General features: G+C 41.4%; 66 protein-coding genes and 2 tRNA genes (2 of these 68 only partly in view). 37 read left to right on the plus strand and 31 right to left on the minus strand.

All coding sequences use genetic code 11. The features are described 5' to 3' along the window. Positions 1-245, plus strand: partial view of a transcription initiation factor IIB gene (locus MTTB_RS02570; protein ID WP_248564956.1) — the 3' portion only. It extends 688 nt beyond the left edge of the window; only the last 245 of its 933 coding nucleotides appear in the window; its start codon lies off the left edge, out of view; the stop codon is at positions 243-245. 5 nt (positions 246-250) lie between these two features. Here the strand turns inward: MTTB_RS02570 and MTTB_RS02575 are convergent, their stop codons facing one another. Next, entirely contained in the window at positions 251-2005 is a 1755-nt protein-coding gene (locus MTTB_RS02575; protein WP_248564957.1) for an MJ1255/VC2487 family glycosyltransferase, read from the minus strand. Between the two features lie 5 nt (positions 2006-2010). After that, positions 2011-2967, minus strand: coding sequence for a hypothetical protein (locus MTTB_RS02580; protein ID WP_248564958.1), 957 nt, complete (start codon positions 2965-2967; stop codon positions 2011-2013). A gap of 115 nt (positions 2968-3082) precedes the next feature. Between MTTB_RS02580 and MTTB_RS02585 the strand changes: the two genes are divergently transcribed. Next, the gene (locus MTTB_RS02585) at positions 3083-3562 is read left to right on the plus strand and encodes a DUF308 domain-containing protein (protein WP_248564959.1); all 480 of its coding nucleotides are present in this window, start codon (positions 3083-3085) and stop codon (positions 3560-3562) included. Here the strand turns inward: MTTB_RS02585 and MTTB_RS02590 are convergent. Beyond that, positions 3551-3742, minus strand: a complete 192-nt coding sequence (locus MTTB_RS02590; RefSeq protein ID WP_248564960.1) for a DUF2116 family Zn-ribbon domain-containing protein — start codon at positions 3740-3742, stop codon at positions 3551-3553. The two genes, MTTB_RS02585 and MTTB_RS02590, sit on opposite strands and share 12 nt — an antisense overlap. 21 nt (positions 3743-3763) lie before the next feature. Then, entirely contained in the window at positions 3764-4438 is a 675-nt protein-coding gene (gene pyrH, locus MTTB_RS02595) for a UMP kinase (RefSeq protein ID WP_248564961.1), read from the minus strand. 270 nt (positions 4439-4708) lie between these two features. Here pyrH and MTTB_RS02600 point away from each other — a divergent pair, with 270 nt between their 5' ends. The 6 genes from MTTB_RS02600 to prf1 all read left to right on the plus strand — a co-directional run bounded on the left by MTTB_RS02600 (position 4709) and on the right by prf1 (position 9235). After that, positions 4709-4879, plus strand: a complete 171-nt coding sequence (locus tag MTTB_RS02600; RefSeq protein ID WP_248564962.1) for a hypothetical protein — start codon at positions 4709-4711, stop codon at positions 4877-4879. A 569-nt stretch (positions 4880-5448) separates the two neighbouring features. Next, positions 5449-5586, plus strand: a complete 138-nt coding sequence (locus tag MTTB_RS02605; RefSeq protein WP_248564963.1) for a hypothetical protein — start codon at positions 5449-5451, stop codon at positions 5584-5586. Positions 5587-6918: 1332 nt separating this feature from the next. Next, a complete protein-coding gene (locus MTTB_RS02610; RefSeq protein ID WP_248564964.1) occupies positions 6919-7188 on the plus strand; it encodes a hypothetical protein in 270 nt (89 codons plus the stop codon). Continuing rightward, positions 7130-7501, plus strand: a complete 372-nt coding sequence (gene cas6 / locus MTTB_RS02615; RefSeq protein ID WP_282570376.1) for a CRISPR-associated endoribonuclease Cas6 — start codon at positions 7130-7132, stop codon at positions 7499-7501. The genes MTTB_RS02610 and cas6 overlap by 59 nt, the downstream gene beginning before the upstream one ends. Before the next feature lie 73 nt (positions 7502-7574). After that, positions 7575-7646, plus strand: coding sequence for a CRISPR-associated endoribonuclease Cas6 (locus tag MTTB_RS08340; protein WP_282570390.1), 72 nt, complete (start codon positions 7575-7577; stop codon positions 7644-7646). A gap of 368 nt (positions 7647-8014) precedes the next feature. Further along, positions 8015-9235 carry a peptide chain release factor aRF-1 gene (prf1, locus tag MTTB_RS02620; RefSeq protein ID WP_248564965.1) on the plus strand — a complete coding sequence of 407 codons (1221 nt, stop codon included), beginning with the start codon at positions 8015-8017 and terminating at the stop codon, positions 9233-9235. A 148-nt stretch (positions 9236-9383) separates the two neighbouring features. On the opposite strand, the gene MTTB_RS02625 is transcribed toward prf1, so the two are convergent. From MTTB_RS02625 to MTTB_RS02655, 7 genes are all read right to left on the minus strand, one after another. Continuing rightward, positions 9384-9989: an orotate phosphoribosyltransferase-like protein gene (locus tag MTTB_RS02625; RefSeq protein WP_248564966.1), complete on the minus strand. Its 606-nt coding sequence runs from the start codon at positions 9987-9989 to the stop codon at positions 9384-9386. Positions 9990-10000: 11 nt separating this feature from the next. Continuing rightward, positions 10001-10957, minus strand: a complete 957-nt coding sequence (locus MTTB_RS02630; RefSeq protein ID WP_248564967.1) for a Gfo/Idh/MocA family protein — start codon at positions 10955-10957, stop codon at positions 10001-10003. Beyond that, positions 10954-11823: a hydroxymethylbilane synthase gene (hemC, locus tag MTTB_RS02635; protein ID WP_248564968.1), complete on the minus strand. Its 870-nt coding sequence runs from the start codon at positions 11821-11823 to the stop codon at positions 10954-10956. Before hemC ends, MTTB_RS02630 begins: the two co-directional genes overlap by 4 nt. Before the next feature lie 14 nt (positions 11824-11837). Then, positions 11838-13151 carry a coenzyme F430 synthase gene (gene cfbE, locus MTTB_RS02640; RefSeq protein ID WP_248564969.1) on the minus strand — a complete coding sequence of 438 codons (1314 nt, stop codon included), beginning with the start codon at positions 13149-13151 and terminating at the stop codon, positions 11838-11840. Positions 13152-13224: 73 nt separating this feature from the next. Beyond that, entirely contained in the window at positions 13225-14073 is an 849-nt protein-coding gene (locus MTTB_RS02645; protein WP_248564970.1) for an NAD(+) kinase, read from the minus strand. Next, a complete protein-coding gene (locus MTTB_RS02650; protein ID WP_248564971.1) occupies positions 14073-14915 on the minus strand; it encodes a bifunctional fructose-bisphosphatase/inositol-phosphate phosphatase in 843 nt (280 codons plus the stop codon). The genes MTTB_RS02645 and MTTB_RS02650 overlap by 1 nt, the downstream gene beginning before the upstream one ends. 27 nt (positions 14916-14942) lie before the next feature. Then, positions 14943-15383 (minus strand): pyruvoyl-dependent arginine decarboxylase, encoded by a 441-nt coding sequence (locus MTTB_RS02655; protein ID WP_248564972.1) that lies wholly within the window; start codon positions 15381-15383, stop codon positions 14943-14945. 123 nt (positions 15384-15506) lie between these two features. Between MTTB_RS02655 and MTTB_RS02660 the strand changes: the two genes are divergently transcribed. The 4 genes from MTTB_RS02660 to ade are packed head-to-tail and all read left to right on the plus strand — an operon-like array spanning position 15507 to position 19637. Beyond that, positions 15507-15896, plus strand: coding sequence for a translation initiation factor IF-5A (locus MTTB_RS02660; RefSeq protein ID WP_248564973.1), 390 nt, complete (start codon positions 15507-15509; stop codon positions 15894-15896). Position 15897: 1 nt separating this feature from the next. Next, positions 15898-16776: an agmatinase gene (gene speB, locus MTTB_RS02665; RefSeq protein WP_248564974.1), complete on the plus strand. Its 879-nt coding sequence runs from the start codon at positions 15898-15900 to the stop codon at positions 16774-16776. A 15-nt stretch (positions 16777-16791) separates the two neighbouring features. Beyond that, entirely contained in the window at positions 16792-18015 is a 1224-nt protein-coding gene (locus MTTB_RS02670) for an ornithine cyclodeaminase, nickel-pincer nucleotide-dependent (RefSeq protein WP_248564975.1), read from the plus strand. Further along, positions 18012-19637 (plus strand): adenine deaminase, encoded by a 1626-nt coding sequence (gene ade, locus MTTB_RS02675; protein WP_345894011.1) that lies wholly within the window; start codon positions 18012-18014, stop codon positions 19635-19637. The genes MTTB_RS02670 and ade overlap by 4 nt, the downstream gene beginning before the upstream one ends. Here the strand turns inward: ade and MTTB_RS02680 are convergent. Beyond that, positions 19629-20261: a DUF447 domain-containing protein gene (locus MTTB_RS02680; protein ID WP_248564977.1), complete on the minus strand. Its 633-nt coding sequence runs from the start codon at positions 20259-20261 to the stop codon at positions 19629-19631. The two genes, ade and MTTB_RS02680, sit on opposite strands and share 9 nt — an antisense overlap. A gap of 8 nt (positions 20262-20269) precedes the next feature. After that, complete coding sequence (locus MTTB_RS02685; RefSeq protein ID WP_248564978.1) at positions 20270-20728, minus strand: DUF2124 domain-containing protein; 459 nt, start codon at positions 20726-20728, stop codon at positions 20270-20272. Between the two features lie 50 nt (positions 20729-20778). Between MTTB_RS02685 and MTTB_RS02690 the strand changes: the two genes are divergently transcribed. Together MTTB_RS02690 and MTTB_RS02695 are read left to right on the plus strand one after the other, a co-directional pair. Beyond that, entirely contained in the window at positions 20779-21354 is a 576-nt protein-coding gene (locus tag MTTB_RS02690; protein ID WP_282570377.1) for a thiamine-phosphate synthase family protein, read from the plus strand. Further along, positions 21344-22348, plus strand: coding sequence for an SIS domain-containing protein (locus tag MTTB_RS02695; protein ID WP_248564979.1), 1005 nt, complete (start codon positions 21344-21346; stop codon positions 22346-22348). Before MTTB_RS02690 ends, MTTB_RS02695 begins: the two co-directional genes overlap by 11 nt. A 24-nt stretch (positions 22349-22372) precedes the next feature. On the opposite strand, the gene MTTB_RS02700 is transcribed toward MTTB_RS02695, so the two are convergent. From MTTB_RS02700 to MTTB_RS02715, 4 genes are read right to left on the minus strand one after another with little or no spacing between them, the layout of a single operon-like run. Beyond that, positions 22373-22840, minus strand: a complete 468-nt coding sequence (locus MTTB_RS02700; protein WP_248564980.1) for an Hsp20/alpha crystallin family protein — start codon at positions 22838-22840, stop codon at positions 22373-22375. Then, entirely contained in the window at positions 22782-23813 is a 1032-nt protein-coding gene (locus MTTB_RS02705) for an NOG1 family protein (protein ID WP_248564981.1), read from the minus strand. The genes MTTB_RS02700 and MTTB_RS02705 overlap by 59 nt, the downstream gene beginning before the upstream one ends. Further along, complete coding sequence (locus MTTB_RS02710) at positions 23810-24388, minus strand: TIGR00296 family protein (RefSeq protein WP_248564982.1); 579 nt, start codon at positions 24386-24388, stop codon at positions 23810-23812. Before MTTB_RS02710 ends, MTTB_RS02705 begins: the two co-directional genes overlap by 4 nt. Positions 24389-24411: 23 nt before the next feature. Further along, positions 24412-25773: a TldD/PmbA family protein gene (locus MTTB_RS02715; RefSeq protein ID WP_248564983.1), complete on the minus strand. Its 1362-nt coding sequence runs from the start codon at positions 25771-25773 to the stop codon at positions 24412-24414. Between the two features lie 305 nt (positions 25774-26078). Here MTTB_RS02715 and MTTB_RS02720 point away from each other — a divergent pair, with 305 nt between their 5' ends. The 4 genes from MTTB_RS02720 to MTTB_RS02735 are packed head-to-tail and all read left to right on the plus strand — an operon-like array spanning position 26079 to position 30428. After that, a complete protein-coding gene (locus tag MTTB_RS02720) occupies positions 26079-27629 on the plus strand; it encodes a homocysteine biosynthesis protein (RefSeq protein WP_248564984.1) in 1551 nt (516 codons plus the stop codon). After that, the gene (locus MTTB_RS02725) at positions 27626-28012 is read left to right on the plus strand and encodes a 4Fe-4S binding protein (RefSeq protein ID WP_248564985.1); all 387 of its coding nucleotides are present in this window, start codon (positions 27626-27628) and stop codon (positions 28010-28012) included. Before MTTB_RS02720 ends, MTTB_RS02725 begins: the two co-directional genes overlap by 4 nt. Positions 28013-28021: 9 nt before the next feature. Continuing rightward, the gene (locus MTTB_RS02730; RefSeq protein WP_248564986.1) at positions 28022-29212 is read left to right on the plus strand and encodes an FAD-dependent oxidoreductase; all 1191 of its coding nucleotides are present in this window, start codon (positions 28022-28024) and stop codon (positions 29210-29212) included. A gap of 7 nt (positions 29213-29219) precedes the next feature. Beyond that, positions 29220-30428, plus strand: a complete 1209-nt coding sequence (locus tag MTTB_RS02735; protein WP_248564987.1) for a pseudomurein-binding repeat-containing protein — start codon at positions 29220-29222, stop codon at positions 30426-30428. Here MTTB_RS02735 and pyrI read toward each other — a convergent pair. The 8 genes from pyrI to MTTB_RS02775 are packed head-to-tail and all read right to left on the minus strand — an operon-like array spanning position 30425 to position 36675. Next, positions 30425-30889, minus strand: a complete 465-nt coding sequence (gene pyrI / locus MTTB_RS02740) for an aspartate carbamoyltransferase regulatory subunit (RefSeq protein WP_248564988.1) — start codon at positions 30887-30889, stop codon at positions 30425-30427. The two genes, MTTB_RS02735 and pyrI, sit on opposite strands and share 4 nt — an antisense overlap. Before the next feature lie 10 nt (positions 30890-30899). Beyond that, positions 30900-32102 carry a SecDF P1 head subdomain-containing protein gene (locus MTTB_RS02745; RefSeq protein WP_248564989.1) on the minus strand — a complete coding sequence of 401 codons (1203 nt, stop codon included), beginning with the start codon at positions 32100-32102 and terminating at the stop codon, positions 30900-30902. Further along, on the minus strand, positions 32099-32941 hold the full coding sequence (locus MTTB_RS02750; protein ID WP_428343375.1) for a protein translocase subunit SecF: 843 nt from the start codon (positions 32939-32941) through the stop codon (positions 32099-32101). Before MTTB_RS02750 ends, MTTB_RS02745 begins: the two co-directional genes overlap by 4 nt. A gap of 8 nt (positions 32942-32949) precedes the next feature. Further along, on the minus strand, positions 32950-33450 hold the full coding sequence (locus tag MTTB_RS02755; RefSeq protein ID WP_248564991.1) for a flavodoxin family protein: 501 nt from the start codon (positions 33448-33450) through the stop codon (positions 32950-32952). A 36-nt stretch (positions 33451-33486) separates the two neighbouring features. Then, the gene (gene argC, locus MTTB_RS02760; RefSeq protein ID WP_248564992.1) at positions 33487-34497 is read right to left on the minus strand and encodes an N-acetyl-gamma-glutamyl-phosphate reductase; all 1011 of its coding nucleotides are present in this window, start codon (positions 34495-34497) and stop codon (positions 33487-33489) included. 18 nt (positions 34498-34515) lie between these two features. Next, positions 34516-34971: an FAD synthase family protein gene (locus MTTB_RS02765; protein WP_248564993.1), complete on the minus strand. Its 456-nt coding sequence runs from the start codon at positions 34969-34971 to the stop codon at positions 34516-34518. Positions 34972-34983: 12 nt separating this feature from the next. Beyond that, positions 34984-35721 (minus strand): 1-(5-phosphoribosyl)-5-[(5-phosphoribosylamino)methylideneamino]imidazole-4-carboxamide isomerase, encoded by a 738-nt coding sequence (gene hisA / locus MTTB_RS02770; RefSeq protein WP_248564994.1) that lies wholly within the window; start codon positions 35719-35721, stop codon positions 34984-34986. A 42-nt stretch (positions 35722-35763) separates the two neighbouring features. Beyond that, the gene (locus MTTB_RS02775) at positions 35764-36675 is read right to left on the minus strand and encodes a DMT family transporter (RefSeq protein ID WP_248564995.1); all 912 of its coding nucleotides are present in this window, start codon (positions 36673-36675) and stop codon (positions 35764-35766) included. 95 nt (positions 36676-36770) lie between these two features. Here MTTB_RS02775 and truA point away from each other — a divergent pair, with 95 nt between their 5' ends. From truA to MTTB_RS02805, 6 genes are all read left to right on the plus strand, one after another. Next, on the plus strand, positions 36771-37580 hold the full coding sequence (gene truA / locus MTTB_RS02780) for a tRNA pseudouridine(38-40) synthase TruA (protein ID WP_248564996.1): 810 nt from the start codon (positions 36771-36773) through the stop codon (positions 37578-37580). Between the two features lie 60 nt (positions 37581-37640). After that, positions 37641-38966 (plus strand): DUF460 domain-containing protein, encoded by a 1326-nt coding sequence (locus tag MTTB_RS02785; RefSeq protein ID WP_282570378.1) that lies wholly within the window; start codon positions 37641-37643, stop codon positions 38964-38966. A 64-nt stretch (positions 38967-39030) separates the two neighbouring features. Beyond that, positions 39031-40335, plus strand: a complete 1305-nt coding sequence (gene wecB / locus MTTB_RS02790; protein WP_248564998.1) for a non-hydrolyzing UDP-N-acetylglucosamine 2-epimerase — start codon at positions 39031-39033, stop codon at positions 40333-40335. 12 nt (positions 40336-40347) lie between these two features. After that, complete coding sequence (locus MTTB_RS02795; protein WP_248564999.1) at positions 40348-41637, plus strand: nucleotide sugar dehydrogenase; 1290 nt, start codon at positions 40348-40350, stop codon at positions 41635-41637. Beyond that, the gene (locus MTTB_RS02800; RefSeq protein ID WP_248565000.1) at positions 41634-42602 is read left to right on the plus strand and encodes an ATP-grasp domain-containing protein; all 969 of its coding nucleotides are present in this window, start codon (positions 41634-41636) and stop codon (positions 42600-42602) included. The genes MTTB_RS02795 and MTTB_RS02800 overlap by 4 nt, the downstream gene beginning before the upstream one ends. A 5-nt stretch (positions 42603-42607) precedes the next feature. Then, positions 42608-43630, plus strand: a complete 1023-nt coding sequence (locus MTTB_RS02805; protein WP_248565001.1) for a hydantoinase/oxoprolinase family protein — start codon at positions 42608-42610, stop codon at positions 43628-43630. Here the strand turns inward: MTTB_RS02805 and MTTB_RS02810 are convergent. Next, on the minus strand, positions 43627-44142 hold the full coding sequence (locus MTTB_RS02810) for a CDP-2,3-bis-(O-geranylgeranyl)-sn-glycerol synthase (protein WP_248565002.1): 516 nt from the start codon (positions 44140-44142) through the stop codon (positions 43627-43629). The two genes, MTTB_RS02805 and MTTB_RS02810, sit on opposite strands and share 4 nt — an antisense overlap. Positions 44143-44277: 135 nt before the next feature. On the opposite strand from MTTB_RS02810, the gene tes reads away from it, so the two are divergent. From tes to MTTB_RS02840, 6 genes are all read left to right on the plus strand, one after another. Further along, positions 44278-45762 (plus strand): tetraether lipid synthase Tes, encoded by a 1485-nt coding sequence (gene tes, locus MTTB_RS02815; RefSeq protein WP_248565003.1) that lies wholly within the window; start codon positions 44278-44280, stop codon positions 45760-45762. A gap of 11 nt (positions 45763-45773) precedes the next feature. Next, a complete protein-coding gene (locus MTTB_RS02820; protein WP_345894012.1) occupies positions 45774-46763 on the plus strand; it encodes a beta-ribofuranosylaminobenzene 5'-phosphate synthase in 990 nt (329 codons plus the stop codon). Next, the gene (hacB, locus tag MTTB_RS02825) at positions 46756-47247 is read left to right on the plus strand and encodes a homoaconitase small subunit (RefSeq protein ID WP_248565005.1); all 492 of its coding nucleotides are present in this window, start codon (positions 46756-46758) and stop codon (positions 47245-47247) included. The genes MTTB_RS02820 and hacB overlap by 8 nt, the downstream gene beginning before the upstream one ends. 17 nt (positions 47248-47264) lie before the next feature. Continuing rightward, positions 47265-47885: an HVO_0476 family zinc finger protein gene (locus MTTB_RS02830; protein WP_248565006.1), complete on the plus strand. Its 621-nt coding sequence runs from the start codon at positions 47265-47267 to the stop codon at positions 47883-47885. Continuing rightward, positions 47885-48529, plus strand: coding sequence for a protein-L-isoaspartate O-methyltransferase (locus tag MTTB_RS02835; RefSeq protein ID WP_248565007.1), 645 nt, complete (start codon positions 47885-47887; stop codon positions 48527-48529). The genes MTTB_RS02830 and MTTB_RS02835 overlap by 1 nt, the downstream gene beginning before the upstream one ends. Before the next feature lie 62 nt (positions 48530-48591). Continuing rightward, entirely contained in the window at positions 48592-49869 is a 1278-nt protein-coding gene (locus MTTB_RS02840; RefSeq protein ID WP_248565008.1) for a tRNA (N(6)-L-threonylcarbamoyladenosine(37)-C(2))-methylthiotransferase, read from the plus strand. A 6-nt stretch (positions 49870-49875) separates the two neighbouring features. Here MTTB_RS02840 and MTTB_RS02845 read toward each other — a convergent pair. Both MTTB_RS02845 and MTTB_RS02850 read right to left on the minus strand, forming a co-directional pair. Continuing rightward, a tRNA-Phe gene (locus tag MTTB_RS02845) sits at positions 49876-49948 on the minus strand. Between the two features lie 5 nt (positions 49949-49953). Then, positions 49954-50025 (minus strand) — tRNA-Val (locus MTTB_RS02850). A gap of 614 nt (positions 50026-50639) precedes the next feature. Here MTTB_RS02850 and MTTB_RS02855 point away from each other — a divergent pair. Both MTTB_RS02855 and MTTB_RS02860 read left to right on the plus strand, forming a co-directional pair. Beyond that, positions 50640-50882, plus strand: coding sequence for a hypothetical protein (locus tag MTTB_RS02855; RefSeq protein WP_248565009.1), 243 nt, complete (start codon positions 50640-50642; stop codon positions 50880-50882). Positions 50883-50893: 11 nt separating this feature from the next. Then, positions 50894-51472 (plus strand): hypothetical protein, encoded by a 579-nt coding sequence (locus tag MTTB_RS02860; RefSeq protein WP_248565255.1) that lies wholly within the window; start codon positions 50894-50896, stop codon positions 51470-51472. On the opposite strand, the gene MTTB_RS02865 is transcribed toward MTTB_RS02860, so the two are convergent. Genes MTTB_RS02865 through hypE form a run of 3 tightly spaced genes read right to left on the minus strand, consistent with a single transcriptional unit; the run spans position 51464 to position 53477 of the window. After that, entirely contained in the window at positions 51464-52066 is a 603-nt protein-coding gene (locus MTTB_RS02865; RefSeq protein ID WP_248565010.1) for a 5-formyltetrahydrofolate cyclo-ligase, read from the minus strand. The two genes, MTTB_RS02860 and MTTB_RS02865, sit on opposite strands and share 9 nt — an antisense overlap. Further along, a complete protein-coding gene (locus tag MTTB_RS02870) occupies positions 52063-52455 on the minus strand; it encodes an RDD family protein (protein ID WP_248565011.1) in 393 nt (130 codons plus the stop codon). Before MTTB_RS02870 ends, MTTB_RS02865 begins: the two co-directional genes overlap by 4 nt. 11 nt (positions 52456-52466) lie before the next feature. Beyond that, positions 52467-53477 carry a hydrogenase expression/formation protein HypE gene (gene hypE / locus MTTB_RS02875; RefSeq protein ID WP_248565012.1) on the minus strand — a complete coding sequence of 337 codons (1011 nt, stop codon included), beginning with the start codon at positions 53475-53477 and terminating at the stop codon, positions 52467-52469. Positions 53478-53736: 259 nt separating this feature from the next. Between hypE and MTTB_RS02880 the strand changes: the two genes are divergently transcribed. The 5 genes in view from MTTB_RS02880 to MTTB_RS02900 are tightly spaced (at most 13 nt apart) and all read left to right on the plus strand, a layout consistent with a single transcriptional unit that may run on beyond the window. Next, positions 53737-54120, plus strand: coding sequence for a 30S ribosomal protein S8e (locus MTTB_RS02880; RefSeq protein ID WP_248565013.1), 384 nt, complete (start codon positions 53737-53739; stop codon positions 54118-54120). Between the two features lie 13 nt (positions 54121-54133). Next, positions 54134-54799: a DNA polymerase domain-containing protein gene (locus MTTB_RS02885; protein WP_282570379.1), complete on the plus strand. Its 666-nt coding sequence runs from the start codon at positions 54134-54136 to the stop codon at positions 54797-54799. 12 nt (positions 54800-54811) lie between these two features. Beyond that, positions 54812-55492 carry a TIGR02253 family HAD-type hydrolase gene (locus MTTB_RS02890; protein WP_248565014.1) on the plus strand — a complete coding sequence of 227 codons (681 nt, stop codon included), beginning with the start codon at positions 54812-54814 and terminating at the stop codon, positions 55490-55492. A 12-nt stretch (positions 55493-55504) separates the two neighbouring features. Then, a complete protein-coding gene (locus tag MTTB_RS02895; RefSeq protein ID WP_248565015.1) occupies positions 55505-57256 on the plus strand; it encodes an ATP-binding protein in 1752 nt (583 codons plus the stop codon). Next, on the plus strand, positions 57253-57671 hold the 5' portion of the coding sequence (locus MTTB_RS02900; RefSeq protein ID WP_248565016.1) for a hypothetical protein. Its footprint extends 403 nt past the window's final position; only the first 419 of its 822 coding nucleotides appear in the window; its start codon is at positions 57253-57255; its stop codon lies off the right edge, out of view. The genes MTTB_RS02895 and MTTB_RS02900 overlap by 4 nt, the downstream gene beginning before the upstream one ends.

Here is a 57671-nt window from a genome sequence, read left to right on the forward strand (position 1 = left end):
TGGGACTATCAGGGGAAGTCCAATCAAAGGCCATCGAAATAATCGAAAAGGCCATGAAAAAGGGTCTGACATCTGGTAGGGGTCCAACAGGGGTTGCCGCGGCAGCACTTTACATAGCATCAGTGCTCCTCGGTGAAAGGAAAACCCAAAGGGACGTTGCAGAAGTTGCAGGCGTAACTGAGGTAACAATAAGAAACAGATACAAAGAATTGACAGAACAATTAGATATGGGTGTAACCCTATAATTTGACTATGAAAGTTCTTCAATAGTCCTCTTAAGTTCTCTTATGAGGGCAATATTATCCCCGCCCTCATACTCTTCTAAATTTTTCCTGTACACAGGCAGTTTCTCTAGGAATCTTTCGATGGATTTTTTATCCACTTCCTCGTGGAATTCGCCATAGCCTAGTTTTTCAAGGTAAAATGCATTAAGGATTTGTTCAAACTGTCCCTTGACAGGGACACTATAGACTGGTTTTTTAAGGTAGAGTGCCTCGCTTATAAGTGTGAATCCCCCATTAGTAATCACTGCAGCGGCTGATTTAAGGTCTTTGAAGAACTCATCCTCATTAAATTTTCTGAAATATAAGTTACCCTCGGTTTTATCCTTGTCGAAACCGTATATGATAAATTTTCTCTTGATCTTTTTAAGAGTTCTTAATAATCTAATATTGGATTTGCTTGTCTGATAGACGAATATATGATCCCCATAGTATGGTTTCAGATTCATTATTTCCTTTCTTAGGACTGGTGGGAACATAACGACCTTCTCTGGGTCCTTGATCTTGGGGAAGAAATAACTCGTTATAATATAACGTTTCGGTCTTATGATAAATGATCTTATAACAGCCTCGGCCTTCAGCTTATCCTTTCTGTATTTTTTCGGATATTCTATATTGCACTGGGTTATTACATGCATGTTATCCACGCTTATAAGGGGTATCCTTAATATGTTGCTTATGAGACTTGCATAGAATTCAAAATCTGATACTACGACATCTGGCTTGAAATCTCGGGCCATTTTATAAAGTAAGCTCAGGTTTTCTTTAAGGTCTCGTGGGAATGTTTTCATAGCCTTCAAGAATGTTTTAAGGTCTTTAACTTCATTGTTTTCATATACTGTGTTGAAGCCATATATTTCATGGACATTTTCGAATTTTTCCTTGAGGTATTTGTATGCCCGGTCACTTGCGAATATTAATACATCATAATCCTTGACAAGTTCTTCTAGTATCACGCCACTTCTGATCGCATGCCCCATACCCTCTCCACATACTGAGTATAGGATCCTCTTACGTTTTTTTGTGGAATGTCCGAAGGTGTAGTTTAATTCTGAAGCGCTTAACTTTTTACCTAAAAAATCACAGAGCGTGCTCTTGGTGTATTTGAATGCCAGGTTTTTTAATCCCTCTTTTTCAAGTCTTCTTATGGATACTAGTAGTCGAGGTTTTCTCAGGACCTTGAATTTGCTTATTCTCCCTATTCTTTCTATGTAATCTGTATCCTCGCCAAAGTCTAATGATTCATCGAAACCTCCAACTTCCTCGTGGAGTTTTTTACGTGTTAATATGCCACAACAGCCAGCCCCATGGGGTTTTATCGATTCCGTGAGTATCATGAACCTATTCGCGAACTCATGGAGTATCTTATCCCGTCTACTGGTTGATAATGGTATCATCTGGCTTATGGCTACGCCAAGATTTTCACTTTCAAATTCTCTGATGGCCTCTTTAAAATAACCCTCAGTTAGAACAACATCAGCATCAAGGAATAATAAGAGCTCTCCTCGGGCCACTTTAGCGCCATTATTCCTACCCTCAGCCGGCAACCCCCCATCAACGATCTTACAACCGTAAACTTCAGCTATTTCCCTGGTCTTGTCAGTTGAATTAGCATCAGCGACTATGATCTCATAATCCTCGAAATCCTGACTTTTTATGCCTTCAAGAAGCTTTGGAAGATACTCCTCTTCATTATAGGTTGGTATGATTATACTGAGTTTCATCCACATCACCTGAAGAAGGAGTAAAAGTTCCATGTGATGAAGAAACCTTTACACTCACCATTAAGGGCGATTATAAGCCTATCTATTAGTTTGATCTCATTATAGTCTGGTGATAATCTTATTATCATCTTATCATCCACTTTTTCACTTGAAAGTACTTTAAACCCTTCTAAGTGTATATTTTCCTTTGGTTGCAGTAGGGTTACTTCATAGTATTCTGGTGTTGATAACATTAAACCTATTATTATCCTTAGGATTATAAGGGATGCTATGATTATAGAAGGGTTTATAAGGTTCTTTGGGGAGAACGGGACTTTCAAAGCCCTCATACCTAGCATCCCTGAAAGGCCTACCATTGCTGGTGTGGAGAAAAGACCACCATCTATTATGCCTATTATGGTTGTAGTTATCGCGAATATGAGTATCACCTTATGGAAGTCTCGACGGTCTCCCAGGGAGAGAAGACCGAAAACGTAAATGGGGGGTAAGATCATAAGGAGCCAGGGGAGGAGAAACGGTGGAGTATACCCTGTGAGGGAGGATGCAGTATGTATGTGGGTGGGGGCCACTAGGCTTGTGAGGGAACTTAAGGATGCCTTGGGGAGGTGACTGTGTGTCATGCTCGTTGTAGCCGCCGGGTTAAAGGTTACAAATGTTGTATAGGGGTCCACGCCCACCTTAGCCCTTATTAGAAATTCTGCCATGATTATTATGAGGTAGGTTGAAATGGTCAATATTATCGTGATGAGGAGATAAAAATTCTTATCCTTCCCATTCCTAATATAGGGGCTTAGAATTAGCATGCTCCCCATCAAGGAGAAGAATATGATATCCTTTCCCTCTGAGGACCCCATGAGGAATATGTGGGTAAAGGAGGTTATGATAGGGTCTATGATATCACTTATAAGTAATATAACCCCTATTATCATGAATATAAAGCCTGTGATCGTCAAACGGTTCATATTAACACTCTCATCTATTCTTGTGGGGATGATGATAGCACCTCCTCGCAGAACCTATGATGGGGGGATAAGATTTATGAATCATTGAAGAGATATAAATAAGTTGGTGGATTAGATGGTATCCAAGAAATGGGCTGGTCTAATATCCCTCATTTTAGGTATTATCTTCCTCATATCCCCCGTGGGGGGTGTGAAGGCTATTAGCATGTTTTCAGGCATAATCTTGGCCTTGATCGGGTTTTGGATGATTTTAAACGCTTTAAAGGAAAGATATTATAGGAGACTTTCTCTTTTCTGGTTCGTCTTCGCGGTCTTGTTAATCCTTGTAGGAGTCCTGTTAGCATTCCAGGTAATCCTTATAATCGCCTTTGCAGGTTTCTGGTTATATGTTACAGGTTTGCTTTTCATCATAGCCGGTTTTATAGTTGTTTTCTCTGCATGGGATGCCCATGTTACAAGGACTCTTGGGGTTATGGGCATCCTTGTTGGACTAATCTACTTTGTTGTGGGCATCATAGCCCTCAACCCACTATTCATAGGGGTGATTGTAGGAATAATCCTGACTATTTATGGTCTTATCATCCTATTTTCTTAATACTACAAAGAGCCAGACTACAATGAATATCACCAGTACAATATAGAATATGAGTCGTGTTCTCATAACCCTTTGCTGGTTTTTTAAAAGAACCTCTGCACACTTCTTCGAGCATGTTCTCTCATCCAATGGTATGGGGTTCCCACAAACTGGACAATGTCTATGCGGTTCTACCATCATCTGATCCTCCAACTTTCCCATCTATTCCGGGATTACTTTTGTGCCAACCTCCCCCTTTAATGCTCTTATAAGGTTCATAGGATCCTTCCCATTCGCTATTATACTTTTGATATTTGATCTTTTTATAATATGGATCGCCGTCAAGTCAAGGAACTCGTAAGTCCCAGCTTTCCAATCTTTATCCTTGAAAAGGTTAAGCATCTCAGTAGCTGTTATCTCCTTATAGAGGCGGGCATCAGGGTACTTGAGAGGATCTTTATCATAGAATCCATCTACAGAGGTTAAATTGATGAGTATATCAGCATCCACAAATTCTGCGAGTATGGCGCCAACCGCATCTGTACTATGGGCAGGTTCTGTCCCGCCCATGACAAGAATCTTACCCGTTGCAGAATATTCAAGCGCCTCATTAAAATTGTGGGGCACCACCGGATATGCTCTATCCCCAAGGGCTAGTATAAGCATCTTCGCATTAAGGCGTGTGACTTCTATCCCAATATTGTCACATTGAGCCTCGTTGGCGCCAAGTTCCCTTGCCAATCTTATATAATCCCTTGCAGGTTCGCCTCCACCAACGACTATAAAAAGTTCATTGGTTTCCTTTAAGCGATCTAGGACCTTAGCATATTCTTTAAACATGTCTGGATTAAAATTTCTCATGATAATAGAGCCGCCAATCGTGATCACTACTCTCATTATTCCCACCCAGTAAGATGAATTGATTAAATTCAGATAAGTTTTATTCCACAACCTTACTATGACTATGATAAATGAAAGGATATATTTAATAACCTCGCTTTTCTAGGATTTCCCCACTCTCCTGCCAATCAGATAAAAAGGCAAAGGATAAGTGTGCACCCCGAAAAGGTACATTATTCACCAAAGAAAAAATAATCGAGATTGAAATGGAAGTGGTTTACAAAAAGCTTGGAATAAAAATAATAGCTGAGGAAGCCACAGGATTTGATGATAATCCAGAAATTTTGTAGCATATTGGAAAGTGTTCCAGAAGAAATAAAATCAAAGATAGCAAAAGCCATTATAAAGCCAGAATTTTACTTCGCCGCGGATCTTTACAAGGAAGGAAAAAATAACTCTTGGAGAATTCTCAGAGATTTTAGGCTTGTCTTCGGATGATTTCAGCAAAAACTGTTGAATGCAGTTGGAATTAAACTGACATCGTGGATAAAAAAAGTAGATAATAGCTGATGTAAATGCAGGCTATCAAGTTATAATCCTAGAGCAGGAGGTTACAATTGGACATTGGAGAAGAACATAATAGGCTTCCGTTGATGCTAAAATCAGGTCAAAAAAATAAGGTTGAGATTCATTGTTTTTCTTCGTTATAGTCCAATAAAACGAACAAAAAAAAGTAGAATTACAGCCTTTATAAAGCATAAATGATCAGATACTATAGGATGTTTGAGTGGACATTTGAAAGTCTGAGGGTGTTTTTTGTATTGCCGGGGGCGTGGAGCTAAAAACCCCCGACACCGCAAAATTTTGTGTTCGTTGCGAAACACTTTAAAGCCAAAACCAGAAAATAGAATTACTGATATGACACCGGCATCTGGAACCAAAAAGCCTGCTTCTATGGGAGATAAAAAAATCAGAATGAAAGTCTTGAATGGTGTAAAGCTCACTGCATAGGAATACCACTAATCCTACTCATAGGACTGGTAATTCTAGTGCTAACCTTCTAAAGAATGCAACTAGGAATACTACTATTCCTAGTCATAAAATCAATCCTCCTTAAAGAACCAGACAGAAGGAACATATTCTGGAAAACATATTTCCTTTCAATACCACGTCCTGGAACGTTACATCTAATGGAACCAACGTAAATGTGGAGAAAGATACATAAAATGACCACAGCGTAGGAAATTATATGAGGATACGGCCAACCAAGACCTTAACCAACCTACTAAACCCCCCACTACCTCATTTAATTGAACAACCCTTGAAACAGTAGATCCTACAAATAATACGTCCAATATAACGGTTTTCGATAATAGTTATTCAGAGGATCTTAAAAAGCGTCTAACAAAGGCATACACGTATAACAGGAATATAAGCTACGATAAGTACACCAACGGGAACGTTCACTTTTTGTTGTATATGAAGTATAAGGTTATCCTAATAGGCTCTCCTCTTGAGGACACCCCTGTTGCCGAGGGGATTATAAAGTCTTTGAAATTGAAAAATAATCTCTCTGTAATGACAGGAATAGAAAAAATAGCCCCATCATAGTCTACTTGAAGAGTATTATCTCATCACAATTTGACAAAAAAATCAAGGGCTGGGACTCTACAATCGAAAAGGTCACCCACCCCAATCCCTTTAAAGTTAATGACCACGGTCTTACTTTGAAGAAGCCCTAAAATCGCTTTCAGATGAAGTTCGAAAAATTCTTAGACCTCTAAAGGTTGAAAAAAACCTTAGTAAACAGTCCTGGAGAGACAAAGTTCAAGGATAGCAGACAACAATTTTAGTATTCTCTTGCACGTTTTAATTTCCTATTTTTTAATTTGAACTTTTATGGTTTGTTTTTAATTGTTTTAGGGGGTTTTCATTTGGTCGTCTATCCCCATCAAAATCCGACCGAAGATTTTAATAACAATAAATTACTTTAACCCCTTTTAGCCTATAACCAACCCATGAAAACCTAATAACCACCTACCCCACCAAAATCATCTAAAAACTACTTTAGATTATCTTAGTTTCCTATTTTTTGATTTGGAGATGTCCTGTCAGTCGTCCACCTTTATAAATAAAGTGCATTACCAGGGGTCGACAAATTTATATACCTGAAAGAAGAAACCTCAGAACGAAACAGACAAATTAAAGGAAAAAACCGCCCTGTTAAAATCAGACCAAAATGGGATTGAAACATATTTGAGGTGGGTGAGGTAGTATACCTTGACAAGAGTTAAAATCAGACCAAAATGGGATTGAAACAAACCTTGAAACCCGAGGATGTGATCCCTCCGATCGTGTTAAAATCAGGCCAAAACGGGATTGAAATTCTATTACGATACTGTTTTTTGTTATTTTCACAGAGTTTGGACTAAAATTAACAGGAGAACAGAATCTAAAGGCTTTGAAGTTTTAGCAGAGCCAATTTATATTTGAATGCTTTAAATAATTTAGATTAGAGAGTATTGAGGGGGTTATACTTGAGGCTTAGAATAGAATTCAGATCAGACATAAGACCATTCAGGATTCCATATAATTATAATCATATTTTATCTGCGATTATTTATAGGAGAATAGCTGACCCAGACCTCGCAAGTGAACTCCATTCTGCTAACAACTTTAAATTTTTCACATTTTCCCAGTTGAACATACCACGAAGGAAATCATTTGAAAATTTCCTCCTATCAGAGGATGGTAAATTTTACTTTTTCATATCATCCAAACATAGAGCTCATCAAAAATCTTGTTGAAGGATTTATTGAAAAGCCTGAAATCGATTTTTTGAGAAGAAAAATCCACGTAGACTATTTTGAGTTCCTGGAGCCCCCTAAGATCAAAAGGAATATGAAATTCAAGACGATCTCCCCCATAATTATAAAAACAGTGAAAGAGGATAAAGGAGTCCTTAAACAGTGGAACTTGAACCCAAATGACATCAGATTTTATGAAAACATGCAAAAGAACCTTATAAGGGAGTATAAGGAATTTTATGGGGATTATGATGGTGATGAATACCTCAAAGTCGTCCCTACCCTAGTTCCATCAAGAGAAAAAGAATCATGATACCCAAGGAGGATATTGAAACATACCACAGAGCATATCATATGAAATCACAATCGAGGGAGATCCAAGATTCATAAAATTCGGATACGAGTGCGGGTTTGGTGAAAAAAACAGCATGGGCTTTGGGATGGTGACAAAAGCATGAAAATAAATCTATAGGAGGGGGATCAAAGCACGCGCCTCGAAGATGACATTACTTCACTGACAATACCCCCCACAAAAATGTGGAATAAAAGACCCTCGCAAATTCCCATCATTCTTTAAGGCAAGCTCTAGATCCCCCCATCTGCCACCCTATTTCTCTAGACACCCACCATCAAACAATCCATGTTCCTATGGGATCGTAGCTGACAATTGCCATAAAAAATTTAGAATCCCCACCTTATAGTATATTTGTACCCTGGTCCATAAACGCCTAGCATGCAAAAGAAATCTGAGAAGATTCTACCTAGAAGGTTATATTAGTTGTGATAGTATGTTTATAACAGAGATCATGTCAGAGGAGTGATCTGTTTGGGTAAAGTATCATCAAAGAAACTCTATGAATTTCGGAGGACCTTAGAAGAGCTTGCGAAAAAGAAAGGTAGGGGCACTGAACTCGTATCAGTGTATATACCACCTGATAGGCAGATAAGTGACGTGACTAAGCATATGAGGGAAGAATTAAGTCAAAGTGCTAATATTAAGAGTAAACAGACTAGGAAGAATGTTCAATCAGCAATAGAAGTTATAATGCAACGTTTGAAATTGTTCCCCAAACCACCAGAGAACGGTCTTGTGATGTTCGTTGGTATGATACCCCGTGGAGGACCAGGCACCGAAAAGATGGAAACATACGTTTTCGAACCGCCAGAGCCCATAAAAACCTATATATATCACTGTAATTCTGAATTTTACCTCGAACCCCTAAAGGAGATGCTAGAAGAGAAGGAAATCTATGGTCTAGCTGTTCTAGACCGTAAAGAGGCTACAATAGCACTCTTAAAGGGTAAGCGGATTGAAATCCTGAAAACCCTTACAAGTGGCGTTCCAGGAAAGCACAAGGCTGGAGGCCAGTCACAGCGGAGATTCGACCGCCTGATAGAACTGGCAGCACACGAATTCCTCAAAAGGATAGGAGATCATATGAACGAAGCCTTCCTATCAATACCCGACCTCAAGGGGATTATCATCGGGGGTCCGGGTCATACCAAGGAGGATTTCGTGAAAGGAGATTACCTACACCATGAGATTAAGAAAAAGATTATAACAACAGTTGACACATCCTATACCGGCGAATTCGGGATAAGGGAAGTTATAGACAAATCAATGGATGTTCTAACAGAAATTGATGTGATGAGGGAGAAAAAACTAGTCCAGAGGTTCCTCACCGAACTCATAAATGAAGAAGGACTGGCAGCCTATGGAGAAGAAGAAGTGCGAAATTATCTCCAAATGGGGGCTGTGGAAGTACTTTTATTATCAGAGGATCTCAGAGCAAAAAGAGCCACTTATCAGTGCCCATCCTGTAACTATAAAATGGATATAACCATAAAAAAGGAAGAATATAGGGAATGTCCCAAGTGTAATGATCAAATGAAAATAGTGGACTCCAGGGACCTCATTGACGATCTTGTGGAAATCGCCGAGACAGTAGGCTCCGAAGTGGAGATAATATCAACTGAGACAGAGGAAGGAATCCAACTTCTAAAAGCCTTTGGTGGTATCGGGGCGATCTTAAGGTACAGGCCATAACCCGGAGGATAAACCTCACCAGGGGGAAAGGGAGTGCATGGGATAATCCCCCCCATAGAGGCCTGCTAATAACCAACTTTTTTTTAGGGTTTTAGTCCCTTGGGATCCCCCCTACAATTTTTTTAGGTGGAGTATGCTCAAGTTCACCTTATCCAAGTCTCTTAACCTTTATAAGTGACGTGACAGGAACCCCATCAACCTTTGAAATGCCCTTTTTGTCTATGAGCACCGCCACTACAACTGGTGTTGCCTTCTGACCCTTCAATACCGTTACAGCTTCTTTTATCGTCCTGCCACTTGTTATCACATCATCTACTATGAGCACTCTCTTATTTTTAACCTTTGCAAAATTGCTGCTTATAGCCCCCCTGGCGTCTTTACCCTTCCTATGTTTTATGGGGTGGAAAACCGCTAATGATATGTCCTTTTTCAACTTTGAGACCATCTCATCGGCCATGAGGGTGGCGAATGGGATGCCGCTGATGGCTATTCCAACCACCACATCTATTTCCCCATATTCTAATGCAAGGTCGGCCATGGCAACTGAAACGTGTCTCATCCGAGTGGAGCTTCTGCCAAGGCTCTCCCAGTTTATGGCGAAATCTAATGGAGCTTCTTTTATAGATTTCACACTTGTCTGGAGTGTTAACCATCTCGCAGTGTCTTTTGAAACGTTTAACTCATCTGCGATTTCTCCCGTGGTGAAGCCCCTTTTTCGGAGTTCTTGGGCTTTTTTTATGAGTTTTTCTGTCATTTCACACACCTTTATAGGTCCCCGTTTAATGTTATGGGGCGATGTTCCCTCGCAGATCTTATAGCTGCAAGGGCTGTTCTAAGAGCGTATATTCCATCTTCTCCTGTTATTTCAGGTTCTTCATCATTTATGATTGACATGAGGAAGGATCTGATCTCGTTTTTTAATGGTTCTTCATGTTCTATTTGAACATTCTGGGCGAACTTACCATAAACGTCTATACTCTGATCTATGTAATCTATGTTTATTATCCCATCAGTGCCTGTTATGGCTAGTTTCCTCCTCTTATATGGGGTTAACCAGTTAACCTCTAGCATGCCTGTTATGCCACTTTCAAATTTTGCCATTATCTCTGCATGGTCCTCGAATTGGCATTTTTCGAGTATGCTCCCCATTGTCGCGTAGATTTCCCTTACTGGTTCGTTGAAGAGGTAGTGCGTCACATCAAGGTCATGGATTGCAAGGTCTATCGTCACTCCAACATCCTTTATCCTCGGTGGGAATGGTCCAACCCTCTTTGCTGATGCTGATACCACGTCACCGATAACATCATTTTCTATAAGTTCTTTTGCTTTTTTCACTGCTGGGTTGAATCTTTCAACGTGTCCTATGGCGAGTTTCACCCCCTTTTTCCGCGCGCTTTTAACCATATCCTCCGCTTCTTTTAAGGTGAATGCGATGGGCTTTTCTACGAGTACATGTTTTCCGTATTCGATGGCATCCATGGTCACCTGATAGTGGTGTGTTGTTGGCACGCAGATGCTCACGGCTTCTATCTCCGGTATTTTAAGGAGGTTCTCATAATCCAGGTAACCGCGGGCATCATACTTTTTTGAGACCTTTTGCAGTGTTTCCTCCATTATATCAGCTACTGCTATGAGGTTGGCTGTCTTGAGGCGGTGGTAAACTCTTGCATGATTGTAACCCATTGCCCCTACACCAATTACTCCTACATTTACCCTTCTCAAATGTAGTCCTCCATTTCATTCGCGACTCTTTCACCCAATTCTTGGGCTTTGTTGATGGGACCCTCCAATGTTACCTGGGATAATATATCCCCTTCTCTTGATAAAAGGATAGCATATAAGCATAGTTTTCTATTTTGTGCCCGGGCTATCACACCAAGGGGCCATTGACAACCGACTCCTAATTCCTTTAGGACGCTTTTTTCTGCTTTAACTTCCTGTTGTGACCTATAATGGTTCAGTTTTCTTATTAGGTTGAGGTTTGGGTTGTCTTTTCTTGTTATAATTGCTAGGGCTCCTTGGCCGGCGGGTGGGGTTATGTATTTGAGTGGGAATCTCCTCCTGATCTTCTCTTCTAATCCTAGGCGTTTTAGTCCGGCTTCTGCCATTATTGTCGCGTCTATTTTTCCTTCCATGACCTTTCTTATCCTTGTGTCTATGTTCCCACGTAGGGGTTCTAGTTTGAATTCTTTCTTGTAATGTCTGCAGAAGGCTTCTCTTCGGAGGCTGCTGGTGCCTATTCTTGAATTAGGTGGCAGTTCGTCCCAGTCAGCCCTTGATACTAATACTTCGTGGGGTGTTTCCCTTTCTGGTACTGCTGCTATTGTCAGGTCCTCGTCTATTTCTGTTGGAACGTCCTTTAGGCTGTGGACTGCAAGATCCACCCTTTCTTCTAGCACGGCATTGTCTAGTTCCCTTGTGAATATGCCCTTTCTGTCGATTTTATATAATTGTGAATCTTTTATTTTATCGCCACTTGTCTTTATTATAACCTTTTCTATCCTGGTTGGGCTTATCCTTGAAAGTTTGGCTATTATATCATCTGTCTGTTTTAGTGCGAGGCGACTTCCCCTTGTCCCTATCCGCAAGTTGATGATCCCCCCTATCTCTCCTGGATTTTAGAATATTCTGAACGGTAGATTAATATTATATGTTTTCTGGCGGTTGAAAGCGCATATTTAAGCGCATCTTCCCTCTTTTTAATGTAGGGGATTTTCTTTTGGAGTTTTTTTTGGATGTTTTTGCCTAGTTCTCCTGTTAATATAATCTTTCCCGTGAAATCTTCAAGTATGCTGGCGGTTTTGTCTTCATCTATCTCTTCACAGGTAATCCCATAATCTCCACCTAATATTATAATGGGGGTATTGAAATTTTGGGCCATCTTTAGGGTATATTTTATGGCCTCTGAATTTATACCAGGGTTTATCTCTTCTATTATTATCTTCCCATCAACGTGACGCCTAGAACTTCTACCCCTGACGCCTTTAAAGTTCCTGAGACCCTCCCGTATCCTCTTTATACTAATATTAAGGGTTAAGGCGGCTGATACTGCTGCTAATAGGTTGAGGAGGTAGTGTGGGCCCGGGGCGAAACTTTCAACGGTGAATATAGTATTATATTCCCTGTCTGTTATTGTTTTAAGACCGTTTACATGTACTTTTAGGCGGGTTTTTTCAAGGCCATAATCTATGTCTGTAGGATAGATGTTAGCATCTTTTTCTCTTATTGAGAATGTGTTCACGTTTTTAAATTGATTATAGTATTCCTTGTAGGCTGTGTGTTCGCAGCATGTTATTTTGCTTTTGAATATCTGGGATTTGGCCTTGCTCGCCTTTTCTTTTCCCCCTCTGATGGGGTAATCTTCTATTATGTTGGTTAGTATTCCCACGTCTGCGAGGCCTGTTCCCCCAAGGGATGTTTCGAATATGCACGCTTGGTAATCTAGGCCCCTGGCAAGTTCCACCGCTTCTATGATGCTTGCTGGTGTTATGCTGATATTCTCTTTAAGTTTTTTCGTGGATAAAAAAACTCCTAGGCTGCTGAGTATGAGGAGATTTTTTTCTCCCAGGATTTCTTTAAGCATCCATACGACGCTCGTTTTACCTTTAACTCCTGTAACCTCTATTATAGGGGTTTTAGCTAGTTTTTCATCCTTTGATAGGAGGAATTTCACTATTTCATGGTGTGTGTAGTCGACTTTTAGGTTGAGGGGGCAGTGGATTGGTGCTATTATTCTCAGATTATCTGATTCTGGGATTCTGTTAACGAGTTTTATCCCCTCTTCTGTGAGGATTTTTTTATTTTCCTCATTGAGGCTATTGTAGATGTCCCATGCAAATACCTTCCTACAATGTTCTCTGAGTGCGAGTGCTATTGTGACACCACCATGAGTAAGATCCACCACCAGTGCTTCCATTATTATACGACCCTATCACCTTCTGGGGGGTGTCATCATGTGGGGGTCTATGGTCGTCGGATACGATCCCCCCCTACTCCCTAGTGGGTGTTATACCCCCCTCGATTAGTTTTTCTCTAACCTTCTTGTAGAAGTCTTTACTCAACCTTACAAAGTAGGCCTTGTTCTTAGACTTTTGAAAAATCAGTTCTTCCATATAATTTATCTCTTCCTTGAATTGTCCATCAACCACTGCTATGGCCTTTTTACCCTTTTTTAATAATTTTATCCTGATTTTGCTCTCGTCAGATACTACTAGGGGCCTTGCACTTAATTTGAAAGGGCATATTGGGACTATTATGAATGCTTCTACTCTTGGGTCCACAATGGGGCCCCCAGCCGACATGGAGTATGCTGTGGAGCCGCTTGGAGTCGCCACTATTATCCCATCAGCTCTTAACTCCTCAACAACCTCATCATCGACTAATATTTGAATGTGTAACATCTTCGCCGGTTCTCTTGTCATCATAACAACTTCGTTGAGTGCTGATGGCAATCTACCATGATGGTAGACGTCCAATTGTGTTCGCTCCTCTATTATATAATTTCCCTCCAGGACCTCCCTAAGTTCCTGGAATACACTCTTGGGGTCGATCTCTGTTAAAAACCCGACCGTACCCATATTCACTCCGAGTAAGGGTATCCCCTTCCCCTCTATGAAGCTTTGGGTGCGTAGTATTGTCCCATCCCCTCCAATGGTCACGATAATGTCAACGTCCATTTCCTCTAAATCCTTTGCCAGGTCCTTGAATTCCGGGATTTTATCTGCTAGTGAAGTGTCAATGGATACCTCAACACCATTCTCTATTAAAAATTCAATGACCTTCCTTGCTAGTTCAATGGCCCTGGGAATGTCAAGGCGTGCCACCACACCCATACGCATTAGATAACCTCCAATGCTTTCATTATCTCCTGGTGTAATTGCCTGTTCCCAGCTGCTATAAGTGAAGTACGCTCCTTAACATTTAAGAGACCATTGAGGGGATCCCCCCTTTCGGTGGTGACTATACCCCCAGCTTCTTCGACTATTAACTTTGAAGCTGCTATGTCAACCACCCTCAGATTTCCTCGCAAGTCCATGAACGCATCATATGCGCCATTGGCAACATATGAAAGTTCCAATGCCACCGAGCCTAGTATTCTCATCCTACGGATAATACGACATATATTATCGATCTTGGGGAATTTAGTACCATAGATGAAGGCGCCCATTGAAGATTCTTCCAATGATTCCTGTCCGGATGGTTTTATCCTTTCATCATTTAAATATGCTCCATGTCCCCTCATGGCCTCGTAAATGTCATCAGTGGCGAAATTTTTAACAAAACCCATCTTCACATCATTTAATGAAGGTAGAACATCACTGGAATGGTATTCTGCGATTGCAATGGATATGCCATAGAATGGTATGTTCTTGATAGCGTTTGTAGTTCCATCAAGAGGATCCACAACGAATATTATCTGAGGCTCCGAATCTCCTTCTCCTATTTTTAGGTATCCTATCTCTTCGCTGATTAATGTGACCGGTCTCCCAGTATTTTCCAGAACATTTATGGTTTCATCCTCAGCTACAAGGTCTATTAGTTTTGTTGGCGTGCCATCAACGCCCATTTTTATTATTTCACCCGCTTCTTCTTTACCCACGAGGGGAGCTATGGCCTTTTGCACTTGTTCAGCCATTTTGAGCGCTATACTCCTCCAATAATAAATGTCAGATTTTTTCATTCCCACAACACCCAAGAGGATCCCTCATTATAAGTATACTAGCGCCGCTACTACAGCACCACATTCTTTGACTTTATGGTTTATTTCTTCTACTATTAAGTTCTTTATTTTTTCACCCCTCCTTCTCATCATATATTCAACCATAAAAATGGCATCCTCCCTTACAATCCTAGGATCCTTGTTTATCCCACTATTCTCAGCCACACACCCTATATTATCAGATAATGCAACTGCTATGGCAGCTGATATAAGATCCCCCCTGTTATCTGAGATGCTATGGGAGAGCACACAATTAACTGTTGAACCCACCTCGAAGGATGGTAATCCAACTACCCGTGCACTGGCAGGGATTATACTTGAAACCTTTATAAGGTTCACATCACCGATCCCAGCATCTAGAAGAGCATTATCAAAGGCATTTAACCTGGTAGGCCCTTCACTCCTTCCTGATGTAATTGAAACCTTCATACTCATCACTAACCTAAAATTGTGGGGTAAGTGGTAGGTTTTATATAGGGTTGGTAACACTAATAATATAAAAAAATCCTTTATCAGTTTTTTCATATTATCCTATCTAGGAGGTATAATAAGATGTCAAAGAAGGTAGTGGAAGTCAAAAATTTGAAGGTTGGAAAATACGTGATCATAGATGACGAACCATCAAAGATCATGAACATATCAACATCATCACCAGGAAAACATGGCTCCGCCAAGGCCCGTATAGAGGCTATAGGCATATTCGACAATCAGAAGAGGAGCATAGTAAAACCAGTTGATGCAAAGATAGAAATACCCATAATTGATAAAAGAACGGCCCAAGTATTGGCTATTATGGGTGATGACGTCCAATTAATGGACCTTGAAACCTATGAAACATTTGAGACACCCATCCCCGCAGATTTGAAGGATAAACTCGTTGAAGGGAGCGAGGTAGAATATATCACCACAATGGGTAAAAATAAACTTATGAGAGTTAAATGAAATGTTCCTATACTTGGAGGATTCCTCAAAATTTGCTTTTTCAAGGAGAGAATCCTTTAAAGAATTCTTATCATCCCAAGATGGGGAAGCCTTCGGGATGCTGGGCATCCCCTTCGATTCCACAGCAACCTACATGCCAGGGGCTAGATTCGGCCCCTCAGCCATCAGAGAAGCATCCTACAATTTTGAAGGGTATAATCTAACATTTAACAGGGAGCTTAAGGCTCCCATTTTCGATTTGGGTGATGTTAGCGTCGTGGCAGGAGACTTCAAAGAAACATCAAAGAGGATAATAGACACACTAACCAGACTCCTATCCCATGATCTTAAACCCCTAATACTTGGAGGAGAACATACAATAACCTACCCCATTTTAAAGACCATCCAATCCAGGGACAATCCCACTATTATCCATTTTGATGCCCACATGGACATGAGAGACCATTATAATGGAAAATTCACACATGCAACAGTAATGAGGAGAGTATACGAACTCGAACCTCAGGATATAATCATGATAGGCGTTAGATCCGCGTCCAGAGAAGAAATAGAATTCGTCAAGGAGCATGAGATTGAATATTACACCTCGCAGATGATCCAAGAGAATATAGAAGAGGTGACGAGCAAACTTAGAAGTATCAAAGACCCAGTATATGTAACAGTTGACATGGACGTCCTCGACCCCTCCCACGCCCCAATGGTAGGTAACCCAACCCCATGTGGACTTACACCATTCCATATGGAAAAATTCATTGAAACCATAAGCAGGAAAGATATAATGGGCGTTGATATAGTGGAGGTCACATCCCCAGTGAAGGGTGATCAGACCGGACTCAACGCTGCCAAGATCCTCCATGATCTACTATCCCTAAAATCATAAGAGGTGCACCCACATATGAACACCAGAGAAGTTGAACTTTCAGGTCATATAATTGACAGCCTAATCCTCCCCAAGGTCCTAGATGTGATAATGGATATGGGTGGAGACTTCAAGATACTTGAATTTGAGATCGGTAAAAGGAAGACAGATCCAAGCTATGCTAAAATACTCGTATCTGCTAAAACACCATCCCATTTAAACAAGATACTCGATGAATTAAGCGAGATAGGCGCATCAATAGCAGAGATAAAAGAAGTGGAACTCCGAGCAGCTGAAAAAGATAAAGTATTACCTGCTGGTTTTTACTCCACAACAAACCATCCCACCTTCATCTTCTATGAAGGAGAATGGAGACCAGTCCAGGACATTGAAATGGACTGTATGATAGTAGTAGACCCCAAGACAAAAACCGCAAAATGTAAACCAATAGGGGAAATAAAAAAAGGAGACCTAGTAGTCGTTGGAAGAGAAGGTATAAGAGTATCCCCACCAGAGAGGCCACGTGGCAAAAAGGGGATCTTTGAATTCATGGGGAGCGCCGTATCATCTGAAAAACCCCTCATCGCCACCATCAAGAGGATAGCATCCGAGATAACAAAAGTGAAAAATAATAAGGGTAAAATCGCCCTCGTAGCGGGACCGGCTGTAGTGCACACAGGATCGGCCCCCATAGTCGCCGAGATGATACGTGAAGGTTTTATTGACGTACTATTCGCAGGTAATGCCCTTGCAACCCACGATATCGAAAACGCCCTCTATGGCACATCCCTAGGCATCTGCGTCAAAACCGGCGAATCAGTAAGCAGAGGCCACCATCATCATATTTATGCCATAAACGAGATTAACAGGGCAGGTTCCATAAAGGCAGCAGTCAAAAAGGGCATACTAAAAGAGGGTATAATGTATGAATGCGTCAAGAATAACATCCCATTTGTACTTGCCGGGTCCATAAGGGATGACGGACCCCTCCCCGATGTTATAACAGATGTTGTTGAAGCCCAGAATGAAATGCGACGCTATATTAGAGAAGTTGACATGGTACTGATGATAGCTACCATGCTCCATTCAATAGCCGTGGGAAACCTCCTACCATCCCATGTTAAAAGCATATGCGTAGATATAAACCCCGCAGCAGTGACAAAACTCGCTGATCGGGGCAGCTCACAGGTTGTGGGTGTTGTAACAGATGTGGGGGCGTTCTTACCCATACTCTGGGAGGAAATCAAAAAGAACAAGTGATAAAATTGCTAAAAGGGAATATACTAAATGTCTTCACAGGAGACATATACCCCGCCGAGATCATCATCGAAGATGGTATAATCAAGATCGTAAGAAAAATAAAAGGAGATTTTGACGGAATCCTACTCCCAGGTTTCATAGACTCACATACACACATCGAAAGTTCATTAATGACACCATCATCCTTCGCAGAGGCCACCATACCCCACGGGACCACAGCAGTGATAAGCGACCCCCATGAAATAGCCAACGTAATGGGCCTTGAAGGGATAGAATTCATGATAGAAGACTCAAAGAGGGTCCCCTTAAAATTCTTTTTCACAGCACCATCATGCGTACCCGCAACAGAATTCGAAACAGCAGGTGCAAGGATAGGAGCCAACAAAATAAAAAACCTCCTTGAAAGGGATGAGATAGTAGCCCTGGGGGAGATGATGGATTTCCCAAGTGTCATAGCAGAAAACCCAGAGGCCATCAGGAAGATAAAAGCCGCGAAGAAAGCGTGCAAGCCCATAGATGGACATGCACCACTCCTATCAGGGGATGATCTTTGCAAGTATGTGGAGAAGGGGATATCAACCGATCACGAGTCCGTATACGCGGAAGAAGCCCTGGAAAAGAAGGAACTGGGAATGAAGATCATGATAAGGGAAGGTTCATCCGCGAAGAACCTCCAAGAACTTGCAAGCATCGGCGGGGACTTCCTAGTATCTGACGACATGGAACCCGGGGACCTCATCGAAGGCCATATGGACGCTATCCTCAGAAAGGCCATCGAATATGGTATAGATGAGGCAGAGGCTGTTCGGATGGTCACAATAAACCCCGCAGAACACTACTCATTAGATTGTGGTGCAATAGCCCCCGGAAGATCCGCTGATATAGTACTAGTTGATAATCTGAAAAATTTCACAGTAAAAAAAGTATTTATTAACGGCGAACTCGTTGCAAAGGATGGTGAAAAACTATTCAAAACCATGGGGGAGAAGAGAACACCACCCCAGGGGAAAATCAGGATAAAAGGCCTTAAATCATCTAGGTTGGAGATCCAAGCCCCCGGCGACAGGGCGCGAGTAAGGGTTATCAAAGTCTTTGAAGGACAAATTATAACTTCAGAATCCGTACATGAACTTCCAATCATAGATGGGATAATACAACCACTCCCAGAGGATGACATACTGAAAGCATCAGTAATAGACAGATACGGACATGGAAACATAGGAAACGGTTTTGTTAAAGGCTTCGGCATAAAAGAGGGCGCCCTAGCATCCACAATCGCCCACGATTCACATAATCTAATAGTTGTAGGCACATCCACCAATTATATGATGGAGGCCGTTGAGATTCTTAGAACGGGTGGCGGGCTTATCGCAGTAGCCCCTGACGAATATATGCATCTTAAACTGCCAGTTGCCGGTCTCATGTCCCATGAAAGGGTGAACATCCTCGCATGTAAAGCTAGACAACTTAACGATTTTGTAGCAGATATGGGATCAAGCCTCTCCAATCCCTTCATGACAATGTCCTTCTTATCGCTCCTTGTAATCCCACAATTGCGTTTAAGCGACAAAGGACTATTTAATGTTGAAGAACGTCGCTTTGTTGATCCAATTTTATCTTAACGAGTCTATTATCCTTCTCATAGCCAATTTTTCCCTGGATCCTCCCACCCTATCAACCACCCTCTTCATTTCTAATATACGATCAATGATATCTTCCTTATTCTCCACCCGGTTTATACGAGTATAATTTATCAGGGATTCTATAATCGCATATATGCTCCTGTTTAATGGTTCTTTGAAATTTTTACCCTTAAATATCCTTTTAACATCCGCTGTTATAATGAATAATTTAGATTCCCCGTACCGATCCTTTCTTTTAACACCCTTCACCCTTTTTGTAGTTGCTGTGAAAAATGACGAAGCACCCCTCAAAATCAAATATTCAGAATATGGTATAAAATACTCATCCCCAAGATCTCCTAGTGTGGCCTCTGTAAACAAGATGGGATCATCTGTGATATTAACCGTGAAATTACCAGTAGCTAATATATTAGAGAGGGTGTGGCTCCCCTCATAAAGGTACAATATAACCTCCCGGGGACCCTTACATATCACGCCAATGGGGGCCGCATTACCCACACCCTCAACATTTAGGGTTGTTACTATCGTCTCATATAATAGGCCCTTCTCCATTTTAAGGGACTTGAGGTTTTCCACTTCCTTGTAATCTCCTATATCCTCCACCCCACTTGTTATTTTACCACGAATCCTTCAATGTCAGCATTTATAACACAGTCAAAGTCGATTTTTTCATACCAGCCCGCTTTTCTGAACATGTCCATGAAACAGACGCCAATAACCTTCCCACCATCTTTTAGGGATTCATCTATCAATTTTTTAACATCTTCGATCTTGGCGCCTATCTTCGGCATTGAAAGACCCCCCAGGAGTACGAGGGCATCCACCTTATAAGGGTTCACATCTCCTAATTCAACACCATACTCAGTTAATACGAGTTCCCTGGCCTTCTCAAAGTCCGTGTTTGGGATGAAAATACCCTTCTTGTCCCTTGCAGCGTATGCGAAAAGTTCTGCGAAGGGCGTGCAAACACCTGGGACGCCAGCATACCCAATCGTCTCAACATCCGCGACCTCTTCCCTAAAAGCTGTTAGATTACCTTTTATGCCCCTAAATTCTTTAACCTTCTCCATTATATCCAACCTCCATCGCAAATTTATATCATCACAACTTATATAAGATTGTGGGATATGACTTTTTGGGGGGGATCGGATTAGAGATCGAAAATTTAAAAAAGGCCCTTGAGATGATCACTTCCTCAAGGGGATTTTATAGGCTCATCCCAGAGGTGAGAACAAATATAGTGATGGCGAAAGAAAATGCTAAGACAGTCAATGACGTGGCCGGGATCCCCGGGAGGATCACAGTCCATAAAAAGGATGTCTTCGCATGCAGAGAACCTGAATATGGGGCTTCTTCACATCTAGCACGTCTCATACTAGAGATAATGAAATATGATCCCACCCGAAGGAGTGGGATTAACATAAGATATGATAAGGCCATAATAGAATCCTGTGAAAGGATGGGCCTTAAAGTCTCATATTATGATAGGAGAAAAGAGCCGAGGGAGATCAAAGAAAAAGAAGGGGCCACCATACCATGGGGTGTTAAAGTCGCCATCAATAGGATAGGCAGAGTACCAGATGTAATATACCATAAGGGAGATTGGGGAAAAGAGCCCATGATAGTATTATTAGCAGCTGATGCCGTTGAAGCTGCTAGAATAGCCATAAAAATAGGGGATGAATATGAGGTATGAGATGTACCATGAAATCCTTCAACAACCACAATCAATAAGGGAAACATTAAAAAGAGAAAAATCCCACATGGATGAAATCTCCAATGAAATAAGGGAACACGATAAAATATACCTTATAGGGTGTGGAAGCTCCCTTTCAACATGCTATTCAGCACGTGACGCCATCAACATCCATTATGATATGGATATAGGTATATTCACAGGCTATGAATTTCTTTACCACAAAAAAATCCAAGATAAAGATTCTATCATAATATTAACTTCACAGTCCGGTGAAACAGCCGATACCCTCGCAGCATTGCGGAAAGCAAAAAAATACAACCTAAAGACCATAACAATAACCAATGAGGGTGCCAGTACCATGGCCAGGGAATCAGATGAGACAATATTAACCCATTGCCAACGGGAGAATGCAATAGTAGCGACAAAAACATACATAAACCAACTACTCTGCCTATATTACATCCTCTTCGGAGTTTATGATGATGAACTTTCAAAAAATATACTCAAAGACCTTGAGAAGTTGCCAGGCGTCACCGATAAGCTTATAAATGAGACAGAGGAGGAGAACAGGCTCCTTGCATTTGAGTTCAAGGATGATGATATATTTTATTGTATGGGGAGCGGTCCGAATTATGGTCTTGCCTATAAACTCGCAATGACCATGTTCATGGAAGGAGCGCTTAAACACGCCTGTCCACTTTATTCAGGAGAATTTAGACACGGGTTGATTGAAAAAGTTGAAGAGGGCATCCCAGTAGTATTCTTAGACGCCGATCTTCCAGGTGATGTTCTAACTAGGAAATGCATCGAATTCTGCGAAAAAATCAATGCAAAGAATATAATCTTCTCAATGAAGGACTACAGTAACCTTAACAGGCTATTATCACCGTTCATATTAGTCATACCACTTGAATGGTTCATATACTATCTTGCATCCTATAACAACAAGGATCCTGGAAGCACAAGACATATCGGGAAAGTAAGATACTAAGAGTATAAAATAGAAAAAAGTGTGTTATTCTACTTTAATGGTTTGTTTCTTTTTAACTTCCACCTTTGGAAGTTCTACCGTTAAAACACCATCTTCGAATGTTGCCTTGGCCTCGTCCACTTTTATCTTAGCTGGTAAACTCAATTCTCTCCTTGCTTCACCATATCTGCGCTCTTTTTTCACGTAATTGGCTCCTTCCACTTCTACTTCTTCTTTGAAATTTGCTGTTATAGTGATACTATCCTCTGTTAATTCTATATTTATATCCTCCTTTTTAACCCCTGGAAGATCAGTTTTTATAATCAGTTTATCATCGGTTTCTATAAGGTCAAGGGTTGGTTTCTCTGGTAGAACTTCTGTATACTCTGATATTTTCTTCTCGAATTCCTTCTGCATTTCTCTCATACTATTTATCATATCTTCTATCATCTTCTCAACCATTAATCTTCTTTTTTCCAGCATGCCGAAAGGTTTTTCTAATTTTCTTTTCATGCAGACCCTCCAATCTTTTTATTAATCTAGAGACCCCCTCATCTTCTAAAGCAGAGATTAGTATAGGATCCTCAACCTTTATAGTATATTTTTTGATATACTTAATATTTTCTATGAGATCCATCTTGTTAAACACACAAATGAATGGTATCCCAAATATCCTTTTTAAGTCCTTGAAGAGATTATATTGACCCTCCATAGGATAACCGCAGGTTTCGGATGCGTCAAAGATGAATAATATGATGTCAGCCAAATTTTCCAGGGCAACCATGGCCTTTAATTCTATGTTGTTCATTTGATCGATTGGCCGATCTAAAAGTCCGGGGGTATCTATGACCTGGATTTTGTTCCATTTCGTTTCAAGGTAGCCTATCTGGATCCCCTTTGTGGTGAATGGGTACTCTGCAACTTTTGGCTTAGCACCTGTTAATCTTCGCAGTACTGTTGATTTTCCAACATTCGGGAATCCTGCGATAACTACAGTGAAGGCATCAAAATCTACTGTGGGCATATTTTTTAACTTGTTCCTTGTAAAATCCAGGAAATCTAAATCCTCCCCAATTTTCTTTATAACGGATGATATTCTACCATATGCTTCTCTCCGGATAGATGACGCTAATGAAGGCCTAGATCTCCTTATACGCTTCCTGTATTCCCTTTCAAGTTGGCTGATTATCCCAGCAGCCCAGTTAATAGCACCTAATGACTTCTTCAAGGGGTCTATCCCTACTGTTACGTCAATGTAATCCTGGTAAAATTCTGGCAAGCTTTCAATGTCGGGTGTGCGTTCTATTATCAATTTTAGTTTGTCCTTGATAATGTTACAGGCCGTTTGGATCCTTATAATTTCTATTGTTTTAGCCTTTTTTTGACTTGGTATTCTTGATGTGCGGGCGGCTGAGGCGGCTTTCCTCGCCCTACTAAAGGCCTTGTTTAGGAGTTCTTCACTTGTTGGGATTGGTGGTAGTTTCATGATCTTTCACTTAATTCTTTTTCTTGGAATATTTGGGCTTGGAACTTGTAGACCCTTGTATCCTGGTCATACCAACAGTCTGGTGGCAAGCCCGCCTTTAAGCATGTGTTACAGAGGAATTCTTCTTCGTCAAAACCCCACTCGACAGCAACCTGAGGTAATAATAGTCCCTTGTAGGGTCCTTTTTCGATGATGAGCCCATCTACTCCCACTTTTATCCTCTCAGGGTATTCTCTAGGATCTTTCACTTTTATGGGTTCTGGTTTTGTGAGTACACTTACTTCTATTTGAATTTCCTCGAATTCCTCCAATGTCACCGGGCGGAACCTTGGATCAGATGTTGCCGATGCTACCGCGGCTTCTATAACACCCTCTATTAGTGGTTTTATCGGCTCAGGAAAGCCTATACAACCTCTAAGATCCCCGTTTTTGTTTAATGTTACGAACACTCCCATCTTCTCCCTTAGATGGGATGGGACCCTTGGAGGATCCATTATCCTACCCTCTTCCAGGTATGTTCTTATGGCTTTTCTGGCAACCTTTATAAGTAATCTGCCATCCTCCTTTGAAAGCATCTATTATCACCTGAAACTTTCCTTTATCCGCTCCCACCCACCATCACTTCTTTGACTCGGAGATGGGGTCCCCCATCACCTACAGGTACTGTCTGTCCAGCTTTACCACAGAATCCAATATTCATTTTAAAATCCGATCCTATGGCATCAACTCCTTTAAGGGTTTCTGTAATATCCCCTGATAGTGAAACGTCCCTGAGGGGTTCTTTTATCTCCCCATCTTCTATTAGGAAGGATTCAGCCGCATTGAACTGGAATATGCCCTTGCCTGTGTCCACTTGGCCTCCCCGCGAACCCTTAAGGTATATCCCATATTTAATGTCCTCGATCATCTCCTCAAAATCCCAGTCCCTAGGTTCTAGGTAAGTGTTGCTCATCCTCACAATAGGGTTTTCGCTTATCATTGAACGTGCATTACCTGTTGGTCCAAGGCCCAGTCTTTGGGCTGTCTCCCTTGAAGTTAAATAGGATCTTAGGATACCATCTTCCACGAGGATTGTGGGTGATGCTTTCACGCCCTCCGCATCGTAGTGGTAATGTCCAAAAGCGTCCATGGTAGGATCATCCACTATCCTTACATTCTTTGCTCCTATCCTTTCACCGAGACGATCTTTAAGTATTGAATCATCCTGGAGTACAAGGTCCGCCTCTGTCGCATGCCCCAATGCTTCATGTATAAGGACTCCGGTAAGCTTAGGGTCTGTTAGGATGGTGAATTTACCTGAGGGTGGGCTGTGGGCCGATAATAGTCTAACAGCTTTTTCGCCGGTTTCTCTACCCACCCTTTCAAGGTCCTCTCCTTCAAGTATCTCGAAGCCGTGGCATCCCCCAATACTATCATGTCCCATCTGGATTTGCAAACCATCAGAAGCTACTGTATTTAAGAATAGGGCTACCCTTACCTCCCCTGATTCTATAGATGATCCCTCAGAATTGAAGAAGATGGTTTTTGTTTCGGTGTCCACATAACTTATACTGGTACTTATGACCTTGTCTATGGAGGCTGCCTTGTGTATGTCTAGGAGTGTTCTTTTTTTATCCTCGACAGGCACGGTGGAGGGTGGTATTCTAGCCTCAGGGCCTATGCTATCAACTACTGGCGGATATGGTGCCATCTCAACATCCCCACCCACCCTCTTTGATAATCTAAGGGCCTTTTCGGCTATTTCATCAACCTTCGACGGGTTAGAAGTATAAGCCAGACCCCATGAACCCCTACTAAGGACCCTGACACGTATACCAGTGTCGTGGCCTGTTTTAATCTCCTGTATTTTACCATCCTTCATAAGAAGAGAATTGCTCGTGGATTCTCCCATCTTTATATCAGCGTAATCTGCTTTCTCTCCAAGCCAATGGATTGTTTTTTCAAAGACATTAATGTCCATTTTATCAACCCTTTAAATGCTCCTTTTACTACTCCCATTAATGGAGGTTAAATACAGTATCTAGTGGCTAGATAAATGTGACAACTTGGGAGATTCTCCATTTTCTCTTTTTTGGTGAGCTAGGATAATGTGACAACTTGGGGTGGACTGTTAGATTCCTAAAGTTTGAAACAAGACATCTCCAGAGATTCTTGAAGGTTTATATTAGGGTGCCCTCCAGTTATGGGGTGGATGGATAATTTTTATAGGACTAATTATATAATTACACAGACATAAACCCTATCTTTACTGGGGGATGTGATATTTTGAAGACCATCAATGAGATAAACCAGAAGATCAAGGATGGGGATGCTGTTGTGGTCACAGCATCTGAAATGACAGAGATAGTAGCCGAAAAAGGGCCTAGAGAGGCATCCCGTGAAGTAGATGTTGTAACAACCGGTACATTCGGTGCTATGTGTTCATCAGGGGCTTTTTTAAATTTTGGCCATTCTGATCCTCCCATTAAAATGTCTAGAACTTATCTTAATGGTGTTGAAGCTTATTCAGGTCTTGCAGCAGTGGACGCATATATAGGCGCGGCACAACCCAACAAAGACCCCGAAATCGGATTGGACTATGGTGGAGCGCATGTCATAGAAGATCTTATAAAAGGTGAGGAAATAGAATTAGTAGCCGACGCATATGGGACAGACTGTTACCCACTAAAGCATGTTGAAACCTTAATAACCTTGGATAAGCTCAACCAGGCTATAATGGTTAATCCACGTAACTGTTATCAAAATTATGCTGTTGCAGTTAATTCAACCGATGAGACACTATATACCTACATGGGCACACTTTTACCCAATTATGGTAATGTAACCTATTCAAGTGCAGGAGAACTCAGCCCACTCATAAACGACCCCTACTTCCAGACCATCGGCTTCGGTACAAGAGTTTTCCTATGCGGAACAGAAGGCTACATCGTCGGTGAAGGCACACAACATTCAACCGAAGTCGAAAGAAAGCACGGTGTACCCACAACCTCTGCAGGCACATTAATGCTAAAGGGTGACATGAAAAAAATGGACCCAGAATTTCTAAGGGCGGCTACAATGCCAAACTATGGGCCAACCCTCTATGTTGGAGTCGGCATACCCATACCAATATTAAATGAGGATATAGCAGCATCCACCGGGATAAGCGACGAGGAAATCACATGCAAGGTTGTCGACTATGGAGTGCCGCGCAGAAAAAGGCCAGTAGTCAAAGAAACAAATTATAAAGAGCTTAAAAGTGGTAAAATTGAGATAAATGGCATGGAAGTTCCCACTTCACCATTATCATCATTAAAAAAAGCCATGAAAATAGCAGAAGAACTTAAAAAATTGATAGAAAAAAGCGAATTCCTACTCACCTCACCAATCTACAGACTACCATCAAGAGGTTACACCCTAAAGCCCCTCGAAATCAGAAAACCATCAATACTTGTCCGGGAATTAGAAAGTAAACCAGTAATAGTCACACACCCCGATGAGGATATTAAGAATGTTGCAAGAAAACTCGTTGAAAACAACATTAACCATATCCCCGTTGTTGACGAAAAAGGGATACTCCAAGGGATCGTTACATCATGGGATATAGCTGATGCAGTTGCAAAGGGAAAAACCAGCCTAAGGGATGTTATGACAAAGAAGGTTATAATCGCCAGGGAAGACGAACCCGTAGAAGTAGTCGCACGTAGAATAGACAAATATGACATTTCAGGTTTGCCAATAGTTGATTCAGACAACAAAGTCAAGGGTATAATAACAGCAGAGGATATATCAAGGCTCGTGGGAAAGAAGATAAATAAAGGGGGCAAATCCATATGAAAGCATGGCTCAGATTCCTACCAAACATCATAGGCAAAGCCATAATCTCAAAGGCGATAAAAAAATATGACATCGAATTCAACATACTAAGAGCACACATAACACCCCGCGGGGGTGAAATGTTAGTCGAGATAAGCGGCCCCGAAGAAAAGGAGAGTATAAAGTTTATAGAAGAACAGGGTATAGAAGTAAAACCCATAATAAAGGTTGTTAAAAAGGATAAGGATAAATGCATAGACTGTGGAGCATGCATATCACTTTGCCCAGTAAAAGCCATCAACATGGAAGAAGACTGGACAGTAGAAATAGACGACCAAATTTGTATAGGTTGTGGCTTCTGCGCCAAATCCTGTCCTACAAAGTCCATAATCCTATTCGAATAAAGTGATTTTATGGTTATAGTCGTTGGTTCAGGGGCTGGTGGCGCCACCATCGCAAGAGAACTTGCAAAAAATAACATTAACGTCACCATACTAGAAAAGGGGCCGCTTGTACCCTCAAAGCACGCGTTTAAATGCTATGACCCCCCACCCAAGGGCGTGGATCTTCTTAAAACTTCATGCGTAGGCGGCTCAACCCTTGTAGCGACAGGAAACGCCGTCAGAGTCCTTGAAGATGATCTGAAGGATTATGGTATAAATATTACAAGGGAACTTGACGAGATAGAAAAAGAACTTAACGTGAAACCCCTCCCAAGAACACATATAGGGGATGGGACAAAACTTATAATAGACAGTGCACGATCACTTGGCCTGCCCATAAGGAGAATGCCAAAATTCATAAACCCCGAAGAATGTAAACCCTGTGGGAAATGCGCCTTCGGCTGCCCAAGGGACGCTAAATGGTCCGCCAAGAAATTCATAGAAGATGCCATAAGATGGGGTGCTGAACTCATCCCCGAGACCGAAGCGAAAAAGCTCATCATAGAAGACAATAAGATAAAAGGGGTTAAAACCTCAAATGGGCCATTATATGATGAAATAGTGGTCCTCGCCGCGGGGGCGGTTGGAACCCCAAGGCTACTCCTAAGATCTGGCGTAAATGCAGGGGAAACATTCTTCATGGACACATTCATAACAATAGGGGGCATACTAGAAGGTATCCGATTCAATGAAGAAGTGCAGATGAACGCCATAATTGAAATGGAAAATTTCATATTAGCACCACATTTCGCCACGCTCATCGCAAAAGAACTTAAAAGGAAAGACTATAAAAAAGAGGACATCATAGGACTAATGGTTAAAATCGCCGATGAAAACAATGGTAAGGTTAAACTGGATAGGATCATAAAAGAGAACACCCCAGATGATATAAAATTACTCGCAAGGGGATCAGCCATCGCAGGTTCCATACTCTCAAATATTGGTGTGGAAACAGCCACTATACTTTCAACCCATCCAAGAGGCGCCCACCCCGGGGGCACCGCACCCATAGGTGAAGTAGTGGATGAAAACCTTGAAACAAAGATAAGAGGACTCTATATTGCAGATGCAAGCGTACTCCCAAAGGCCCCAGGCGCCCCACCCATACTCACCATCATGGCCCTCGCACTCAAACTCGCCAGACACATACTAAAGGAGTGAATCTCGCATGTTCAAAAAATTCCTAATATTGGTAGTAATCCTAGGACTTTTTTCCATAGCCCAAGTATCAGCCGCCAATATAGAGATCATATATAATGGGACTGGAGGAAATGTTACAGGAAATTATTATATTAGACAATACACACCCCAGCATACTATAACCCAAGAGGTTATCAAAGCAGCTAAAAACGGCACACCAATGGTGATATTCGGTAACGGTTCCGGCAAGAATGTTATGATCGTCGCAGGAGTTCATGGTAATGAATTACCTCCACAATTAGCAGCCCTTAAACTCATAGATTACCTTGCAGATAAGGAAATTAATGGCACAGTCTATATAGTACCATTCCTCATCCCATCATCAACAGCCACCTCCTCACGTTATTGGAACGGCCAGAACCCAAACAGTATAGCCAATAACAAGGGAACACCAACCAATATGATAGTGCAGATCGCCAAGGAACGTTTAATCCAAGCCTTAGGGGATTTCCATTCAACCCAACCCGACGGGACCCCAGGAACGGATGCAGTATTCTGTTCAAGAACTCCAACCTATGAAAGTTACAAGATAGCCTATTATATAAGTAAGAACAGCCCCACCAAACTGATAGTATATGAAAAGGCCGGGGTGGAATATCCAGGGGCCCTCGAGGATGTGTGCAACCTTGCAGGTATACCCAGTGTCACATGTGAGGTTCTTTCCCCACACGGAACAGTGGCAACGGGTAGCGTTGACAGATCATTTATACAAATGCTCCTATTCCTAAAATATAATAATATTATATCAGATACTGGCTTATCAGTTTCGCAGGTAGTTACAAGCGCGAATACCATAAAAGGCTACTATGAGTCCTATAAGAGACTACCCAGCAATGTCACCATTAACGGCAAGGATTATAATATGGGCCAGGCATTGTATCTGCTCTGTAAAGCTACAGTAAACATAAACAGTGGCAGCACTTCCATGATAACCGTGGGGAACGTTAACAGTGCCATAACATCATCTGGGAACTATAAAAGTGGGATAGTCTATAAATCTGAATATTTAAATGTTGCAGGGAAAATTCTAAATTTCATTGAAGCTTATAATCGCGCTCCAAATTATGCTAGCACAAGCCGTGGTAACATACCATTCCAGGGACTTGTTTACATGTACAGTAAGATCCTAAGCTTTTATGGTGCTAATGGTAGACTTCCAGGTTATGTGACAATCTAGAATTGGGATTCGATTTCATCCTCGCTCATGAGCCTTTCACAGAAATGACACCTTAAAATCACAGGTTCCCTGTTAATGACATAGAATCGTGTTTCCACAGGCTCCCTTCTATTAGTTATACAATTTGGATTAGGACATTTTAATATTCCATGCACTTCATCGAGGAGGTGTACTTTCCACTTTTCCACTATCTCATAATCCCTTATTATGTTTATGGTCGCCTTGGGTGCTATGAGGGCTATCTGATCCACTTCACTTGATTCCAGTTCCCTGTTTTCCACTTTAACGATATCCTTTGAACCATAACGTGAAGATTCCATGTTAATAGCTACTGTAACTCTACTTTTACCATCTGGAAGACCCAAAATCTTCAAGACGTGCAAGGCCTTATTTGAGGTTATATGGTCTATGACAGTCCCATTTTTTATTGGTTTAACTTTAAGTTCCCTGGGTTTCCTCAATCTAAACCCCCTATCCTATTATATATTCCATGAATTTAGCATATACTGGACGTGTTATGAAAACTCCTATGAGCACGCCTAGGACTGTTGTGAATGCGAAACCAGCTAACATTCCTATACCCGTAGCGCCCCTTGAAAAACCCACATAGGCTAATGGTAACATTGCAGCGATTAATGTACCGGCGGAGGCGAATATTATGAAGAAAGCTTCCCTGATCCTGAACATTCTCCTGCGCCTTTTCACCTTTTCCTCGCCGAGCACTTCATCTGTTATGATTATCTGGTCGTCCACTCCAGTGCCTATGGCTGCTAGGATACCTGCGATAGCAGCCAAGTCTATATTCCATCGTATGATGGCGGCAACACCTAATATTAGGATAAGTTCTGCCAGTGTCGTGAAGAATATTGGCAGCACCAGGACGGGCGTCCTGTAACGTGCGATTAGGATTATGATAATGGCGATAATAGCAATTAAACCCGCTATTATGGCCCCTTTGGTAAATTCACCTCCTAGTTCTGCGGATACGCTGCTCACACCAACAATTTTAACCTTAACAGGTAATGAACCCGATTTCAGGAGGGTTTCAACTTCCTTCGCCTTTAATTCTGCGGATTCTCTTGTACTCTCAGCGCCTGTTATTGCAACATCTGTCACGGGTTTACCAGCCGCCACATCAGGTGATATTTCAGGGGAGGTTATGAGACGATCATCCAAGTACATATCAACGGGTGCACCGGCTTTACCCTCCGCAGCCTCTGCAAAACGTTTAGCACCATCAGGTGATATGCGGAATGGAACCTCCCATTGATTTCCCCGTATTATAGGAGATTGTACACTTACAATATCAGCTCCTGTAAGCACAGTTTTATTGTCGATTTTTGCCTCGAATTTACCCGGGGAGCCCACTATCCTAGCCACTTCTTCGGGCTTTACCCCAGCAATTTCAATGATAACGTTCTGGTTTCCGCTGGCCCTTACCTTCACATCCTTCACGCCGAAAATGTTAAGCCTTTTATCAAGGACACTTGTTATGGTGTTCATGGTCGCCGGGTCCACGGGTTTTTCCAATTGTATTTGTATGATGGATCCTCCTTTTAGGTCGAGGCCCTGTGGGATTCCAAGGGTTGAAATGGCTGCTAAACTTATCATTACCAGTATTATGAGGATGATTGTCCTTGGTTCTCGTATGAATCGTGAGATTCCTTTTCTCATGATTTTGCCTCCAAGTACCATCTTAGTATACCAAGGTTCATGAGCCATGTTGTTAAGATGTCAGCTGATAATCCGATGATAAGGACTGCGGCTATATTACTTAAAACTTCGGCTTCTGGTATGATGAATACTGTTACGATGTAGAGTGCGCTCATGGATGCTATCGCCGATCCGGACATTGTAAGTCCAGTTTTAATAGCCCCTATCGCCCTCTCGGTTATTTTACCTTTTCTTTGTTTAAGGAGTCTTGTTGTGAGTAGTATGTCTGTGTCTACACTGTAGCCTATTAGCATTAGTATCGCGCCTATGGATGCGAGTGAGAGGGGGATCTTGAAGAGTGACATTCCACCGAGTGCGATTATAATATCGCTGGCTGCTGCCATTATAACTGCAAGTGATGGTATCAGGTTTCTGAAGGTTATGAGTACTGTTATTGACATGAAAAGGAAGGCGAATCCCACGGCCCAGTAGATTTGTTTCATGGCTTCTTTACCCAGTATTGGACCCACTGACCTGTAACTTTTTATCTTTGCCGTCCCCTCCAGGGCCCTTGTGAATTCATCAACCTGGATGTCGCTGCCCATTTGTACTGTTGCCTCATTTCCCTTCATTGAGACAACATTAACGTCTTTGATTTTTAGTTTTTCTTGGATAATGGTCTTGAGTTCTGTTTGGTCCATCCTTTTTTCTAATGTTAATTCTGCGATGGATCCTCCTTTCAGGTCGACGCTCTCTTCCAGTCCATGTGATAATAATATGCCAAGGGATGATATTGTTATGATTAATGGTATGATTATGAGTAGTTTGTAGGATTCTGGAAGTTTTATTTTCAACTTTATCCACCCTGTTATCCTATAGAGTATATCTTAAGGTCCTTTTCGGCTATAACCTTTAATGTGTCCTCTTTGATCTCGTTAAATTGTTTCCCACCCGTTTTTATCGTGAATGAGTTTATTATACGGCCTCCTCTCGCTTTTATCTTCTCAGCCATCCTATCTATTACATTGCTTCCCCCCTGGCGGCCCATTGTAGCGAATAGTATGACGTCTTTGCCTTTTAGTTTTAGGTTGTCTATTATTGTTATTATGGCTGGTGCTGGTTTACCGGCCCATGTGGGGGATCCCATATAAAGGAGGTCATATCCGGTCAGGTCGATAGTTTCAGGTTCTATCCTAGTCTTGTTCTCCCTTATAGCATCTATAATTGATCCTATATTACTCAAGAAACCGTATCGGTTCTTTAAATCCTTTATTTCAACTGTTTCGGCTGATAATTCATCTGCGAGGGTTTTAGCTACAGTTTCGGTATTTTTTGTTTTTGAATAGTAGATGATTAGTATCTTTTTCATAATAGCATCCTCCCCCATATGTATATACCCTGTCTGCTAGGGGTGTACTGCTGGAATGTCTAGGGATGTTTTTTCATCAAAGCCGAACATGATATTCATGTTCTGGATTGCCTGGCCAGAAGCTCCCTTTACCAGGTTATCGATTGCTGATATTATAACAGCTCTCCCATTATCATCAATTTCAAAGCAGCCTATATGGCACTCATTGGAGCCTCTGACAGCGCTTAAACGTGGCATTTCACCATCCTCTATTATTTTTATGAATGGTTCGCCCTCATAGAATCCACTGTATATGCTTTCAAGTTCCCTGGGGGTGAGATCCTCCTTTAGGAAAGTGTGTACTGTTGTTAGGATTCCCCGGATGACCGGTACAAGGTGTGGTGTGAAGCTCACACTTACCTGGTATTTTTTTGATAATTCCTGGCGTATCTCTGGTGTATGCCTATGATCTGTCACATTATATGGTATCACGTTGTCGCTACAATTTGGATAATGGGTCACGGTGGTGGGTTTTATCCCGGCACCACTTACACCAGTCTTTGAATCTATTATAAAAGTTTCGGCTAATCTCTCATATACCAATGGTATACAGGCTAGTATAGCCCCTGTTGGGAAGCATCCAGGATTCGCAACGAGATGGGCGTCCCTTATCTTGTCCCTGTAGATTTCTGGAAGCCCATAGACAGCATCCAAGGACCCTTCATGTTTTATCCCATACCATTTCTCATATGTTTTTATATTATCGAATCTGTAATCACCGCTCAGGTCAACGACCCTCATACCCTGTTCTAGGATCCTTGGAACGATCTTCATAGAAGCCCCATGTGGTGTTGCTGTGAATATAAGATCTGCATCAATATTATCAATGTCAACATCCGAAAATTCAAGTTCAAGGTCCTGGAGGTGTGGGTGCACCCTATTTATGGGCTTGCCAGCATATTTTCTAGATGTAGCGGCCACGATTTCCACATGGGGGTGTTTGCTCAGAAATCTTAAAAGCTCGCCACCAGTATATCCACTAGCTCCTATAATACCTACGTCGATCATTAAAACCACCAGAAGATTTTAACAGTTTTTGAATGTTTCATCATCGAATTTCATGCTTTTTATTTTTTTGATTATTTTGCAAGTGCTGTCAAGTTGGGCTTTTTTATACCTTTTCACCCTTTTAACTTCACACTTAAGACCCCTTTTTCTAAGTTCATTTTCAAGTTCTTTAATATTAAAGTCTTGGTCCGGGCCTATGGCTATGATATCAGGGTTTATTTTATGGACTATCTCAAACATGTCAGTCTCACTCCCAAGATAGGCCTCATCAACCGGTTTTAACATTCTAACAACCTCTAGTCTCTGTTTCTCACCTACTATGGGGATTCTTTTCTTCGCCCTTACAGTGGAGTCCCTTGCAAGGACTACAACTAACTTCGCATTCTTTCCACCAAGCTTTTTAGCCTCTTCTAGGAAGAAAACATGTCCTGGGTGTATGATATCAAAGGTGCCGGTGGCCATCACAGTCTTCATGATAATCTTCACCTATAGTGGGTCCTCATATTCTAGGGCTTCTTTGAAGTCTATTTTACCCTTGTATAGGGCTGATCCGATTACAACACCCCTTACACCTGTCCTCTTCAAAAGTTCAAGGTCTCTGGTGGATGTCACGCCACCAGAGTATATGATGGGTATTTTAACCGCTCTGATAATCTCCTTGAGGGGTTTGATATCCACGCCCTCTAGGAGTCCTTCCACGTTCACGTTTGTGAATAGTATGCTACCCGCGCCCATTTTTTCGAATAATCTAGCCAGTGAAGGTGCTTCCATTGTTGTTTTTTTGGTCCAACCTTTTATGAGAACCTTCGAGTCTTTACTGTCAACTGCTACCATTATCTGATCTGATCCATATTCCCTTGAAAGTTTTTTCACCATCTCCGGGTTTTCAACCGCCACAGTACCTAATATTATCCTTCTAACGCCAATATCGAGGAGTTTCCGGGCGTATTCTCGCGTTCTTATACCACCACCTACCTGTACCGGGATGGGAAGGGATTTAACAATCTCCTCTATAATATGGAAGTTGTTGCCTGTTCCAAGGGCCCCGTCAAGGTCGATTAGGTGTAGCGTCCTCGCCCCCATCTTTTCCCATTTCATGGCCGCGCCTATGGGATCATCTATGATAACCTGTTCCGTGCCTGGGACACCCTGTACTAGTTGGACGCATTTACCATCTTTTATGTCAACTGCAGGGATTATCAACATTTTATCTGGTGGGAACATGATAACCACTAGTATGGGAGGTCAGTTTCTATATGGATTATATCATCTATTGTTCTGGTATAATATAAAAATTCCGAGGATCATTATAAAAGCGGAGAAGATTTGAAGACCCCCAAAGGGTTCTCCGAGGATCAGGAATGCGAATATGGCCCCGAATAGGGAGGAAAGTGGGAATAGGGAGCCCACTTCAGTAGATCCTATTTGTCTCAGGGCGAAATAGATTAATATGAAGGCGAAGCCTATACTAAATATTGAAACGGAAAAAAGGAATGGTAACATTCTAAGTGGGAACCTCAAGCTCATGTTAAGGGACAATAAAATACACATTAATATTAAACCGCCAATAAAACTTTTTATAGCTGATATCCATATAAGGTCCCTCTTTCTACTGAGGAATTTACTTAATACAGTGTCTAGACTCCAGAAGAATGCTGCTCCAATAACAAGAAGATTACCCCGGATATTCTGGGTTAAGGTTATATGATGGAATTCTCCATTAGTTGCTATTGATAATGCCCCTATGATTAATAAGAGAACACCTAAAAGGTCCTTTAATTTCAAGGATTCCCCGAATATGATTAAACCCATCAATATTATGAAGAAAACTTCAATATTTAAAAGGAGCGCCGAGTTCACGGCGCTGGTTTCGCTAAGGCCTCTGAGGAAGAGTAACGGGGCTATAGCCGAACTTGAAACGGCTGTTACAACGAGGATGAGATAATCTGATGGTTTAATGAACACCTCACCATCCTTTCCATGATTAAGCACATCTAATATAAAATTCTTTAAAGGTGATTGTCTTATCAAAAATAAGAAAATCCCGGCTATAAGATAGGTTAAAGCTCCGATTAAAATAGGGCTCATTTCACCGACCATAATCTTATTAAGGGGTGCGGATAGGCCGAAGAATACTGTGGCGAGGATTACGCTCACATAACCCCATAAACGCTTCATTGAATCGTCCCCCAAAAAATTTTGAAGACTAACATCCCAATTATAATCTGTATGATTAGTCTATAAAATCAACTACTCTGGGGGTTGATACGAATATGAAGAAGATAGCATTGAAGATAGCATACCTAGGCACGCGTTTCCACGGATTCCAAAGGCAACCAGACCTTCCCACAGTTGAGGGAGAGCTTATAAATGCACTACAAGAGGCTGGTCTTATTGAGGATCCAAAAGATGCTAGATTCCAGGCCGCCGGCAGAACAGATAAAGGAGTGCATTCACTTGGTAATGTTGTAACATTCTTCACACCATACAAAGTCCATGTGAATCAAATAAATGATATCCTGCCACGTGACATTAAAGTATTGGCAAGCGCCTCCGTATACTATGGGTTCAAGGTAAGATACCCCATCAGGAGATACTATCGTTATATATTATTCGATGATGATCTCGACTTAAAACTTATGAGCTTAGCGGCTTCTAAGTTTGAGGGGACACACGATTTCACGAATTTTTCCAAGAGAATCGAAAGAAACCCTATAAGGAAGATAGAATCTGTTAAAATCCGAGAAGATGATGATTATTACCTTATCGACGTAGTCGGTGAAAGTTTCCTATGGCAGATGGTGAGAAAAATGGTGAAAGTCATCGCTGACGTTGGGAAAGGGGAAATCGGAATAGAAGAAGTTGATAATCTGCTCAATCCAAAAGACAGGACCTATATAAAGCCAATGCCACCAGAAAACCTTATACTAATGGGACTCGAATATGGGGTTAAAATCAAATTCAAAGAAGATGATTATGCGATATCCTCATTTAAATCAATACTAGAGGAAGAATTCCAAGAATATAAGAGAGCATCTATTGTCAGAAAAGTGATGAAGGATACCCTTATAACCTTCAAATAATATTATAAACAAAACAATCAATGTGAACTCATGATACTCCCCAACTCATCTAAAGGATAATTGGAGGATGATAAATTAAAAACAAATAGTGTTAAATCTCCCATTATAGTGGGCCTAGACCCGGGTTTAACTGTGGGTATTGCTATTTTAGACCTTAGAGGAAACCTTGTACATATTAACAGTATAAAGGAGGCCTCACACGCAGAGGTTATAATGGAGATCATGGATAAGGGTAAAGCCATTGTAATAGGCTCTGATGTCCACCCACCACCCAGGATGGTTAAAAAGATCGCAACAGCATTAAATTCTAGACTGTATACGCCAGAGAGGATATTCCCCGTGGCTTTAAAAAACGAACTTGTTAACACATTCTTAATAGAGAAAAGATTAGATATCTCATTAGATGCCCATGAAAGGGACGCCCTTGCAGCTGCGATCAAAACATATAGACACTATGAGAACAAACTAAGACAAGCGGAATCCCGTCTTACAAATTCAGATATTAGTCAAAGAGAAATCGACGAAATAAAAGGATTAGTGATCAAAGGCACACCAATAACCAACGCAATAAAGAAAATCAGAAAACCAAAGGGCGCCGAGAAAATAATAGAAAAACCCCACAGGGAAAAGCCAAAAGAGGTCCTGGAAGAATTCTCACAATTAAAAACTCGGGTTAAAGTGCAAAAGAGGAAAATCGAACACCAGAAACTTTTAATAAACAGACTAAAACGACAAAACAGGATATTAAAGAATAAACTGCGAAGACAAAAAAGAGAAAATCTCAAATTAAAAAAGAAAATTGAAAGATTACACTACGAATATTCAAAGGACATACTCTTAAACAGGGAATTATCATCAAAGATAAAGCTGATAAAAAAACTACAAGAAAAATATAACAAAGAAAAAAATTTAAGGGAAAATCTAGAGAAGAACATCAATTCACTACTAGAAATGAAAGAGTTCGAACATAAAGGAGAAAAACTCCCCGTAAAGATTGTGAAATCATTCACCAAAGAAGGCATAAAAGAAGCCTGCCAACAATGGAAGATAAAAAAAGATGATCTAATCCTCCTATACAATGCCAAAGGTGGAGGATCCCAAACTGCGAAAATACTCACCAAAATAGCCCCAAGAGCTATAATAACAAGGGAGAACATGTCACACCAAGCCCTCGGAATATTCGAGGATAAAGAAATCCCAGTAATCTCAGCAAAGGATATATCACTCGAAATCCGTGAAGATTTCGCGCTGGTCAAAGCCAAAGACCTTGAAAAGGAAATAGGAAAATGGAAGAAAAAGATAATGGAAAAGAGAATAAAAAAAGAAAAACAAAAACTCTGGAAGATAATAGACGAATACCGTGCTAAAAGACGGAGAACACATTGAGTGAACTGCCCATAGTCTTCGCAATGGGGGGACCTCCCGCCGAAAGAGTTAAAGTGGGATTACCATGAAGATCGCGATAGTTATCGGCACCCGCCCAGAAATAATTAAAATGGCGCCAGTGATCGATGAAATCAAAAAAAGGAACATAGAATTTTCCCTAATACACACGGGACAACACTATGACCATGAAATGTCACAACAATTCTTCCAAGACCTTGAACTCCCAAAACCAGACCATTACATAGGGGTTGGTTCAAAGAGCCATGCTAAGATGACAGCAGCTACGATGAAAGGCCTCGAAGACATCCTAAAAGAGGAAAAACCAGACATCGTCATGGTACAAGGGGATACAAACGCCGTACTAGCAGGCGCCCTAGTAGCATCAAAAATGCACATACCAGTAGGCCACGTAGAAGCCGGTCTAAGATCATTTGACAAGACAATGCCCGAAGAAATAAACAGGATAGTCGCAGACACTTGCACACACCTCTATTACACCCCAACAGAAAAAGCAGCCTTAAACCTACTATTCGAGGGCGCGGATCCTGAAAATATTATCATAACAGGAAACACCATAGTCGATGCTTGTCTTAGAAACCTTCAAATCGCCAAACACAAATCCAATATAAGATTTCCATCTGATAAAATCATCACCCTCACAATGCACAGAGCCGAAAACGTTGATAACAAGGCCAGACTCAAATCCATAACCCAAGCACTACTAGAATTAGACGAATTCATGATAATATTCCCAGTACATCCACGTACACGTAAAAATCTTGAAAAATTCCACCTTTACAAGCCCTTGGCTGAAGCAGAACATATAAAATTAATAAAACCCCTAGGGTACCTTGATTTCCTCCTACTATTATCAAAATCATATGTGGTCCTCACAGACTCTGGAGGTTTACAAGAAGAAGCCATAACACTTAACATACCATGCTTAACCCTAAGATACAATACAGAGCGTCCAGAGACTGTTGAAGCTGGTGGGAATATACTCGTAGGCGCTGACAAGAAAAGGATAATAGAAACCCTCAGATTAATCCAAGAAAATCCAAATTTTAGGATGAAAATGATAAATGCTCCCAATCCCTATGGTGATGGTAAAGCCTCCGAGAAAATAATCAACGCAACACTCGATTTCCACAATAAAGGAAAATTAACCATAAAACCACCCGAAAACATACTCCCAGATTTCCAAAGGGAACTACACTTCATAGAAGAGGACATCACAGTAGAATCATTGGAGAAAAGGGACAAATGCAAGGTTAGGATAGTCTATGATGGGACCAAGCCAAGATTTCCCCACCAGACAATGAATCTTAAAGGAAAACAGATAATATGCGACACATACAAAATCCTATAGGGAGACTATAACATGGAACTAATAGCCGTTTTTGGACTAGGCCATATAGGACTTCCAACAGCCGCACTTTTCGCCAAGGCAGGGTTCAAAGTTATTGGTGTTGACATAAACCCTGAAATTGTTAATCTAATCAACCAAGGCATTTCACCTATAATAGAACCTGGATTAGATGAACTTCTCCATGAAGTTGTTAAAAAAGGAAAACTAAAGGCAACAGACGATGGTGAATATGCCGCCAAGAAAGCAAATATAATGATAATTGTAGTTCCAACACCACTAGGCACTGATAAATCATCAGATCTTTCAGCGGTCATCTCAGCCACAAAGACAATATCAAAAGGTCTTAAAAGAGGGGACCTTGTAATAGTTGAAAGTACCGTTCCACCCACCACATGCGAAAAGATCGTCTTACCAATACTCGAAGAGAGCGGTTTAAAGGTTTCAGAAGACTTTGGACTTGTATACACTCCTGAAAGAGCGCTGCCAAATAACACATTATATGAGATGACAAACAATGCAAGGGTTATAGGAGGCATTGACAAGGAGAGTACAGAAAGAGCTGTCACACTCTATGATAAGATAACAAAGGGCGAAATAGTGAAAGTTAAGGATATAGTAACCGCAGAGATGGTTAAATTAATGGAAAACACCTACCGCGATACTAACATCGCACTAGCAAATGAACTAGCCATCATATGCGAATCACTCGGCATAGATGCCATAGATGCTATAGAAGCTGCGAATTACCATCCAAGGGTAAACCTACACACACCAGGCCCAGGAGTCGGAGGACACTGCCTTTCAATCGACCCATACTTTATAGTTGAAATGGCAGAAGCCAGGGGAGTCCCTGCAAGGTTGATCAGAACAGCACGCCAGATAAACGAGGAAATGCCCTACCATGTACTCCAACTTATAAAAGACACCCTAAATGACACCGGTTTAAGTATCGAAGGTTCTAATATAGGGATCCTAGGAGTAGCCTACAAGGGTAATGTAGCCGATACGAGGGAAACACCCTCAAAGCCGCTAATAGACGCACTACTAAAAGAAGGAGCCCATGTACTAGTACATGACCCCTATGTGAAAAACGAGATTATAAAGGCCATGGGGGCAGAACCCGTTACATTAAAAGAGGCCCTAAAATGTGACTGCACAGTTTTAATGACAGACCATGATGAATATCACAGGATAGAACCCAAAATGGTCCAGGGGAGGATTTTCATCTGCGCAAGACCCATACTACAACCTGAAAAATTCAAGAAAAAGGGTATAATATTCAAGGGAGTGGGTCGTCCTTGAACCTGCTAGTATTTGAGTATGCCACTGCCACGGGCATCCAGGATCCTAGTATCCTAATAGAGGGCAAGTCCATGCTCAAAGCCCTACTCCAGGACCTATGGGAGTTTAAACCATCATATCTCATCTCTGAAAAATTTCATCATTTAATTGATTATCCCAATCCCATCATACTCAAAGAAGACCTTTATTCCTGGATCAGAGAAAATGCAAGTGAATTTGATGCAACCCTCTTCATAGCACCAGAAGAAAATATGGAATTATATAAGTTAACGTGTCTATTGGAATCAGAGGGAGTCCAGGTTATGGGCTCAACATCTGAAGCCGTTCTCACATGCTCAGATAAACTTAGAACATATAATGCACTTCAGGGCAGAGTACCCCTCATAGAAACATATGAATTAGATAATGTCAACTTTGAAGGGAAAATGGTGGTTAAACCCGTTGATGGGGTTGCATGCCAGGGTATAAAGATTATAGAGTCAAGTGAAGACCTTGAAAAGATAATAACATCATCAGATTCTAGGATGATATTACAAAGATTTGTAGAGGGTGAAGCCGCAAGTGTCAGCATATTATCCAATGGAAAAGTGGCGCTCCCATTATCACTGAATAAACAGAATATAAAATACAATAATGGGATATTAGAATATAATGGGGGTATCACACCATTCGAACATGAAATGGCCGATGATGCATTGCTCGTAGCTAAAAGGGCTGTTGAATCCATAGATGGGCTTAGAGGGTATGTTGGTGTTGATCTAATACTATCTGATAAAATTTATGTAGTTGAATTAAATTCCAGGATAACCACACCATACATTGCCCTCAGAAAACTCATTGATATAAACCTTGGAGAGGCTATTATAGCAGCTGTTAACGGTAAAATACCCAAGGAATGGAATATAGGTGGGGTTGCTGAATTTAAAAAGGGAAAACATTCCATGAGAATATCAAATATAGGTTGATTCGTATGAAAGTCGTGGGAATTGATATAGGTGGCGCGAACACAGACATGGCCATAATAGAAGTAGAAAATGGGGAACTAAAGGATATAAGAGTCGATTCCAGATACCTCCCAATGTGGCTTAAGAAAGATGAACTCCAAAAGACGCTAAAGGAACTCCTAGGCGGGGAAATAGAGGATATAGATGGTGTTGGGGTTACAATGACAGCAGAACTTGCAGACGCGTACAAGGACAAAGAAGAAGGAGTGAAGGATATAATAGGAAAGGTTGAGGAGGTTTTTAACGTTCCAGTAGCATATGTTAGCCTATCAGGGATGCTAGATGCAGCTGCCGCCCTGAAAAACCCATTAGAGGTGGCTGCTGCTAATTGGATCGCCACATCCCAAATAGCCGCCGCCATAAGCAAAAATTGTATAATGGTAGATATCGGTAGCACAACCACAGATATAATCCCAATAAAAGATGGCAGGGAATGTGCGAAGGGAAGATCAGATCTAGAAAGATTATCAACAGGAGAACTCGTATACACCGGCGTACTAAGAAACAACCTTGCAACCATCGTGGATAGGGTCCCATTACATGGCAAATGGTATAGAGTCTCATCAGAGTTATTCGCCATCACCGCAGACATTCATCTCGTACTCGGTAACATAGACTACAAAGATTACACTTGTGACACGCCAGACGGAGCCGATAAGACCACAAGAGACTCCATGAGGCGGATAGCAAGATTACTCTGCGCTGACCTTAAACTTCTAAACCAACAGGACATAAGGGAGATAGCAACATACATTTACCATCAACAGACATTAAAGATAGCCGAGGCCATCAAAGAGGTTTCAGATAGAGAAAACCTAGATAGGATAGTTACAACAGGACTTGGCATGAACATCCTCGGAAGAAAGGCAGCCGAAATCCTAAAAATGGAATGTAGGAGCATGGACGAATTTTTAAATCCCCGCGCGTGTATAGTTGCACCTGCAATAGGATCAGCCATTATGATGGGAGATCATCTCACAGAACTTTAGTACCATACGTCTTTCAAACCGATTAGATAGGCTATAATATTAGCCGAAAGATGTAATACTACAGTTATTATTAGTATCATGACTATTATTTCCCACGTGAAATTAACAATAATAGATGCCAAGAGCATGGCGCCAATAGCAAAATCTAATTGATCCAAGATGGGCGCGGGCCGCCCCCTTTCTATATTAAGGCGTCTCTTCATGAAACTACCACATGCATCACCAACAACCGCCCCTAGCGCCAATAGGAAACCCAATAGGACACCATATGGTATGTTATCCACTAAGGTGCCCTGTATCATCCCAGTTAATGTTCCTAGGAGCGTTCCTATTATACTCCCCCGCCATGTAACCCCGTCACCTATCAAACGCCTTTTATCAATGAAATGATATCCAAGATCAAGGGGCGGGCCCCCTCCAAAAACAAGGGCACTTACATTTGCTATATAAGCTGGTAGCATAAAGTATATTACATAGACAATACCTAAGATATTGATAGCATCAATTTCCATTGTAGTCACCAACGTCCCTCTATTAGAAATGGGATTCTATAAATCAAGGGGATTGATGTATATAAACCTTAATGCCCCTATTAAAATTTTACTAGGATAAAAAGTTTCGGAAAAAAATCGTATTTAGGTGGGAGTGTGGTTATCAAAAAAACCAACAGCCTCTGTCCAGTATGTCTTAGGAAGATCAAGGCAGAGGTGCTGGAAGGAAGCGAAAAAGTTCTCATAAAAAAAGAATGCCCAGAGCATGGTATCTTTGAAAATGTTTACTGGAGTGATAAAAAAGCCTATGAGAGATTCTCAAACTACGATTACAAGGGCGAAGGTATCCTAAATCCCCAAACAGGAACAGATAAAGGATGTCCCCTTGATTGTGGAATCTGTCCACAACATGAGAGTCACACCATCCTTGGTCTTATTGATGTTACCAATCGTTGCAATTTAAATTGTCCCATCTGTTTTGCAAATGCTGCTGTTTCAAGATATCTCTATGAACCATCCTATGAGGAAATAAGGCAAATGTTACGCAACCTCAGGGATAACAGGCCAGTGCCAACCCCCGCAATCCAATATGCTGGGGGGGAACCCACAGTTAGAAAAGATATCGTTGACCTCGTCAAACTCGCCAAGGACGAGGGCTTCACCCACATCCAAATAGCTACAAATGGTGTTAAACTAGCCACAAAACCAGAACTTGCAAGGGAACTAAGAGAAGCGGGGTTAAACACAGTCTACCTACAATTTGATGGTGTTACAGAGGAACCATACCTCAAATCCAGGGGTAGGAACCTTTTACCCCTCAAATTAAAGGCTATAGAAAATTGTAGAAAGGCCGATTTAGGCATAGTACTTGTACCCACACTCGTAAAGGGCATCAACGACCACCAGGTAGGGGACATAATAAGATTCGCAGTAAAAAATATTGACATAATAAGGGGTGTTAACTTCCAACCAGTATCTTTCACTGGTAGAACACCCGCGGATAAAGTTGAAGAACAGAGAATAACAATACCAGATTTCCAAAGGCTAGTTGAAGAACAGACAAACGGTCAGATAAGAATAGAAGACTTTTACCCAGCATCTTCTGTCTGTCCCATATCAGATTTCATAGGCGCATTAGAAGGCGAACCACAAGTCACATTCACCTGCCATCCACATTGTGGGACTGCAACATATGTTTTTGTAGAGAACAGCCACATAATACCCATAACACGTTTCATCGACGTGGACAGATTCTTCGAGATACTTAAAAAGGACACCCACGACATTAAAGATGGTGGTATAACAGGAAAGGCGAAGGCCATCGCAAGATCTGCAATAGAGCTTCCCAAGCTCCTAGACTCTTCAAAGGCCCCCAAGTCGGTGGATATAAAGAATATACTAATCTCAATATTTAAGGAAAGATCCTATAAGGCCCTTGGAGAATTCCATAAAAGGACGCTGCTAATATCCTGCATGCATTTCATGGACCCATGGAACTTCGACATTGAAAGAGTTAAAAGGTGCGTAATCCACTATGCAATACCCGATGGGCGTATAATACCATTCTGTACCATGAATTCCATCTACAGGGAGTCTGTTGAAAGAAAATTTGCCAAACCATTTAAAGAAAAATCCGCCTAAAGTGAGATATGATGAATGGAAGGATTATAACATCCTCTAGACTGCATTTAACCCTAATAGATCTTAATGGTGAAAGGGGCCGCCTTGACGGCGGAGTTGGTCTCACACTTAAAGACCCTAAACTTATTATAAAAGCCAAACCCAATGGAGAACTCAAAACAGAATTTGCAGAAAAGAACCTCCAATGGGATCTCATAAAAGAATACTCAGCCAAGATAGAAGAAGCGGCTAAAAGGACGCTAAATTACCTTAAAAGCAATCAAAGATTAGATTTCATCATAGAAAAGGCATTCCCCGCCCATTCTGGCCTGGGATCCGGGACACAGGTTTCCCTGGCAATTGCAAAGCTTATAACAAGTTTCCATGAGGTTGAAATGGACTCATGGGAGCTTGCAAGGATAGTGGGCAGAGGAGGAACCTCCGGGATAGGCGTGGCCTCATTTGAATATGGAGGTTTCATAGTTGACGGAGGCCACAGTAAAAAAGAAAAAACAGATTTTTTACCATCATCCGCATCCAGGGCATCACCCCCACCAGTAATCGCCAGATACGATTTCCCAGAGGATTGGAATATTATAGTGGCAATCCCAAAAATTAACAGGCAAGTATCCGGCAGGAAGGAAGTTAACATATTCCAAGAATATTGCCCAATCCCCCTAGGAGAAGTTGAAAGACTATCCCACATAATTTTGATGAAGATGATGCCATCAGTCATAGAAGAGGACATCGATTCATTCGGGGAAGCCATAAACGAAATCCAGAGAATAGGATTCAAGAAGGTTGAAAGAAAACTACAACATCCAATCATAGATAATATAATAGAGAACATGCTATCAACTGGCGCTGCTGGGGCGGGTATGAGCTCATTCGGGCCAGCAGTCTATGCAGTCACTGACACAAACCCAAAGGATATTCTAAGAGCTGCCAAGGAGACCATGGATGACATTGGGGGCCTAGCCCTCATAACAAATGCTCGAAATAGTGGGGCTGAATATGAATAAGATAATAGAAGGAAGAACCTGGAAATTCCCAGATAATATAGACACGGATGTTATAATCCCAGGAAGATACCTTAGAACCTTCAACCTAGATGAACTTGCAAGCCACATCATGGAAGGTATAAGACCCGACTTCCCAGCTAAAATAAAAAAAGGGGACATAATCCTAGCAGGTAAAAATTTTGGATGCGGCTCATCAAGAGAACAGGCACCACGCGCCCTTAAACATGCAGGCATATCAGCGATAATAGCAAAATCCTTCGCAAGAATATTCTACCGAAACGCCATTAACATAGGCCTCCCAGTTATAGTAGCGGATATAAAAGCCGAAGAGGGTGACATACTCAAAATAGACCTAGAAAAGGGTATTATAGAGAATAAGACTAGTGGCGAGACATTCAAGATAAAACCATTCAACGATTTTATCCTAGAAATACTAGAAGATGGTGGGCTCGTGGAACATTACCTAAAAAAGGTAGCCTATTAACAATGAGGTAATCTGAGATGAAATGTCCCATATGTGGCTCGGAATCCCTTAAAGTATTAAAGAGTAAAACAGAATCCGATTCAAAATATAAGAAGATTAAGAGACTAATTCTAGAATGTGAAGATTGTGGGACAATATTCAAAGAAAGGCTAGTCATATCCAAGCCACTCGAGTATCCGGTGATCATAAGCCAATATGAAAAATCATGGAAAGACAAGGTCAAATTATACTCTGATGAAGAAATAGCAGTAGGGGACACGCTAAGCATAGGCGGAAGATTAGTAGAGATAACATCCCTGGAACTAAAAAATGGTAAGAGAGTTGACAAGTGCAAGGCTTTAGACTTGGCCACAATATGGGCCATACCCTTAGATGCTCCAGCAAGAATAGGAATCTCCATAGACTTACATGGGAGAGTATTTTCAAGGAAACTTGAACTAGACAGGAATTTCACATTTAGAGTAGGTGACATATTCAAACTCGAAGACCACATCTTCCAAGTGAAATCTATAAAAACAACTGACAGGCACATCAAAAGGGGTGGCGCGCCAGCCCATAAGATCAAGAGAGTCTACGGATCACCCACCAGGGGAAAATACAAGTTTGACCTCTCTGATAATATCATATCGGGATCTTAATGTTAGAAGAACGCAAAAGAATGGTTGAAGACCTTGTGGCCAGAGGTTATATAAAAACCGAGAAAGTGAAAAAGGCCATGGAAAAGGTTCCAAGGGAAAAGTTCGTACCCCCAGAGCATAGAATGAGCGCCTACCTTGACCAGCCACTACCAATAGGTGAAGGACAGACAATATCAGCCCCCCACATGGTTGCGATGATGTGCGAAGTCCTAGACCTCCAAAGGGGGATGAAGGTATTAGAAGTGGGTACAGGATGCGGGTACCATGCAGCAGTCGTCGCCGAGATAATCGGGGAAGAAGGGAAACTCTACACCATAGAACGTATAGAGTCACTGTACAAGAAGGCTAAAGAGAAATTGAAAGACTACAGGCAAATTAAGGTCATCCATGCTGATGGCACGGAAGGTTGGGAGGAAGCAGCACCATATGATAGGATCTATGTAACCGCAGCAGCGCCAGAGGTGCCAGAGCCCCTCAAAAGACAATTAAAGGTTAAAGGCAAACTCCTAGTACCCGTCGGACGGGACAGATTCTACCAAGACCTCCTATTAGTGGAAAAATTATCAGAGGACAACTTCAAGACCAAAAACCTCGGTGGAGTGGCATTCGTACCCCTAATAGGTAAATATGGATGGCGATTCTAAAATTTTTTATAAAACAAAGGATAATAAAATACTATACCTAATTTTACCCCTGGAGAATTATGATGAGAGCATACATTGAAACATTCGGATGCACCTTTAACAAAGGAGACTCAGAGATAATGGCAGGAATACTCTCAAAAAAAGGCATAAGGGTAGTGGACACTATCAAAGATGCTGATCTCATCATAATAAACACATGCTACGTTAAACATCCAACTGAACATAAGGTCATAAACAGGATAAAAAAAGTCCAAGAACTCTATCCTTCCAAGCCACTAATAGTAACCGGGTGCATGGTAGAGATAGACCCTGAAAAACTCGAGAAAATAGCACCAAGGGCAAGTTGGATAGGACCACACAAAATCCACAAAATATACGAAGCGGCCAAGGGGACAATAGTAGGTGAAAGGATAAAAGAGACCGGACCATATCCTATAAAGAAAGCCGAAATGCCCAGGATAAGATTCAACCCCCACATACATATAATACAGTTATGTGAAGGATGTCTCGGGGAATGTAGATATTGTTGCACCCGCTTCGCCAGGGGAAAACTGCAAAGCCACGCTATAGAGGCTCTGAAAAGGGAGGCAGAACAGGCCATAATAGAGGGTTGTAAAGAATTGCAATTAACAGCCCAAGACACAGCAGCCTATGGCAGGGATATTGGTGAAAATCTACCAGAACTCCTCAACCAGATAAGTTCAATAGAGGATGATTTCAGGATAAGGGTAGGTATGATGCACCCCATGAACGTACTAGACATATTAGAAGATCTCATAGACGCATTCAAATCAGAGAAAATCTACAAATTCCTACATTTACCAGTTCAGAGTGGAAACAATAGAGTATTAGAGGATATGGGGAGAGGATACACAGTAGAAGATTTCAGGTATATAGTGGAAAGTTTCAGGGAAGAAATACCCGAAATGTCCATTGCAACTGATATAATAGTGGGATATCCAACAGAGGATGAAAAAGCGTTCCAGGATACTTGCAAACTTCTAAAGGAGATAAAACCAAACTTCATCCACCTATCAAAGTATAAACATAGACCAAGAGCACCATCATCCTCACTTAAAGAATTGGACTTCAAAGTTGTTAAAAGACGTTCAAAAATAATAGAAAAGATAAAATCAGAAATAACAATAAAAGATAACATGAAACTAATTGGAAAATCCCAGAAGATACTAATAGTCGAAAAAGGCAGGAAAGGAGGTTTCATAGGACGTACAAACTCTTATATACCGGTTATAACAGAAAAGGCCGATCCAGGATCTTTCCTAAAGGTTAAGATTAATGGGGCGACTAACACCTACCTTACAGCAACCCCAATAGAATAATTTTAATGCCGTGGGCCGGACTTGAACCGGCGACATCCAGATCTTCAGTCTGGCGTTCTCCCAACTGAACTACCACGGCAATAGTGGGCCGGACGAGATTCGAACTCGCGACCACCTCCGTGTCAGGGAGGCATCCTACCCCTAGACCACCGGCCCCCAATCCTCTGATTGGAGCTCACCCCCACCCAATTTCCCACTAGGGGGGTGTTCATACCACGGGGGGTTACGCACTTAAAAGTTTAAGTTTATCTATAACCCGGACCAGGATCCCGTATTCATCACATATACGTTTTTTTTTTTTTTTTTTTTTTGGGTGGAACTATCCCACCCTAGGGATGGGGAGACCCTTCCCTATGATCACCCCCTCCAGTTGGGGGATCATATGGGGTGGAGGTTTCTCTCTGCGGGCGCTCGGGAGCGTCCCACATCCTATTTCATAGTTCTTATCATCTCTTATATATAAGTTTCTATCCTCCGTGAACCACCCCCACGCCTACCTGGGGAGTTCCCGCTTATAAAATTTTCTAACCATCCCCCCTACTTTATCCCCCAGCCTTCGAAAAAAAGACCTAGCAACAATGGAAAATTCCTTCTTCTTTCAAGGGAGATTAAACGTATGATTTCAGTAAATTTTATTAGACAGTACTTTTATAGATGGGACAAACATTAGGTCCAACCTTTTTTTGGTGGTTGTTGTAATGGAATACGAAATTCTAATCCCCTCACTGTTGGTTATAGGATTGTATATAATCACCTAGGGTCTTTATAAGATGGGTCTAGTCAATAGAAGGTGGCATGTGAATCTTTGGAATCTTATAATATTCATGGCATTTATAGTCTCTGGTATTGGGGGTTTCATCCTCCTATCCATGCTAGAATATGGTGTGAAAGCCCCTTTTAATCATCAATTGCTCTATTGGCATGTTGAGGCGGGCGTAGACCTTATGATCATAACCATATTCCATTTCCATTACTATAAAGGTAGTATATATAGGGTATTCGGGGTGCGTTAACTTTGTGTTTAATGGAAAAAATCGCCAAAAAACTAATATTACTATTACCAGCCATCACCGGGCTATTATCAGCTGATGGATCCTGTGCTGCTTCTTGTCCATATGGGCTTGTAAATGATCCTTATCCTGGGCAGTGCCCCCGGTATACTGACTTGAATGGTGATGGTTTCTGTGACTTTTCACAGACATCAACTTCCATGGCAACGGATACCGCAGCTGATGAACCCCATCAAGGGGACGCTACAAACCATACTATAGGAGATGCAGACGCTGATGGAGTGGATTATCATATCATACCAGTTACGATGATTATCATAGGATTATACCTTCTCACCTATCATCTTTTTAAGAAAGGGTATATTAAAAGGTCGAAGTATAGGAGATTATGGAATCTGCTTTTAACGTTCGGTTATGCCGGGACGGGATTTACAGGATTCTTATTGATTTTCTTCATAAAATTAAGTATCAGGACAGCTTTAAACCCATCGATAACATATTGGCACGCTGAAATGTCAATCCTTATGGTAGTGGCGACACTTTTACATATACACATTTACTGGAAACCCTTCAAGTTCATCTTCTCATTTTAGTCTTATAACACGGTGGGGTGTTACTATCATGTTTATTTTTTCATCATGTGGCTCCACTGGGACCTTTTTGATGATCTGCATTTCATCCACAGTCGTCACAATGGGCGTCTTATCCGTTATAGCATTTTGGCCTTTAAGCTCCCTTATTTCACGATCCCCGTAACCTCCACCCTTACCTAGCCTGTTACCCTCCATGTCAACGGCCACAGACCCTTCAACTACGAGATCGACTTTGGGGAAAACTTTTATAGGTGATCCGAACTTGTAAGCCCCTCTTATAGTGGAGGCTGATCTTTCACAGCCCCTTGCATCAGCAGCTCTAATATAGAGGTATCCTCTTTTGAGTCGTGGTGTGGGCATTATAAGATCTTTACCATGGCGTAGGGCTAACCCCCTTACTGGACGCTGTGCAGAATCCGGACTCGAAAATATCACCCTGGATTTTTTCCATTCCATTGTCCTTGAAAGGCGTAGTGCAGCGGCCATGGAACCCTTGAAGTCTGGTATTCTACCATAGTCTCCTTTAGGTCTTCGGGAGATGCCAAGTTTGTGCAGGCGATCCCATATTAGTTTTCTGACTTCCCCTTTTTTCATTGATCCCCCATTATAACCCTTGTACCGGCTATTTTATCAAATAATCTTAATTCTTTATTGTATCCTAGGATCACATCGAATATCAGTGGGAACCAGCAAATTTTGGGCAGATTTCTTATTATAACCTGTCTGTATTTTAAATCCCCTTCTATGGAGACTACCTCCAGTTTCTGGTTTAATTTGCCAATAGTCCCACCATGATACTCAAAGTAACTGAAATATGAGATTGTAACGATGGCTAATAAAACTAGCCAATAATTATAGAGGAAAAATGAGCCCGTGAAGACGATTACAGGATAGGCTAGTAAAGTTAGGGCCCATATTATCAAATTGACCACTAGAAAGTCTATAATAAAAGCGAAAAGTCTCCTTTTTGTGATTTCCTCCATTTTAATCAACCTTAACATACCCTTGGCACCGGATCTGCTATGGGCGCTTCAATTATCCTCCTACCCCCAAGGGATGTTTCGAGTATTACGTGTTTGTCATCTGTCACCTCACCTACTATCTGTGCTTCGGCTCCATATTTTGTCTTCCTGATTGCCTTAAGGATTTCATCTGCAAGTTCTGCTTCCACGCCCATAACAATTTTACCCTCATTCGCAACCTCATAGGGGTCTATGCCAAGCATCTCAGAGACCGCCCTCACTTCATCCTTTATGGGTATCTTATCCTCTTCTATTAGTATGCCCACACCAGATTTTTCTGCTAATTCATTAAGGGTATTTGCAAGACCTCCACGGGTAGGGTCCTTCATGGCCTTCACACCCCCCACCTCCAGGGCGGCCTCCACGATCTCCCAGATTGGGGCTACATCAGATTTGAGGCTTGTTTCGAAGCCGAACCCTTCCCTGTATGCCATTAATGCTATTCCATGGTCTCCTATGCTCCCTGTTAGGATGATCTTGTCCCCAACTTCGAGTCCGTTATCCCTTATTATCTTGCCCTTCTCCGCTATCCCGATGCCCGTTGTTGTTATCACCATCTTGTCAAGTTTTCCTTGTTCCATCACCTTAGTGTCACCTGTTATTATCGAAGTTCCTGTTTCCTGGGATACTTGGTCCATAGATTTTATGATACGCTCTAATTCCTCTGAATTGAATCCTTCACTTATTATCATGGCATTTGCGATGGCAAGGGGTTTCGCGCCCATAACTGATATGTCATTTATGGTACCTGAAATTGCAAGTCTCCCAATATCCCCACCTGGAAAGAACAATGGGTCGATGGTATGACCATCTGTACTTATAACTATCTCATAGCCGTCTAATGGTATGCTAGCTGCATCATCCAAATCATCTAATCCGACACCACCATTGACGCTCTTTTTCTGGATGTTGGAGAGAATTATCTCTGATATGAGATCTTGCATCATCTCTCCGCCCGCACCATGTGACATGCTGATCTTCATAGCTTCACCTTTTATATTACCCTATCATTATAATATTATAGGAGAGTATAAAATTGTTTCCCAGGGGGAACATTCCCAAATTTGAAGTTTATCCCCCTGGTAGATCCAAAAAATTTATATAATGAGGTGCTAATTAGTAGATGATATAATTTTTTCTCTGGGGGGATCCTCCAGAGGGGTGATGAGAGTATCATCTGCCCCTTGATTTAAAGATTATATCCTCTAATTCTAATATATAATATTTTGAGGTGATGTTAAAATGGCGATATGGCAAGGTAGATCAAAGAGAAAACCAACCGGTGGAAGGTTGAAAAAGAGCAGAGGCAAAAGAAAATATGAACTTGGAAGGGAAGCCGCGGAGACAAGAATCGGCGAAAGAAAGATTAGGACAATAAGGACAAGGGGGGGTAACAGGAAGCTTAGACTAGTAACAGACACCCATATAAACGTGGTAGATCCTGACACCAACAAAGTGGAAATTGCAGAGATACTAAATGTAGTGGAGAATAGGGCCAACCCCCACTTCGTAAGGAGGAACATCATAACAAAGGGTGCTATTGTAGAGACAAGTAAAGGCCTTGCTAGGGTAACTTCAAGACCTGGCCAACATGGCATACTCAACGGCATACTAATCAAGAAATGATGGGTGTATAAATTTGGTTGATAACCTGAAAAAGGAGATACTATCCCAGGTTGAGAAATTCTTGGATTATATTAATAATAGGCTCCCAGAGGGGATGGAACTCGAATATGAAGGCTTCTACCAGAGGGGCTTCTTCGTAACCAAGAAGAGATATGCTCTAATCGAAGACGATACCATCATCGTCAAGGGCCTTGAACTAGTAAGGAGGGATTGGGCGCCAATAGCCAAGAAAACACAGCAGATGGTCCTCCGGGCAATACTAGAGGAAGGATCCCCCAAGAAGGCTAAAGATATCATAAAGAAGGTTATAAAGGATATTAAAGATGGTAATGTGCCAGTCGAGGATCTTATCATCCACACGCAGATCACCAAAAACCTTGATGAATACAAGCAAGTAGGCCCCCATATAATAGCGGCTAAAAAATCCCTCCAAAAGGGTAGGTGGATTGAAAGGGGGTCCATAATCCGCTACATTATAGTGAAGGGAAAAGAACCCATCAGTCAAAGGGCGGTTCCAGTCGAGGACTTCAAGGGAGAATACGACCCTGACTATTATATAGAGAATCAGGTTCTAGCCGCCGTATCCCGTATAATAACATCCCTTGGATATTCAACAGATGATATCCTTATACTGGCCAAGGGCGAAAGGCAGAGTAGCCTAGACGCATTCCTCCAATAGTGGGTGAAGTTCATGTTAAAGGCCGTGTACTTTGACATTGATGACACACTCTATGACACGTCAAGTTTCGCCAAGTTAGCTAGAAAAGCTGCTTTAAGTGTGATGATCGAAGCCGGGTTACCCCTCACACAAGAAGAGGCTTACCCCCTCCTCAGGGAGATTATAGATGAAAAGGGATCAAATTATGGTAAGCATTTTAACGTGCTTACAGAGAGAGTTTTCGGCGAGGAAAAACCCCTACTGATAGCATTGGGGGTTATAACATACCACAATGTTAAATTCGCCCTTTTGAGGCCATTCCCCGAGACCATACCAACTTTGATACACCTTAAAGGTAAAGGTTATCACCTTGGGGTGATATCCAATGGTCTCACCATAAAACAATGGGAGAAACTGATAAGACTTGGCATACACCATTTCTTTGATGAGGTTATCACCTCAGAGGAAGTGGGAGTCGAAAAACCAGACCCAAGAATATTTAAGGAAGCCCTCAATAGGATGGGTTGTAAGCCCGAGGATTCCGTCATGGTCGGGGATAAATTTAAAGAGGATATAATCGGCGCCGTGAACGCGGGCATGTCAGCAATACTTGTCAATTCCAAGTTAAAAGATGATGAAAAGGATTACATAAAAAGAGAGAAACTTGACATTGAAATAATATCCAACATAGGAGAGCTTAAAAATATCCTATAGACGGTGTCTAAAGTGGATTATTACCATGATGAAAAAATGCAAAAATTCTTCGAAGCTTTAAAACAGCCAAAGAGTCTCGATGAAATAGACCTATCCAGTGAGTTCATAAAAAACCTCATCCTCAAAATCATAGCAACCTATGGGACGATAAAAGTTGAAAGAATCCACGAAATCACCGGATTACACGTTAACATACTCGAAGAATGTATGAGGGAAATGGAAGAAGAGGAATTATGTGCTTCCATTGGTGGGGGCTTCCTATTCCCCACAGTAACATATACCATAAAAAGAGAGGGAAGAATCCTCGCAGAAAAACTCCTCAAAGAAAACCCATATGCTGGCATGGCACCAGTAACATATGAAATCTATTACAAGATAATGGAAAAACAACTCGAGGGAAGATTCCCCATCAAAATACCCGAGGAGATAATCGAAGAAGCATTCAAGGATATTGTTGGCAGCGAAGAAGCTAAAAAGACCATGATTGAGGCTGCTACAATTGGGAAAGGCTTTTTCATATATGGGCCCCCAGGGACGGGTAAAACCTTCATCACAAGTAAAATGTCAAATCTCCTTCCCCCAATTCTAATCCCACGTTATATCGAATTTAATGAACAAGTAATCCAATTATACGACCCAGATTTTCACAAGCTCTGCAGTGAACAACCAGAAGATCCAAGATGGGTTAAAATATATGCACCATTCGTCTTCACAGGATCCGAACTTACAGTTGAAAAAATGGAGACAAATTTCAACCAAAGTAAGGGTGTATACGAAACATCCCCTATCATAAAAGCAAATGGTGGCGTCCTACTCCTTGATGATCTCGGAAGACAAAAAGAAGACCATAACATGATACTAAACCGCCTAATAATACCCCTAGAAAATAGGAAGGAAATGGTATATATTAAAGGGGTGCCAGTCACTGTACATTCACATTTCATACCAGTATTCTCCACAAACCTTGATATAAGTATAATGGATGAAGCCCATCTTAGGAGGGCCCCATTACATATATTCCTCCAAGAACCGCCAGTAGATGAGATAATTGAAGTATTCAAAAGAAACTTGGATTTACTAGGCGAAGAATACGATGAAGAAATCTTTGAGAGGCTAAGACTAGTCTACACACCCGTGGAGGATGGTGGTGAAGGATTAGCCCCAACCTTCGCCCATGCAAGGGACCTTGCCCAGATAGCCCAGGCAGTGAGAATAAATCGTGGAATGGAAAAGATAACCCTTGACATACTAGAAGAAGCCCTAGAAAGGAATGTTCTCATAGACCTTCAAAGGATGGATATTGATATTGCAGAGGCGCAGCAACGCCTACGCACTTTCAGGGTGGAAACTTCACAAGTTGAAGAAGCTAAAAAGTTATTATTAGCGTATGGGGCGGTCGAAGTAGGCGTCGAAGATATTTCAATACTTTTAGACCTTAAAGGGACAATAAACCCTACCCTGTTACTTGAATATCTTAATGAAAATAAGATAGACCCCAAGAATGTTGAAATTATAACAGAAAATAAAATCAGATTGCAAACATTACAGATTGAAGAAGTTAAAAGATTATTAGCAGAGTGCGGATCAGTTGAACTAAACATTGAAAGCGGTTCAATACTTGTAGATTTTGAAGAGACAGTGACCCCCACCCAACTACTTGAATATTTTAATGAAAATAGCATAAATGTCAAGGATATCAAGATTATAACAGAAACTAAAAGGGAATTTCGGAAAATTATCCTCAGTAGAGGGGCGTCTTCATGAATATCCAGGGGATAATCCTACCATCTTTGATTTCCCTTTCTGTGTCGATTATTTTCTGGCTTTTAGTTATGATAGTTCCAAGCTTTTTTCCGAGGGAAACAGCTAGGCTAGTATCATACTTTAAGAAGGAGCCGGAGGATCCGTTAGAGATAGCCACTATCCTCGCCCATCTAGGGGATAGTGGCTGGCGGAAGTTTTTTGCCATGGAACTTTTAAAAGGGAGATTCCATGAAAAGTTAAAAGAGCTTGAATTAAGAAAGTGTGAAGAGTGGGCGAGGGAAGTCGAATCCCAAAAAGAACTTTTAGAGAAGAGAAAACTTACAGACGATGAAATACTCCACATAGAAGCGGGTAAAGATCTGAAAAGAATGTATGGTGACCTATTAAAGGCTGTGGGGGCTGATAAGTCAACATT

The organism is Methanothermobacter tenebrarum, assembly GCF_023167465.1.
GTDB lineage: Archaea > Methanobacteriota > Methanobacteria > Methanobacteriales > DSM-23052 > Methanothermobacter_A > Methanothermobacter_A tenebrarum.

Excerpts from the sequence above, each read along its gene's own strand:
- MTTB_RS02860 (WP_248565255.1), top strand. The coding sequence starts at position 50,894 with ATGGAAAAAATCGCCAAAAAACTAATATTACTATTACCAGCCATCACC.
- MTTB_RS02820 (WP_345894012.1), top strand. The coding sequence starts at position 45,774 with ATGAATGGAAGGATTATAACATCCTCTAGACTGCATTTAACCCTAATA.
- MTTB_RS02670 (WP_248564975.1), top strand. The coding sequence starts at position 16,792 with ATGAACACCAGAGAAGTTGAACTTTCAGGTCATATAATTGACAGCCTA.
- MTTB_RS02735 (WP_248564987.1), top strand. The coding sequence starts at position 29,220 with ATGTTCAAAAAATTCCTAATATTGGTAGTAATCCTAGGACTTTTTTCC.
- pyrH (WP_248564961.1), bottom strand. The coding sequence starts at position 4,438 with ATGAGAGTAGTGATCACGATTGGCGGCTCTATTATCATGAGAAATTTT.
- argC (WP_248564992.1), bottom strand. The coding sequence starts at position 34,497 with ATGATCGACGTAGGTATTATAGGAGCTAGTGGATATACTGGTGGCGAG.
- MTTB_RS02700 (WP_248564980.1), bottom strand. The coding sequence starts at position 22,840 with ATGAAAAGAAAATTAGAAAAACCTTTCGGCATGCTGGAAAAAAGAAGA.
- MTTB_RS02590 (WP_248564960.1), bottom strand. The coding sequence starts at position 3,742 with ATGATGGTAGAACCGCATAGACATTGTCCAGTTTGTGGGAACCCCATA.
- wecB (WP_248564998.1), top strand. The coding sequence starts at position 39,031 with ATGAAGATCGCGATAGTTATCGGCACCCGCCCAGAAATAATTAAAATG.
- MTTB_RS02600 (WP_248564962.1), top strand. The coding sequence starts at position 4,709 with ATGATAATCCAGAAATTTTGTAGCATATTGGAAAGTGTTCCAGAAGAA.
- MTTB_RS02660 (WP_248564973.1), top strand. The coding sequence starts at position 15,507 with ATGTCAAAGAAGGTAGTGGAAGTCAAAAATTTGAAGGTTGGAAAATAC.
- MTTB_RS02810 (WP_248565002.1), bottom strand. The coding sequence starts at position 44,142 with ATGGAAATTGATGCTATCAATATCTTAGGTATTGTCTATGTAATATAC.
- MTTB_RS02710 (WP_248564982.1), bottom strand. The coding sequence starts at position 24,388 with ATGCTTTCAAAGGAGGATGGCAGATTACTTATAAAGGTTGCCAGAAAA.
- MTTB_RS02765 (WP_248564993.1), bottom strand. The coding sequence starts at position 34,971 with ATGAAGACTGTGATGGCCACCGGCACCTTTGATATCATACACCCAGGA.
- MTTB_RS02655 (WP_248564972.1), bottom strand. The coding sequence starts at position 15,383 with ATGAAGGTTTCAATTACATCAGGAAGGAGTGAAGGGCCTACCAGGTTA.
- MTTB_RS02835 (WP_248565007.1), top strand. The coding sequence starts at position 47,885 with ATGTTAGAAGAACGCAAAAGAATGGTTGAAGACCTTGTGGCCAGAGGT.
- MTTB_RS02755 (WP_248564991.1), bottom strand. The coding sequence starts at position 33,450 with ATGAAAAAGATACTAATCATCTACTATTCAAAAACAAAAAATACCGAA.
- MTTB_RS02650 (WP_248564971.1), bottom strand. The coding sequence starts at position 14,915 with ATGAAAAAATCTGACATTTATTATTGGAGGAGTATAGCGCTCAAAATG.
- MTTB_RS02805 (WP_248565001.1), top strand. The coding sequence starts at position 42,608 with ATGAAAGTCGTGGGAATTGATATAGGTGGCGCGAACACAGACATGGCC.
- MTTB_RS02685 (WP_248564978.1), bottom strand. The coding sequence starts at position 20,728 with ATGGAGAAGGTTAAAGAATTTAGGGGCATAAAAGGTAATCTAACAGCT.
- MTTB_RS02830 (WP_248565006.1), top strand. The coding sequence starts at position 47,265 with ATGAAATGTCCCATATGTGGCTCGGAATCCCTTAAAGTATTAAAGAGT.
- MTTB_RS02775 (WP_248564995.1), bottom strand. The coding sequence starts at position 36,675 with ATGAAGCGTTTATGGGGTTATGTGAGCGTAATCCTCGCCACAGTATTC.
- MTTB_RS02880 (WP_248565013.1), top strand. The coding sequence starts at position 53,737 with ATGGCGATATGGCAAGGTAGATCAAAGAGAAAACCAACCGGTGGAAGG.
- MTTB_RS02855 (WP_248565009.1), top strand. The coding sequence starts at position 50,640 with ATGGGTCTAGTCAATAGAAGGTGGCATGTGAATCTTTGGAATCTTATA.
- MTTB_RS02625 (WP_248564966.1), bottom strand. The coding sequence starts at position 9,989 with ATGACAGAAAAACTCATAAAAAAAGCCCAAGAACTCCGAAAAAGGGGC.
- truA (WP_248564996.1), top strand. The coding sequence starts at position 36,771 with ATGAAGAAGATAGCATTGAAGATAGCATACCTAGGCACGCGTTTCCAC.
- hisA (WP_248564994.1), bottom strand. The coding sequence starts at position 35,721 with ATGTTCCCACCAGATAAAATGTTGATAATCCCTGCAGTTGACATAAAA.
- hacB (WP_248565005.1), top strand. The coding sequence starts at position 46,756 with ATGAATAAGATAATAGAAGGAAGAACCTGGAAATTCCCAGATAATATA.
- MTTB_RS02745 (WP_248564989.1), bottom strand. The coding sequence starts at position 32,102 with ATGAGAAAAGGAATCTCACGATTCATACGAGAACCAAGGACAATCATC.
- hypE (WP_248565012.1), bottom strand. The coding sequence starts at position 53,477 with ATGAAGATCAGCATGTCACATGGTGCGGGCGGAGAGATGATGCAAGAT.
- MTTB_RS02645 (WP_248564970.1), bottom strand. The coding sequence starts at position 14,073 with ATGCGTATGGGTGTGGTGGCACGCCTTGACATTCCCAGGGCCATTGAA.
- MTTB_RS02840 (WP_248565008.1), top strand. The coding sequence starts at position 48,592 with ATGAGAGCATACATTGAAACATTCGGATGCACCTTTAACAAAGGAGAC.
- MTTB_RS02890 (WP_248565014.1), top strand. The coding sequence starts at position 54,812 with ATGTTAAAGGCCGTGTACTTTGACATTGATGACACACTCTATGACACG.
- MTTB_RS02870 (WP_248565011.1), bottom strand. The coding sequence starts at position 52,455 with ATGGAGGAAATCACAAAAAGGAGACTTTTCGCTTTTATTATAGACTTT.
- MTTB_RS02575 (WP_248564957.1), bottom strand. The coding sequence starts at position 2,005 with ATGAAACTCAGTATAATCATACCAACCTATAATGAAGAGGAGTATCTT.
- MTTB_RS02715 (WP_248564983.1), bottom strand. The coding sequence starts at position 25,773 with ATGGACATTAATGTCTTTGAAAAAACAATCCATTGGCTTGGAGAGAAA.
- MTTB_RS02605 (WP_248564963.1), top strand. The coding sequence starts at position 5,449 with ATGCAACTAGGAATACTACTATTCCTAGTCATAAAATCAATCCTCCTT.
- MTTB_RS02725 (WP_248564985.1), top strand. The coding sequence starts at position 27,626 with ATGAAAGCATGGCTCAGATTCCTACCAAACATCATAGGCAAAGCCATA.
- MTTB_RS02730 (WP_248564986.1), top strand. The coding sequence starts at position 28,022 with ATGGTTATAGTCGTTGGTTCAGGGGCTGGTGGCGCCACCATCGCAAGA.
- MTTB_RS02795 (WP_248564999.1), top strand. The coding sequence starts at position 40,348 with ATGGAACTAATAGCCGTTTTTGGACTAGGCCATATAGGACTTCCAACA.
- cfbE (WP_248564969.1), bottom strand. The coding sequence starts at position 13,151 with ATGGAAGCACTGGTGGTGGATCTTACTCATGGTGGTGTCACAATAGCA.
- MTTB_RS02585 (WP_248564959.1), top strand. The coding sequence starts at position 3,083 with ATGGTATCCAAGAAATGGGCTGGTCTAATATCCCTCATTTTAGGTATT.
- MTTB_RS02865 (WP_248565010.1), bottom strand. The coding sequence starts at position 52,066 with ATGAAAAAAGGGGAAGTCAGAAAACTAATATGGGATCGCCTGCACAAA.
- MTTB_RS02580 (WP_248564958.1), bottom strand. The coding sequence starts at position 2,967 with ATGAACCGTTTGACGATCACAGGCTTTATATTCATGATAATAGGGGTT.
- speB (WP_248564974.1), top strand. The coding sequence starts at position 15,898 with ATGTTCCTATACTTGGAGGATTCCTCAAAATTTGCTTTTTCAAGGAGA.
- cas6 (WP_282570376.1), top strand. The coding sequence starts at position 7,130 with ATGGTAAATTTTACTTTTTCATATCATCCAAACATAGAGCTCATCAAA.
- MTTB_RS02705 (WP_248564981.1), bottom strand. The coding sequence starts at position 23,813 with ATGAAACTACCACCAATCCCAACAAGTGAAGAACTCCTAAACAAGGCC.
- MTTB_RS02695 (WP_248564979.1), top strand. The coding sequence starts at position 21,344 with ATGAGGTATGAGATGTACCATGAAATCCTTCAACAACCACAATCAATA.